The 50,283-nt window shown below is 66.8% G+C and carries 35 protein-coding genes and 1 tRNA gene (1 of these 36 only partly in view); 14 read left to right on the forward strand and 22 right to left on the reverse strand.

From position 1 onward, the window contains the following. Positions 1 to 539 carry the 5' end (the start) of a cytochrome-c peroxidase gene (locus ACODRV_RS03455; RefSeq protein ID WP_488907417.1) on the reverse strand. Its footprint begins 604 nt before the window's first position, so only the first 539 of its 1,143 coding nucleotides appear in the window; its start codon is at positions 537 to 539; the stop codon falls past the left edge of the window. After that, positions 536 to 3,067 (reverse strand): TonB-dependent receptor, encoded by a 2,532-nt coding sequence (locus ACODRV_RS03460; RefSeq protein ID WP_488907418.1) that lies wholly within the window; start codon positions 3,065 to 3,067, stop codon positions 536 to 538. The genes ACODRV_RS03455 and ACODRV_RS03460 overlap by 4 nt, the downstream gene beginning before the upstream one ends. Positions 3,068 to 3,520: 453 nt before the next feature. On the opposite strand from ACODRV_RS03460, the gene ACODRV_RS03465 reads away from it, so the two are divergent. Both ACODRV_RS03465 and ACODRV_RS03470 read left to right on the forward strand, forming a co-directional pair. Further along, positions 3,521 to 4,429 carry a hypothetical protein gene (locus ACODRV_RS03465; RefSeq protein ID WP_240811748.1) on the forward strand — a complete coding sequence of 303 codons (909 nt, stop codon included), beginning with the start codon at positions 3,521 to 3,523 and terminating at the stop codon, positions 4,427 to 4,429. 60 nt (positions 4,430 to 4,489) lie between these two features. Next, the gene (locus ACODRV_RS03470) at positions 4,490 to 5,584 is read left to right on the forward strand and encodes a glycosyltransferase family 4 protein (RefSeq protein WP_488907419.1); all 1,095 of its coding nucleotides are present in this window, start codon (positions 4,490 to 4,492) and stop codon (positions 5,582 to 5,584) included. A gap of 124 nt (positions 5,585 to 5,708) precedes the next feature. Here the strand turns inward: ACODRV_RS03470 and acs are convergent, their stop codons facing one another. Both acs and ACODRV_RS03480 read right to left on the reverse strand, forming a co-directional pair. Beyond that, a complete protein-coding gene (gene acs / locus ACODRV_RS03475; protein WP_488907420.1) occupies positions 5,709 to 7,691 on the reverse strand; it encodes an acetate--CoA ligase in 1,983 nt (660 codons plus the stop codon). Further along, entirely contained in the window at positions 7,681 to 9,054 is a 1,374-nt protein-coding gene (locus ACODRV_RS03480; RefSeq protein ID WP_488907421.1) for a DcaP family trimeric outer membrane transporter, read from the reverse strand. Before ACODRV_RS03480 ends, acs begins: the two co-directional genes overlap by 11 nt. Positions 9,055 to 9,222: 168 nt before the next feature. Here ACODRV_RS03480 and ACODRV_RS03485 point away from each other — a divergent pair, with 168 nt between their 5' ends. Then, positions 9,223 to 9,840 (forward strand): response regulator, encoded by a 618-nt coding sequence (locus tag ACODRV_RS03485; RefSeq protein ID WP_488907422.1) that lies wholly within the window; start codon positions 9,223 to 9,225, stop codon positions 9,838 to 9,840. 3 nt (positions 9,841 to 9,843) lie between these two features. Here ACODRV_RS03485 and ACODRV_RS03490 read toward each other — a convergent pair whose 3' ends face one another. From ACODRV_RS03490 to ACODRV_RS03530, 9 genes are all read right to left on the reverse strand, one after another. Next, positions 9,844 to 13,233, reverse strand: a complete 3,390-nt coding sequence (locus ACODRV_RS03490) for a PAS domain-containing hybrid sensor histidine kinase/response regulator (protein WP_488907423.1) — start codon at positions 13,231 to 13,233, stop codon at positions 9,844 to 9,846. A gap of 95 nt (positions 13,234 to 13,328) precedes the next feature. Further along, on the reverse strand, positions 13,329 to 15,002 hold the full coding sequence (locus ACODRV_RS03495) for an MFS transporter (protein WP_488907424.1): 1,674 nt from the start codon (positions 15,000 to 15,002) through the stop codon (positions 13,329 to 13,331). A gap of 307 nt (positions 15,003 to 15,309) precedes the next feature. After that, a tRNA-Ser gene (locus ACODRV_RS03500) sits at positions 15,310 to 15,399 on the reverse strand. An 87-nt stretch (positions 15,400 to 15,486) separates the two neighbouring features. Further along, positions 15,487 to 16,419 carry an NUDIX hydrolase gene (locus ACODRV_RS03505; RefSeq protein ID WP_488907425.1) on the reverse strand — a complete coding sequence of 311 codons (933 nt, stop codon included), beginning with the start codon at positions 16,417 to 16,419 and terminating at the stop codon, positions 15,487 to 15,489. A 2-nt stretch (positions 16,420 to 16,421) separates the two neighbouring features. Continuing rightward, complete coding sequence (locus tag ACODRV_RS03510) at positions 16,422 to 17,015, reverse strand: YfbR-like 5'-deoxynucleotidase (protein ID WP_488907450.1); 594 nt, start codon at positions 17,013 to 17,015, stop codon at positions 16,422 to 16,424. A 132-nt stretch (positions 17,016 to 17,147) separates the two neighbouring features. Further along, positions 17,148 to 17,987: a methyltransferase type 11 gene (locus ACODRV_RS03515; RefSeq protein WP_488907426.1), complete on the reverse strand. Its 840-nt coding sequence runs from the start codon at positions 17,985 to 17,987 to the stop codon at positions 17,148 to 17,150. A gap of 192 nt (positions 17,988 to 18,179) precedes the next feature. Next, a complete protein-coding gene (locus ACODRV_RS03520) occupies positions 18,180 to 19,040 on the reverse strand; it encodes an AAA family ATPase (RefSeq protein ID WP_141626226.1) in 861 nt (286 codons plus the stop codon). Between the two features lie 495 nt (positions 19,041 to 19,535). Then, positions 19,536 to 20,810: a lytic murein transglycosylase gene (locus ACODRV_RS03525; RefSeq protein WP_488907427.1), complete on the reverse strand. Its 1,275-nt coding sequence runs from the start codon at positions 20,808 to 20,810 to the stop codon at positions 19,536 to 19,538. Positions 20,811 to 21,281: 471 nt separating this feature from the next. Further along, the gene (locus ACODRV_RS03530; RefSeq protein WP_141626228.1) at positions 21,282 to 21,698 is read right to left on the reverse strand and encodes a hypothetical protein; all 417 of its coding nucleotides are present in this window, start codon (positions 21,696 to 21,698) and stop codon (positions 21,282 to 21,284) included. Positions 21,699 to 21,864: 166 nt separating this feature from the next. On the opposite strand from ACODRV_RS03530, the gene ykgO reads away from it, so the two are divergent. The 3 genes from ykgO (at position 21,865) to ACODRV_RS03545 (ending at position 22,908) form a co-directional block, all read left to right on the forward strand. Beyond that, positions 21,865 to 21,990 carry a type B 50S ribosomal protein L36 gene (gene ykgO / locus ACODRV_RS03535; RefSeq protein WP_045655953.1) on the forward strand — a complete coding sequence of 42 codons (126 nt, stop codon included), beginning with the start codon at positions 21,865 to 21,867 and terminating at the stop codon, positions 21,988 to 21,990. A gap of 210 nt (positions 21,991 to 22,200) precedes the next feature. Then, positions 22,201 to 22,476 carry a nucleoid-associated protein GapR gene (gene gapR, locus ACODRV_RS03540; RefSeq protein WP_141626229.1) on the forward strand — a complete coding sequence of 92 codons (276 nt, stop codon included), beginning with the start codon at positions 22,201 to 22,203 and terminating at the stop codon, positions 22,474 to 22,476. 123 nt (positions 22,477 to 22,599) lie between these two features. Further along, positions 22,600 to 22,908 (forward strand): hypothetical protein, encoded by a 309-nt coding sequence (locus ACODRV_RS03545; protein WP_488907428.1) that lies wholly within the window; start codon positions 22,600 to 22,602, stop codon positions 22,906 to 22,908. Between the two features lie 93 nt (positions 22,909 to 23,001). Here ACODRV_RS03545 and ACODRV_RS03550 read toward each other — a convergent pair whose 3' ends face one another. From ACODRV_RS03550 to ACODRV_RS03560, 3 genes are all read right to left on the reverse strand, one after another. Beyond that, a complete protein-coding gene (locus ACODRV_RS03550; RefSeq protein ID WP_488907429.1) occupies positions 23,002 to 25,743 on the reverse strand; it encodes a TonB-dependent receptor in 2,742 nt (913 codons plus the stop codon). 205 nt (positions 25,744 to 25,948) lie between these two features. After that, on the reverse strand, positions 25,949 to 27,427 hold the full coding sequence (locus tag ACODRV_RS03555) for a sigma-54-dependent transcriptional regulator (protein WP_488907430.1): 1,479 nt from the start codon (positions 27,425 to 27,427) through the stop codon (positions 25,949 to 25,951). 119 nt (positions 27,428 to 27,546) lie between these two features. Further along, on the reverse strand, positions 27,547 to 29,415 hold the full coding sequence (locus ACODRV_RS03560) for a DUF4153 domain-containing protein (protein ID WP_488907431.1): 1,869 nt from the start codon (positions 29,413 to 29,415) through the stop codon (positions 27,547 to 27,549). A gap of 398 nt (positions 29,416 to 29,813) precedes the next feature. Here ACODRV_RS03560 and rplJ point away from each other — a divergent pair, with 398 nt between their 5' ends. Both rplJ and rplL read left to right on the forward strand, forming a co-directional pair. Then, complete coding sequence (gene rplJ, locus ACODRV_RS03565; RefSeq protein WP_141626234.1) at positions 29,814 to 30,329, forward strand: 50S ribosomal protein L10; 516 nt, start codon at positions 29,814 to 29,816, stop codon at positions 30,327 to 30,329. A 66-nt stretch (positions 30,330 to 30,395) separates the two neighbouring features. Next, the gene (gene rplL / locus ACODRV_RS03570; RefSeq protein ID WP_141626235.1) at positions 30,396 to 30,779 is read left to right on the forward strand and encodes a 50S ribosomal protein L7/L12; all 384 of its coding nucleotides are present in this window, start codon (positions 30,396 to 30,398) and stop codon (positions 30,777 to 30,779) included. 135 nt (positions 30,780 to 30,914) lie between these two features. Here the strand turns inward: rplL and ACODRV_RS03575 are convergent, their stop codons facing one another. The 4 genes from ACODRV_RS03575 to ACODRV_RS03590 form a co-directional block, all read right to left on the reverse strand. Then, positions 30,915 to 32,876: a M61 family metallopeptidase gene (locus tag ACODRV_RS03575; RefSeq protein ID WP_488907432.1), complete on the reverse strand. Its 1,962-nt coding sequence runs from the start codon at positions 32,874 to 32,876 to the stop codon at positions 30,915 to 30,917. 17 nt (positions 32,877 to 32,893) lie between these two features. Next, positions 32,894 to 34,846: a M61 family metallopeptidase gene (locus ACODRV_RS03580; RefSeq protein ID WP_488907451.1), complete on the reverse strand. Its 1,953-nt coding sequence runs from the start codon at positions 34,844 to 34,846 to the stop codon at positions 32,894 to 32,896. A gap of 96 nt (positions 34,847 to 34,942) precedes the next feature. Continuing rightward, entirely contained in the window at positions 34,943 to 35,107 is a 165-nt protein-coding gene (locus ACODRV_RS03585; protein WP_488907433.1) for a hypothetical protein, read from the reverse strand. A gap of 98 nt (positions 35,108 to 35,205) precedes the next feature. Further along, positions 35,206 to 35,715: an FKBP-type peptidyl-prolyl cis-trans isomerase gene (locus ACODRV_RS03590; RefSeq protein ID WP_141626238.1), complete on the reverse strand. Its 510-nt coding sequence runs from the start codon at positions 35,713 to 35,715 to the stop codon at positions 35,206 to 35,208. A gap of 382 nt (positions 35,716 to 36,097) precedes the next feature. Here ACODRV_RS03590 and rpoB point away from each other — a divergent pair, with 382 nt between their 5' ends. Together rpoB and rpoC are read left to right on the forward strand one after the other, a co-directional pair. Next, positions 36,098 to 40,213 carry a DNA-directed RNA polymerase subunit beta gene (rpoB, locus tag ACODRV_RS03595; RefSeq protein WP_488907434.1) on the forward strand — a complete coding sequence of 1,372 codons (4,116 nt, stop codon included), beginning with the start codon at positions 36,098 to 36,100 and terminating at the stop codon, positions 40,211 to 40,213. 151 nt (positions 40,214 to 40,364) lie between these two features. Beyond that, on the forward strand, positions 40,365 to 44,561 hold the full coding sequence (rpoC, locus tag ACODRV_RS03600; RefSeq protein ID WP_141626240.1) for a DNA-directed RNA polymerase subunit beta': 4,197 nt from the start codon (positions 40,365 to 40,367) through the stop codon (positions 44,559 to 44,561). A gap of 204 nt (positions 44,562 to 44,765) precedes the next feature. Here rpoC and ACODRV_RS03605 read toward each other — a convergent pair whose 3' ends face one another. Continuing rightward, on the reverse strand, positions 44,766 to 45,590 hold the full coding sequence (locus ACODRV_RS03605) for a hypothetical protein (protein WP_488907435.1): 825 nt from the start codon (positions 45,588 to 45,590) through the stop codon (positions 44,766 to 44,768). Between the two features lie 64 nt (positions 45,591 to 45,654). After that, on the reverse strand, positions 45,655 to 46,248 hold the full coding sequence (locus ACODRV_RS03610; RefSeq protein WP_488907436.1) for a hypothetical protein: 594 nt from the start codon (positions 46,246 to 46,248) through the stop codon (positions 45,655 to 45,657). Between the two features lie 454 nt (positions 46,249 to 46,702). Here ACODRV_RS03610 and rpsL point away from each other — a divergent pair, with 454 nt between their 5' ends. From rpsL to ACODRV_RS03630, 4 genes are all read left to right on the forward strand, one after another. After that, complete coding sequence (gene rpsL / locus ACODRV_RS03615; RefSeq protein ID WP_056453566.1) at positions 46,703 to 47,074, forward strand: 30S ribosomal protein S12; 372 nt, start codon at positions 46,703 to 46,705, stop codon at positions 47,072 to 47,074. A gap of 84 nt (positions 47,075 to 47,158) precedes the next feature. Beyond that, complete coding sequence (gene rpsG / locus ACODRV_RS03620; RefSeq protein ID WP_141626243.1) at positions 47,159 to 47,632, forward strand: 30S ribosomal protein S7; 474 nt, start codon at positions 47,159 to 47,161, stop codon at positions 47,630 to 47,632. Between the two features lie 157 nt (positions 47,633 to 47,789). Further along, positions 47,790 to 49,871 carry an elongation factor G gene (fusA, locus tag ACODRV_RS03625; protein ID WP_488907437.1) on the forward strand — a complete coding sequence of 694 codons (2,082 nt, stop codon included), beginning with the start codon at positions 47,790 to 47,792 and terminating at the stop codon, positions 49,869 to 49,871. A 93-nt stretch (positions 49,872 to 49,964) separates the two neighbouring features. Beyond that, positions 49,965 to 50,283: GTP-binding protein (locus ACODRV_RS03630; protein ID WP_488907438.1), on the forward strand; the 319-nt coding region annotated here is incomplete at its 3' end.

Below are 50,283 nucleotides of genomic sequence, written 5' to 3' on the forward strand. Positions count from 1 at the left end.
GCCATCTCCAGCGGATCGACGATGGGGTGCAGGCTCTGGGCTTCGAGCGTGTCGGAGCGTCCGTCCCAGAACAGCACCGGCATGTGACCGGACGCCGCCACGGAGGGGGAGTTGCGGCGTCCGCGCCGGCGATCATGGCCAAAGGATGTGCGCAGGCCGTCGGCGAAACCGAGCTCGCGCGCATGGCAGGATGCGCAGGCGATCTGACCGGAGGCTGAAAGGCGGGGGTCATCAAACAGGCGTTGGCCCAGCGCGACCTTTTCCGGCGTCGTGGGATTGTCGGCGGGAGCGGGCGCCGGGGGCAGGGGACCGAGTTCCGTGAAAGCCGCGCCGTCCCTCAGGACAGGCGCCGGCCAGGTCTCTGGCGCGCCCGAATAGGCCGCGCGCAAGTCTTCCGCCGTCGGGTGTTCGGGCAGTACGACCCGTATCGGCGCCGCGCTTTCCTGAGCGCGCACGCCGTCGAACGCCCACGCCCCGGCGATCAGGCTGATCGCCAGGACGAGGGACGCCGGAACGGCGCTTCCAGGAATGGTCTTCAATAGCGGAATTTGACCGAAACCCATGCGTTGCGACCCAGCTGATAGGGCTGGCTGGTCGACTCGTAGTCCTGATTGAGGACTGTGTTGAAGACGTTGTTGACCCGGGCGTCCACGCTGACGGTGCCCCAGGACGTGCGGGCCACGTCGGCCTCCACGCTCAGATTCACATCGACCGAGTCGGAGAAGTCGACCTTGTCGTAGACGTCGTAGTTCGTGCCGCCGACGTTGATGTTTGCGCCGGTGTCGGCGACCACCTCGATGCCCTGACGGTATCGGGCGTTGACGTTGGTGCGGACGCGACCGTCGAACCAGCGCGCGCTCCAGTCGCCGTTGAGCATGAAGGGCGAGGCGTAGTCCTCGAGCTGGTTGTCCGACAGGGCCTGGATCAGGTCGACCACCTGGCCCTGGTAATAGACCATCACGCCCGACAGCTCGACCTCGTCCGACATGTCGAACAGGCTGAGGTTGGTGGCGTCGGTGTGCGAGAAATTGGTGCTGAAGGTCAGGGTGTGATCCGCGCCGATCGGGCGGGTGTATTCCAGTGACAGGCCCTTGTAGCTGCGCTCGCCGTCATTGGCGCCGTAGTAGACCGACCGCGTCGCCGTCGTGCCGGTTTCCCTGTCGTATATCTCGGTGAAGCGGACCGAACGCGAGATCTGGTCGCGGCCTTCGCGGATGACGCCCTTGACGCGGTACTGACCGCCGATCCAGCCCAGCGGCCCGGTCAGGGCCAGGGTGGCTTCGTCAGAGTAGGGCGTGTCCAGACCAAGGCCCGAGTAGCGGTTGCTGTCGGTGTGGTTGGTCAGCACCCAGTTGTCGCTCCAGCGACGCTCGGTCCCGACGATGGTCGGGGTGCGAGTGTAGGTGCGGGTCACCCCCGCGCCCTCGCGCAGGGCGTAACCGACGAAGCTGCGGTTATAGTAGCGGTTCAGGCCCGCCGTGACGTTGATTTCGGCCCACGACAGGTCACGCGACACCGACAGGCGCGGCGCGATGTTGTGGTTGTCCAGGAAGGTTTCGTGGTCGTAGCGCAGGCCGGCGCGGATATCGAAGCCGGCGACATCGAATTGATACTCCGCCCACAGGCCGTAGGAGTTGATCTCTGCGTCGGCGTCGAAGGCGCCGTAGCGCAGCTGGGTCGTCAGGGCATAGGCGCCGTTGCGGCAGGCCAGGCTCTCGCCGAGGGTGCAGACCGTGTTGACGTTGATGTTGGCGCTCAGGTGGGAAATCAGCTCCTGCGGTCGCTCGCGGTGGGCCTGAATGTGCGAAATCTCGAACCCGCCGGCGAGATTGCCGAAGCCCAGCGGCTGCTCCCACTCGCCCTTCAGCGTCGTGGCCTGCTGGTCCTGATAGAAGTCACCCGCGGCGCCAATGGTGCATGACGATCCGGTCGAACAGCCGGTCATGCCGGGCGCGGAGCTGGAGATGTTGAAGGTGCCCCAGGGGGCGTCGCGGTCGTTGTCGGTGTCAGCGTGGGTGAGGTCGAGGCTCCAGATCGCGTCGCCGCGCGTGCCGTCCAGACCGAGACGGGTCGTCAGGCCGCCGCCGTTCGAGATGATCTGGTTGTCGTAGGCGGTGTTGGTCTGGCGGGCCTCGCTCTCATAGGGGGCGTAGGTCACCTGACCCGTCAGCTGGATCGAGTCGGTGAGATTGTACTCGCCCTTGAGCAGATAGTTCTCGGCCTTGCTACGTTGGCCCCATTCCCCCCACGCGGTGTAGAGGGCGCCGGGGAAGTTGGTCACCGTGGCGTTGGTCTGGTTGTAGCCGGCCAGCAGTCGCAGGCGCTCATTGATCGGCAGATCGACGTTGAAGCCGAAGCGCTCCTTCTCGAACGTCGGTTCAGCCGGGCGGGCGCCCGAGCCGTAGCTGTCGCGGGCCAGATCGGACATCCGGTACTCGGCCATGCCGTCGCTGGTCATGCCGTAATAGGTCTGGAAGCCGAAGGTATGCGCGGGCGCGCGGGTGTTGATCTCGACGACGCCGCCCTGGAAGTCTCCGTAGCGGGCCGAGACGTTGGAGTCGCGAATCGTCAGGTCGCCGATCAGGCTGGTGTCCACCCAGTGCGTCTGGGCCGAGGCCGCGGCGACGCCGGTGCCGGTGAAGTCGCCCGGGAGCGCGTCATCGTCGTAGCCGTAGTTGTTCACCCCCACCCCATCGAGGATGAACAGGTTGTCGTTCACCGATCCGCCCGAGATGGACAGGGTCTCGGGGCGCAAATCCTGCAGCGACTCGCGGGTCGCATTGCCCGCCGAGTTGCTGAACTGCGCCGTCGGCAGGATGCGCAGGATGCTGTTCACATCGCCGGACCCGGGCGCACGGCTCTGGATCGCTTCGAAATTCAGGGTGGTGGAGCCGGACTCGCCGCCCGAGCCATAAACCGGCGCGGCCGGCGGCGTGGTCGTGGTGTCATCCACGACCACCGTCGGAACAGCCTGGGTCGACGGCGCCGCGGTCTGCGCCGCGGCGATGCCTGCGTGAGTGAAAAGGGCCGCCGCCGCTGCGGAGGAAAGGAGATGACGCGTGATCATGGATGCACCCCGAACTTTGAGGCCGCCGGGTTATCCGTGCTTATGTGAATTTGCAAATCATTATCACAAAATTGACCCGGAGCGGCGCGGGCCGTGGTCCGGTATCAATTCCGGCGTGTGAGGGGGGCTGTTTCCCGCGTTGACGGCCCGGGCGGTCGGGCAAACCGGTGAGAACCGAAGACCGCTGCGATGTGTCGGCTGTGGAACTGACGGCGGGAGCGCCGGTGCGGGGGGGGGGGCCTGCTCCGAACCGGTCCTTCGGTCAGGCCCTGCAGATTCTTTTGAGGCAAGCGGCGGGCGGCGGCGTCTTACCCGGTGAGACCTTACAGGCCCTCTGTGCGTTACCTCGCGCCCAGCCCCGGCTACTTCTGCCCGGGGGCGGTCCAAAGAGATGTTGATGTGATGAAGACCTCGACGCCCAAATCGGCCTATCTCCGATGGCTCTCCGGAGCAATGAGCCGTCCCGCCGGCGCAGCCCGGGTGCTGGATGCGCCCGATGACCTCGTTCTGGGCTACGCCACCGGCTACGACGCGGCGATGATCGCGCCCTTCGTGCGGTCGCTGCGGGCGGTTTTCGACGGCGCCGTCGCCCTGGTGGTGGATCGCCGCGCCGATGTTCTTGAACTGCTGGCCGAGCATGGCGTGGACGCGGTTCATCCCGAGGCTGTTGAGGGTTGGGAGCCGCATCCGGTGATGTCGCGCTTCGCCGCCTATGCGGCCCTGATCGAACGCTATCCGAACGCCGTCGATGTGCTGCTGACCGATGTGCGCGACGTGGTCTTCCAGTCCGAGCCGTTCGGGCCGCCGCCGCGTCGGCTGGAGGTCTTCGTCGAGAACGAAGGCGGCGTTCTGCGCGATCACGCCTTCAACATGAAGCATATGACGGCCCTGGTCGGCGAGGAGATGACCGCCACCCTGGCCGACAAGCCCTGCATCTGCGTCGGGACGGTGATGGGCCCGCGCGATGACGTGGCCCGCTTCTGTCGGATGATCCTGATGCTGGCCGCCATACCAAGGTCGCAGATCGGCGGGGCCTTCGGCGCCGATCAGGCGGCCTGCAATCTGGCTGTGCATATGGATCTGGTGCGAGCCGAGGTGAAGCCCAATTTCGGCCGGGTCGCCACCCTTGGAATGACGCCCGGCGCCGGATTGAGCGTCGTGGACGGCAAGGTGTTCAACCCCGATGGAAGCATCAGCCCCATCGTCCACCAGCATGACCGCCACCCCCATCTGGCCGGGCCCCTGCACGCGTTGTGGGGTGGGGACATGCGTTACTGCGAGCGCAATCAGCCGAAGACGGCCGCCGACCGCGGGCGGAAGTGGAGGCAGTCGCTGATGCGTCGCCTGCCGGAACTGCGTTGATCCCCTGGAACCGCCGCCGTCCGTCCGGCGTGACCTGTCCGCTAAAGAGGGCGGTCTGATATGCGTGTCGCCGTGGTCATGCCGCGCGGGAGCCTGATGGAGCGGGGGCGCGCCAACTCCATGGAGACTGTCGCCGCCGTCCTGAACGCCCGTAGCCGCTATGGCGCCGATGTTCGGATTATCTGCGATGCAGGTGCGGTCGATCCTGTCTTGCCGGATCTCATCACTGTTCCGGGCGGCCTGGGCAAGGCGGCGCGGACAAAGGCGGTCGCCGGCCTGCTGCGCGACCTCGCCCCCGATATCGTCGAGTACCATCAGCAACTGGGGCCCGCTGCGGAACTGGCGCGAGGGCTGCCGGGCCCCGTCCACGTTCTGTATCGCCACACCCGGATCAAACCGCCGGGTAATCTGTTCGAGCGTTTCCGCTATCGCCGTCGTCTTCGGGCGTTTGATCACCTGCTGTTCGTCAGTGACGCCGCTTGCGCCGAATTTCGGGCCGACTATCCGGGCTTCGGCGGTTCGCTTTCGGCGGTCTGCAACCCCATCGACATTGGTGTCTGGGGCGGGAGCGCCGAGCAGAAGGAGCCCCTTATCCTGTTCGTGGGTCGCGCCATGCCGGAGAAGGGAATGGACGCCTTTTGCACGGCGTTGGCGGCGGTGCTTGACCGTCATCGGGACTGGCGCGGCGCACTGATGCTGGGCGACTGGGAAAAGCACTCTGGCTGGGCGGCGCCGCATGTCGAGGCGCTGGCCCGCTTCGGCGACCGGGTCGAGGTGCATCGTTCCGCGCCTGTGGCGGACGTGGTGGCGATGACCCGCCGCGCCGCCATCGCCGTGACGCCTTCCCGGGTAGCAGAGGCGCTGGGCCTGACCGCGCTTGAGGCCCATGCGGCTGGAGCGGCCCTGGTGTCATCGGGCCGGGGGGGCTTGCGCGAAGCCAGCGGTCCGCACGCCCTCTATGTCGATCCGCCAGAAGCGCCGGGCCTGACCGAGGCGATCCTGAGGCTGGTCGAGGACCCCCATCTGCGCCGCGTCATGGCCCGTGCCGGACAGGTCCGGGTGATGGCCACCCACACGCCGGAGGCTCGGGTCGTGCAACTGGATGATCTTCGCCAAAAACTGGTCGATGCGCGGACGAGATCGCTGACCCGGTGACAGCCGGCGTCATGAGCCGGTTTGACCCGCTCCCGTCGCAGATCAACCGCCCGTGTCGGCTTTGACGCCGTCAATCGGGTGCAGGACAACTTCGCCCGGCGCTGACGCAGGCGCTGGGAGCGGTTTAAGCGGCCCCGGCCCTGTTCGTGACGAGGTCGTCGACGACGGAGGGGTCGGCGAGGGTTGAGGTGTCGCCCAGGGCGGTGATTTCGTTCTCGGCGATCTTGCGCAGGATGCGGCGCATGATCTTGCCGGATCGGGTCTTGGGCAGGCCGGGGGCCCACTGGATGACGTCGGGGGCGGCGATGGGGCCGATCTCGTGCCGGACCTGGGCGATCAGGGCGGCCTTCAGATCGTCGGTCGGCTCGACGCCCTTGTTCAGGGTGACGTAGGCGTAGATGCCCTGACCCTTGATGTCATGGGGGAAGCCGACGACGGCGGCCTCGGCCACGTCGTCGTGCAGGACCAGCGCGCTCTCGACCTCGGCGGTGCCCATCCGGTGGCCCGAGACGTTGATCACGTCATCGACCCGGCCGGTGATCCAGTAATAGCCATCCGCGTCGCGGCGGCAGCCGTCGCCGGTGAAATACTTGCCCGGATAGGTGCTGAAATAGGTGTCGAAGAAGCGCTGGTGGTCGCCATAAACCGTGCGCATCTGGCCCGGCCAGCTGTCGGTGATGACCAGATTGCCCTCGGCCGCCCCCTCCAGCACCCGCCCTTCGGCGTCCACCAGTTGCAGCTCGACGCCGGGCAGGGGTCTGGTCGCCGAGCCGGGCTTCAGGTCGGTCGCGCCGGGCAGGGGGGAGACCAGTATCCCCCCGGTCTCCGTCTGCCACCAGGTGTCCACGATCGGGCAGCGGCCCTCGCCGACCACCTCATGATACCAGCGCCAGGCCTCGGGATTGATCGGCTCGCCGACCGAGCCCAGCAGGCGCAGGGAGCTTCGGCTGGTCGCCTTCACCGGCCCGTCGCCCTCGCGCATCAGGGCCCTCAGCGCGGTGGGGGCGGTGTAGAAGATCTCCACCCGGTGCTTGTCCACCACCTGCCAGAAGCGGCTGTGGTCCGGATAGTGGGGCACGCCCTCGAACATCAGGGTCGTCGCGCCGTTGGCCAGCGGGCCATAGACGCAATAGCTGTGGCCGGTCACCCAGCCCACATCGGCGGTGCACCAGAAGACCTCGCCGGGGCGATAGTCGAACACCAGCTCGTGGGTCCATGACGCCCAGAACAGGTATCCGCCGGTGGTGTGCAGCACGCCCTTGGGCTTACCCGTAGAGCCCGAGGTGTAGAGGATGAACAGCGGATCCTCGGCGTTCATCGGCTCGCAGGGGCAGTCGGCGCTGACCGTCGCCTTCGCCTCATCATAGAGAATGTCGCGGCCCTCGAGGATCGGCACGTCGGCGCCGGTGTGCCGGATCACCAGCACCTTCTCGACCTTGGCCTCGGGCGCCACCTTCTCCAGCGCCGCATCGACATTGGCCTTCAGCGGGATGCGCTTGCCGCCGCGCACGCCCTCGTCGGTGGTGATGACGACCCTGGAGCCGCAGTCCTCAATCCGGCCCGCCAGACTGTCGGGCGAGAAACCGCCGAACACCACCGAATGCACCGCCCCGATGCGGGCGCAGGCCAGCATCGCAACAGCCGCGGCGGGGATCATCGGCAGATAAAGGGTCACCCGGTCGCCCTTCACCAAGCCCATGTCCTTCAGGACATTGGCCATGCGGCAGACCTCGGCGTGAAGCTCGCGATAGGTCAGTCGCCCGTCATCGGTCGGCTCATCGCCTTCCCAAATGATGGCGGTCTCGTCGCCGCGGTCGGCCAGATGCCGGTCCAGACAGTTCCAGGCGACGTTCAGCACCCCGTCGGCGAACCAGCGAATGCGGAAGTCCGCCTGGTCAAACGACACGTCCTTGATCTGCGTCGGCGCCCTCATCCAGTCCAACCGACGCGCCTGCTCCGCCCAGAACCCCTCCGGCGTCTCACGCGCCGAGACACGGGCGGTGGTGAGGGCGGCGCTGTTCATGTGGGCGCGCGCCGCCCAGGCCGGATCGACGGGGTAGGTTTCGGGATCACTCACGACGGACGCTTTCGGAAGACTAGAAGCCATATTTCGCAAACACCTGAAGACGGTTGAGTTCGCCCGAGGCGCCGGATTCCAGCTCACGCTCGCCGTACATCAGCTCGGCGCCGACATCGAAGGCGGGCAGGGGCGTCCAGATCAGGTTGGCGCGGATGCTCTGGGCGGACCGGTTGGCCAAGGCGCCGGTCAGCGAGGTGTCATTGTCCACGCTTTGGGCCGAATACGTCAGGTTCGACCGCCAGCGCGGCGACCAGACGTGACGATAGCTGGCGAAGCCCGCGACCACGCCGATGGGCTCCAGATCGCCTGAGGCGGTCAGCACCGCGTCATTGGAGAAGTTCAGGCCGATATAGCGCCCGATGCCCTCACCGCCGGACACCATGAGGCGCAGGTCGTCAGTCCCGCCGACCTTGATCCGGGCCGCTGCTGAAAGGCCCCAGCCGGTCGCGTCGGCATCGATCGCGCCGAGCCCGGTCGTTTCATATGTCAGCTGGCGGACGATACCCGCGACCGACGCCTCACCCCACGGGCGGGTCAGGGTGTAGCGGGCGGTGATGTCGGGCAGGCTGTTGTCATCGGCGACGATCCGCGCGCCGCCTCCGAACGGGGTCAGGGTCGTTTCGGGGTTTTCGATCGAGATCGAGAAGGGCCCCTTCGTGTACCGGACCTGAACCTGGCGGGCGAATACCGTGCCCTCGCTGGCCCCGATATAGTCGGCGGTGTCCGGCAGGACGCTGATATTCTGGAAGTTCGTCCATTCCTGACCGAACAGCCAGTTGTCGATGGTCACGAAGGCGCGGCGCAGGGCGAGGTTCGACGGGCTGGTCGTGCGCTGGTCGCCCGCTCCTGGCAGAACCTGGAAGTCCATCTCGATGCGGCTGCCGACCCGGTGGCCGCCGATCAGGCCCTCGGTCGTCAGCCAGAAGCGGGTCTGGCGCGCATTGAAGTCAGACGCGGGCCCTTCATCGAGACCGCCCACCGGGATCGAGCCGGGCAGGTAGAAGTCCCGCAAGGCGTCGCCGTTGGCGGGATCGCCGCCGCTGTAGTCGGACATGATATAGTCGGCCTTCACGAAGCCGCCGAAGCGGAGGGTGTTGTTGCCGATCCGGAAGCCGTCGGCAGGAGCCGCGGGCGCGGGCGCGGGCGCGGGCGGCGCGGCGGCGGCGCGTTGCTCGATCCGCTGGATGTCCTGCGCCACCGCCTGCTGCTGAACGGCCTGTTCCGCCCGGGAAGCCTGAACGGCTGTCTTCAGCTCATTAAGCTGGGCTTCCAGCTGGGCGATGCGGGCTTCGAGGCCGGCGACGTCCTGGCTCTGGGCCTGGGCGAGGCCCGGCGCGCAAAACAGGGCGAGAGCCGCGCAGCCGGCGAGCAGTGCGGGTTTCAATGTCATGGCGTCCTCCCGGGCTCATCTGCTGCGAGCCTCCTGAACGCCACCATCCGGCGGCCCCTTGTCGGGAACCATTAGCCATTGGTCTACTTTCGACCAAAGTCGAGGGGTGGCAGTGTAGCGCATGGACACGTGGCGTCAGACTGCGGCCGGGACCTGGGAGGATACGATTTGGACCGCATCGTAATCGCCGATGACCATCCTCTTTTCCGGGGCGCCCTGGGATCCGCGCTGGCGCGCGCGGCGCCCGATGCCGCGCTTCACGAGACGGCCAGTCTGGCCGGAGCGAGGGAGGCTCTGGGCGCAGGACCGGTCGACCTGTTGCTGCTGGATCTGAAGCTGTCCGACAGCGAAGGGTTCGCCGGGCTGGCGGAGCTCCGCAGAGACTTTCCCGCCGTGCCGGTGACGGTTGTTTCGGCCAGTGAGGATGGCGCGACCGTTCGCCGGGCCCTTGCGTTCGGGGCGGCCGGCTTCATTCCCAAATCCGCGACCCTGCCCGAGATGGTCGAGGCGTTGACAGCCATACTCGCCGGTGACGGCTGGTGTCCTCCGCTTGATGACGAGGATGAAGGCGAGCCGATGGAGGCGCGTATCGCCACCCTGACGCCGTCGCAGCTGAAGATCCTCATCGGCCTGCAACAGGGGCGGCTGAACAAGCAGATCGCCTTCGATCTCGGCGTGACCGAAGCGACCATCAAGGCGCACCTGACCAGCGTGTTCCGCAAGCTTGGCGTCCACAACCGGACCCAGGCGGTGATCGCGGCCCAGGCCCTTTCTCTGGACGTCTGAACGCTAGCGCCGACGGCTGGACAGGAAGGCTTTCAGGGCGGCGGGCTTGACCGGCTTCGATAGAAGGACGGCTCCGGCCGCCGTGACACGGGCTGAAAGGCCCTCCTCGGCGTCGGCGGTGATCAGGGCGATCTGTGCGAGACCGAGCTCGCGCAACGCCTGAATGACCGACAGGCCGTCGGGACCTTGTCCGAGATGCAGATCGATGAGAGCGGCGTCGAAATCAGACGTTCGGGCCACATCAAGCGCAGCCGCGGCGTCGGAGACCGCGACCGGCGTGGCCCCCCATCGTCCCAGCAGGGCGACCAGGCCCTCCAGAATGGCGGGTTCGTTATCGACACAGAGGACCTTCAGGCCCGCCAGCGGGGCAGCGGTCAGGGTCGGTGCGCGCGCTGTGTCGGGCCGGCTGATGATCGGCGCCGCCACCGGCGCCGAGACCGTGAAGGTCGATCCGCGCCCCACTTCCGACCGTAGCGTCAGCGGATGATCCAGCAGGCTGGCGACCCGGCGGACGATGGCGAGGCCGAGGCCGACCCCGGCTTCATCCCCGCCTCGTCCCGGCAGTCGTGTGAACTCGGCGAAGACGGCTTCCTGCTGATCGGGCGCAATGCCGCGTCCGGTATCATGAACCTCCAGCTTCAGGTGGCTCGCGCCAACCCGGCGCGCGCCGATCAGGACGCCGCCCTTATCGGTGTAGCGGATCGCATTGCCGACCAGGTTCTGTAGCAACGACCGCAGCAGGTCGCGGTCGGACGCCACCCACAATCGGGACGGAACGATCCGGAGCTTGAGCCCCTTGGCGGTGGCCAAAGGCGTGAACTCCCGTCTCAGGTCCGCGAACAGCGCTTCAATCGACAGGGCGCCGACCGCCGGGCGGACGCCGCCCGTTTCCAGCCGCGAGAGATTCAGCAGGGCTTTGAGCAGTCCATGCGCGCTCTCGATGGAGCGGTCGGCGTTCTCGGCGAGGTCGCGCGCTGCGCCGTCGCCGCCTTCGTCCTTCAGAGCCGCGATGAACAGCCGGGCGGCATGCAGGGGCTGAAGCAGGTCATGGCTCGCCGCCGCGAGGAACCGAGTTTTGGAGGCGACAGCGTCTTCCGCCGTTTGCCTCGCCTCATTCAGACGTTCGGTGCGGTCCGCGACCCGGGCCTCCAGCTGTTCGTTGGCTTCCTCCAGCGCCTGTGCCGCCCGGCGCAGTTCGGTGATGTCGGTGTAGGAGGTGACGTAGCCGCCGCCGGGCATGGCCGCGCCGGTTGACTTCAGGATCCGGCCGTTCGGCTGGACCCTTTCATGGTCATGAGGCGCGCGGCGGCGAAGGGCGTCCAGACGCCGTTCGATCCAGCTTTCCATATCCGCCACGCTGACCTCGCCGCGCTCGGCGTTCAGGCGATAGACGGCGGCGACCGGCTGCCCGACGTGAACAAAGCCCGATGGCAGATCGAACAGCTCGATATAGCGGGCGTTCCAAGCGATCAGGCGCAGGTCCTCATCTACCACGCTGACGCCCTGATCGATGTTGTCGAGGGTGGCTTGCAGGAGTTCGCGGTTGAACTGGACGGCCTGCGAGGCCTCGTCGAGCATCCGCACCACGTCTTCGGGCGCGCGGCCTCCTCCGGCGAGGGCCGCCGAGATGACCCGGCGGGCGGATGAGGCGCCGACCGCGCCGGCCAGCATCCGCTCGGCGGCGCGGGCGAGGCCGGCGTCGGCGGGATCGGCGTCCTTGAGAGACTGACCGGCCTCGCGGGCGAAGGCGGCGAACGATCGTTCGGCTCCGGCGTCGCCGACGAAGCGGGCGACGAGGGTTTTGAGATCGCCCACGGAGGCGCCCGACGGGACTGTGCTGCGCTCGTGCCAGTCTGGGCTGACCCGATCCACGAAGGCCCGGGCCTGAACCCGGTCGATCAGGCGGGGGCGGGCGGCCCGGGACACCAGAATGTAGCAGGCGAGGTTCGCCCCGAGGCTGAGGAAGACACCCAACGGCAAGGGATCGGCGAGCTGCAGCAGGTTCAGTTCCGCCGCGCCCAGCGCCGCCGCGATCTGGGGCATGGCCAGCAGGGCCAGCCAGATCGACGAGCCCACCGCTATCCCGGCGATGGCGCCTTTGGCGTGACCGCCTCGCCAGAGCACGGCCCCGAACAGGGCCGGGGCCAATTGTGCGAGGGCGGCGAAAGAGGTCAGGCCGATAGAGGCCAGGCCGCTGGATCGGTCGGTCGCCTGGAAATAGAGCCAGGCGAGGAACAGGATCACGCAGATAACGATGCGGCGAACCTGCAGGATGGCGCCGGCCATGTCCGAGGCGTCCTCGCGGGCGCGCCAGCGGTCGCGTGCCAGCAAGGGCAGGATCAGGCTGTTGGACGCCATGGCGGACAGGGCGACGCTCTCGACGATGACCATTGCGGTCGCCGCAGAGAAGCCTCCAACGAACACCACCGCCGTCAGGATCTGCGCGTCCTGCTGGAAGGGCAGGGCCAGCACGAACAGGTCCGGGTCGCCGATGTCGGCGAACAGGCCGCCGGCGGCGAGCAGGGGGACCACCGCGACCGAGGTGATGAGCAGATAGATCGGAAAGACCCACCGGGCACGCCGGATATGGCTGGCGTCCGCGGCCTCCACAAAGCCGACGTGGAACTGGCGCGGCAGGCAGAAGATGGCGAGGGTCGCCAGCAGGGTGATGGCGATGAAGCGGCTGTCGATCACCGGCGCGGAGGCCAGTTGGCCCATGGCGGAGAGCGCGGCCTTCGGCTCGGGCGAACCCAGGAGGAGCATGACGGCGAAGATCGCCACGGCGACGAGCGCGGCCAGTTTGACGATCGATTCCAGCGCGATGGCCTGGATCAGGCCGCGATTATGCTCTGTCAGGTCAGGACGTCTGGCCCCGAACAGGATGGTGAAGCCTGCCAGAACCACGGCGATCACGCTGACGGTCAGTTGTTCGGAGCCCGCCACGACTGTGCCCGCGGTGAGCAACTGCCAGGCCATCGAGAGCGATTTGAGCTGGAGCGCGATGTACGGCACGGACCCGACGATGGCGACGCAGGCGACCAGTGCGCCCAGGGTCTGGCTCTTGCCGTATCGGGAGGAGATGAAGTCGGCGATGGAGCCGATGTTCTCGCGCCGCGCGGCGGCGGTGATCCGCCTCCAGATGGGGAACAGGACGACGACCCCGACCATGGGGCCCAGATAGATCGGCAGATACTCCCAGCCGTTGCGTGCGGCGGTGCCGACCGCGCCGTAGTAGGTCCAGGACGTACAATAGATCGCCAGGCTGAGCGCATAGGCCCAAGGGCCGAACCGGCGTCCCGGAGTGGACGGACCACGCCGCTCGCTGCGCCAGGCGATGGCGAACAGCACCGCCATATAGGCCGCGACCAGCGTCAGGATGATGAGGGCGTACATCGCGGTTATCTAGACAGTCTCTCGGGGGCTCCGCCAAGAAAAAGGCGGGCCGATCCGCAGATCGACCCGCCCTTCGGCTCGGGGAGGAGCGTGGGTCAGGCGTTCAGGTCGACGTCCTTGCCTTCCTTGACCAGCAGGAAGCCCAGAACGACCGTCCCCAGTGCGACGATGATGGGATACCAGAGGCCGGAGTAGATGTTGCCCGTGGCCGCCACGATGGCGAAGGCCGTCGTGGGCAGGAAGCCGCCGAACCAGCCGTTGCCGATGTGATAAGGCAGTGACATCGAGGTGTAGCGGATGTTGGTCGGGAACATCTCAACCAGGGCGGCGGCGATCGGGCCGTAGACCATGGTCACGTAGAAGCCGAGGATGAACAGAATGGCCACGACCATCGGCTTGTTCACCAGGGCGCTGTCAGCCTTGGCGGGATAGCCTGCGGCGGTCAGGGCCTCGCCCAGGCCCTTGTCCCAGGCCTTCTTGGCGTCGGCGAACTCGGCGGCGGGCATTTGCTCGCCCCGGAAGCTCTGGATGACGGCCTGATCGCCGATACGAACCTCGGCCACCGTTCCGGCCGGAGCCTCGACATTGGTGTAGGTCACGCCGGCCTTGGCCAGATAGGACTTGGCCAGATCGCACGAGTGGTTGAACACCGTCTTGCCGACCGGATCGAACTGGACGTTACAGTCGGCCGGATCCGCATAAATGGTCACCGGCGCCTCGGCGGTCGCGGCGGCCAGACGGGGGTTGGCCGCCTCAGTCAGCGCGTTGAACAGCGGGAAATAGGTGATCGCAGCGATCAGGCAGCCCGCGAGGATGATCGGCTTGCGGCCCACCTTGTCCGACAGCCAGCCCCAGAAGATGAAGAAGGGCGAGGCGGCCAGCAGCGCGATGGTCAGCATGATGTAGACCAGGGTGGCGTCGACCTTCAGCACCCGCTCAAGGAAGAACAGGGCGTAGAACTGGCCCGTGTACCAGATCACGGCCTGACCGGCGGTGAGGCCCAGCAGGGCGATGAGCACCAGCTTCAGGTTCGGCCACTTGCCGAAGGAGTCCTTCAGCGGGGTCTTGGAGCCCTTGCCTTCAGCCTTCATGCGTTTGAACGACGGGCTCTCTGACAGCTTCAGGCGGATCCACAGGGACACGCCCAGCAACAGGATCGAGACCAGGAAGGGAATGCGCCAGCCCCAGGCGGTGAAGGCTTCCTCGCCCACGGCGAAGCGAACGCCGAGGATGACGACCAGGCTGAGCACCAGACCGGCCGTGGCCGTGATCTGGATGAAGGAGGTGTAGAAGCCGCGCTTGCCCTTGGGGGCGTGCTCGGCGACGTAGGTGGCCGCGCCGCCGTACTCGCCGCCCAGCGCGAGCCCCTGGATCAGGCGCATCAGCACCAGAACGATCGGAGCGGCGATGCCGATGGCGGCATAGGGGGGCAGCAGACCGACCACGAAGGTCGACAGTCCCATCAGCAGCATGGTGATCAGGAAGGTGTTCTTGCGACCCCAGAGATCGCCCAGACGTCCGAAGACAACCGCGCCGAACGGGCGGACGGCGAAGCCTGCCGCGAAAGCCATCAGGGCGAAGATGTAGCCGGTCGTCTCGTTCACGCCCGAGAAGAACTGGGCCGTGATGATCGCGGCCAGCGAGCCGTACAGGTAGAAATCGTACCACTCGATAACGGTGCCGACGGAGGAGGCCAGGATGACGAGCTTGTCGTTCTTGTCGACCTCGTGCTCCGTCTCCACCGGCGCGCCGATGGTGTTGTCAGTCATGCGTTTGCCTCCCAGCGGGGTCGTTATCGACCGTTGTGACGCCGTCAGACGACGCCCATTGCCGACAGGGTGACATCGGGGATCGCCCGGCGTGAGAGCGACTTTGGTCGAAGGGCGACAAGGTATCGCCACGCGCTTGGGGAAGACCCGCGCGGAGCGTGTCGTCGGGGCTTCGGCCCGCCATCTGCTTCAGCGACGCGTCGCCCTGACGGCGCGCTCCCGGGAAGCGCGCAGCGGAACGCGCGGAGCCGCCCCGACCCGCGGGACTTGTTGGGGGTTAGATGTTCGGTTTCAGGGACAGGGCCGGTGGCGGAGAGGGGGGGATTCGAACCCCCGGTACGCTTTCACGCACGCCGCATTTCGAGTGCGGTACATTCAACCACTCTGCCACCTCTCCGCGGGGCCGAACGTTCATTGGTCGAACGAGAGCGGCTTCTCTAATGGGGGAGGCCGTGCGCCGCAAGCGGGGATTTCAGGAAAATCGTCAGCGTAGGGCGGGAAGCGGCAGGCCGAGCGCCTCGCCGGTCGAAAGGTCGCCGGCGGAGACCCGGAAAAGCTCGGCCGGGCGGCCTCCGGTGGCGACGGACATCAGGCCCGTGGCCTCGACCAGGCCGGTGCGTTCGACGCCGCGACGGAAGTTCTGCTTGTGCACGGAGAGGCCCGCGACGGCCTCCGCGGCGGCCTGCAGGCCGGACAGGGTGAAGGTCTCCGGCATCAGGTCGAACAGGACCGGACGGTACTTCAGCTTGCTGCGCAGACGGCCCAGTCCGGTGGCGAGGATGCGTCGGTGGTCGGAGACCATGAGCTGGCCCGGTGCGCCGGCGGGCAGGGGCTTGTCCTGATCGCGAGCGGCCTCGGCGACCAGACCGGCCTCGTAGAGCAGCTCGTAGCGTTCAAGAACCTGACCCTCGTTCCAGCGCTGGCCGGGGGCGGCGGCGAACAGGGCATCGATCCGGCCCACCCGGCGCGGGTCATCGGCGGCCCAGTCGCGCAGGCCTTCGACAAGGCGGGACAGGCAGGCGGCGGCGCCGTCGCGGCGATCCTCCCAAGGGAAGATGTCGAGCACGGGCTTCCAGCGGGCGCCGGCGAGGGCGGGGTCGGCGGCGTCGGCGGTCAGGGCCAGATAGCCGACCGAGACCTCGCGATGATGCTCGGGCCCCTGCGTGGCGCGGGGGCTGGCCCGACCGAGGTCGCCGAAGGTGTAGAGCTGTTCGACGAAGCCGAGGCGGAAGCCGGTCTGGGCGGTCACGAAGTCGCGCAGGGCGATCTCGAAGGTCCGGTCGCGGGCCGGGTCGAAGGGGCCGAAGGGCAGGGCGGCGGCGCCGTCATCGCCGGTCGTGGTCAGGACGCAGGCCTTGCCGTCCCGAAGCGCGATGACCACGGCCGAAAGGCCGATGCGAACCCCCTGTTCGCCCATGGCTATTCGGTGTGCCAGGCGTCAGGGGCCGAGATAAGACCGACGGCCTCGGCCAGGACGCGGTAGCGCTCGAGATAGCGCTGCTGGGCGACCGGGGCGGGCAGGGGCTCGATGATCAGGTCATAGCCCGCCGGCGGGGCGCCGAAGATCTGCAGGCTCTCGGTCTTGTTGAAGCCGGCCAGCTGGGTGGCCTCGAAAAAGGCGCAGGCGCGGTCGGCCTTCTTGATCAGGGTCTTGATCGCGACCGGGTTCTTGGGTGGCAGGCCGAAGCGGACGTGGATGGCGCTCTCCAGCCGGGCCTCGAAGGCCTTGTAGTTGACGCCGAGCGCGGCCTTGAAGGGCGAGATCATGTCGCCGATCACATACTCCGAGGCGTCATGGAGCAGGGCGGCGAGGCGCCATTTGGGCTCCAGCCCCGGCTTGATGTAGGCGGCGATCTCCTCGACCACGCAGGAGTGCTGGGCGACGGAGAAGGCGTGCTCGCCGATCGTCTGGCCGTTCCAGCGGGCGACGCGGGCCAGGCCGTGGGCGATGTCCTCGATCTCGATGTCGAACGGCGACGGGTCGAGCAGGTCCAGTCGACGGCCGGACAGCATCCGCTGCCAGGCGCGGGGCGCTTTCGACGAGGAACGGGGTGCGGAAGCCAAGGCGTTATCCAGTTTCAATCGGCTGGATGTGGTGGAGCATCAGGCCGCTCTGATCAAGGGCGGCGGGGCGTCATCCCCGGCTTATTCGCCGACGTTCAGGGTCACGAGGTCCTTGGCATCCTCAAAGACGCGGCCGCCGTTGCGGTCGCGCGAGCGGACGGTGGCGACGACCAGAGGACCGCCGACGGGGCCCCGGGCTTCGTAGCCCACCCGGCGCCAGCCCTCGGCCGAGGCGCGGTTGTCGCTGAGCACCCAGCTGGCCCGGGTGGCGTCGCCGGACGCCACGGCGCGGACCTCGGCGGCGTTGTCGCGAGCGCGGACGCTGACGTTGTCGCCGTCCTCACCGCCCGAGCCCTCGATGTCGACGGTGTCGCCGTTGTCGCTGGCGTCGATGTGCAGGCCGCCGATGCGGACGCTGGCCTGATCGCCCCTGGTCTCGATCTGGACGCCCGGCAGGTTGACGCTGGCGTCCTCGCCCTCGGCGCGGATGTCCACGCCCGGCGCGCGGACCGTGGCCCGTTCGCCCGAGGCGTCGCGGCCGGCGTCGACCGTGGCGACGGCTTCGCCGGAGGCGCGGTTCAGGCCGGCGACCGCCAGCGGCAGGGAGGCGGACAGACGGTCCTCAAAGCCCTTGAGCACCTGCGGCGGGGTCTTGCCGTCCAGGGGGACGAGCTGGAGTGTCACCTCGGCGCCCTTGGGGCCGACATAGGTGCAGACCCGGCCCTCGTTCGTCGCCGAGCCCTTGCGGGTCAGCGAACCCAGGGTCTGCGGACATTGCAGGGCCTGGACGACATTCAGCACGCCCTTGGCGTCGTTGTCCTCGGTGCGGGTCGAGGTGATGTGCACGCCGCGTTCGTCGCAGGCCGCGGTGAGGGCGGCGACGGCGAAGACGGCGGGAATGATGACGGAACGCAGCGGCATGGTCCTGATCCTCAACTCACGGCCATCCTGCGCTCGGCAGGGGATGAATCCAGTGAAATCGCGGTAACCGGCGTGACCGAACCCGACCGGGCGTGTGGCGGCGTCATGAAGCGGAACTGTTTCGTCATCGATCCCCCCGGACCCTTGTCGACCAGACTGCACATGTTCGGCGGCGGCGTCACCCCGGAAGGGTCAGCTGCCCGGACGGCCGCCTTCGCGGCGGTTCAGGAAGGCGAGACGCTCGAACAGGTGCACGTCCTGCTCGTTCTTCAGCAGGGCGCCGTGGAGCGGCGGAATCAGCTTGTTGGGCGTCTTCTCGCGCAGGGTTTCGGCGTCGATGTCCTCGACCAGCAGCAGCTTGAGCCAGTCCAGAAGCTCCGAGGTCGAGGGCTTCTTCTTCAGGCCCGGCGTGTCGCGGATTTCGTAGAAGGTCTTGAGCGCCTCGGAGACGAGACGGCCCTTGATGCCGGGGAAGTGGACCTCGACGATGTCCTTCATCGTCTCGGCGTCCGGGAAGCGGATGTAGTGGAAGAAGCAGCGGCGCAGGAAGGCGTCGGGCAGCTCCTTCTCGTTGTTCGAGGTGATGACCACGACCGGGCGGATTTCGGCGCGGATCGTCTCGTCGATCTCCTGAACGTAGAACTCCATGCGGTCGAGTTCCTGCAGCAGGTCGTTGGGGAACTCGATGTCGGCCTTGTCGATCTCGTCGATCAGCAGGACGGGGCGGACGGGGGAGGTGAAGGCCTCCCACAGCTTGCCCTTCTTCAGATAGTTGCGGACGTCGTGGACCCGCTCGTCGCCCAGCTGGCTGTCGCGCAGGCGGCTGACGGCGTCGTATTCGTACAGGCCGTTGTGGGCCTTGGTGGTCGATTTGACGTGCCAAGTGATGAGCGGCGCGTTCAGGGCGCGGGCCATCTCGTAGGCCAGAACCGTCTTGCCGGTGCCGGGCTCACCCTTGATCAGCAGGGGACGCTCCAGCGCGACGGCGGCGTTGACCGCGATCTTGAGGTCGTCGGTGGCGATGTAGTTCGACGTGCCTTCAAAGCGGGACATGGCAGCTCCTGCGTAGTGTTTGAAAACGCCTAGCGAAGGCGGGAGCGGTTAACAACGATCATGTGGGGGAGGGAACACCGGAACCCTGTCCTCCCGAGGGATTCGGCGAAAAGTGCACTCAGAAAAAATGGAGTGCACATCGTGCACTTTTTCCCGTGAGGCGGGGGATGGGGTGCGGGGCTCAACGCCGGGGGAGGGCGTCGGGGCGCAAGGCCGGGATCGGGCGCGAGGCGCCGCGATGAGATTTCGTGTGTGGCGGAGTCAGCGTGCGCTCAACCCGGAAGGAGCATTGCGGACCGCGATGTCAAAGACCGGGGCGCAGTCTGACATGCCGATGCGTCAGATTTGGTCGTAGGGCTCTTGTCATCCCGGTCGAAGCGAAGCGGAGAGCCGGGACGGTGTGACAGTGTGGCCTGATCTCCCCTCCCCCTCGAGGGGAGGGCTTTGCAGAGAACAGATGCGCTCAAGCCCTCTCCCATCGGAAGAGGTCCAGGCCTACCCGCCCCGGCGGATCAGTTCGTCGGCCAGATCGGCGGTCAGGTAGCCGTCCGCGAGCCGTCCGTTGGCGATCTGCCAGCGGCGCAGGGCGGCGCGGGTGTTGGCGCCGATGACGCCGTCGACGCCCCGGGTGTCGTAGCCGAGGTTGGTAAGGGCCTGCTGCGCGCCGATGCGCTGTTCCCGCGACAGCGGGGCGTCGTTCGGCCAGGCCTTGCTGAGCGCGGGCTTGCCCTGGATGCCGTCGGCGGTCATGCCGATGGCGAGGGCGTAGCTGACCGAGTTGTTGTAGGCGCGGATCACATAGTGGTTCGGCAGGGCCAGGAAGGCCGGGCCGCGCGCGCCTTGCGGCAGCAGGATGGCGGCTTCCTCGGCCGCTTCGGCGGCGTTGGGCTGGCCGCCGCCCGGCAGGGTGACGCCCTTCGCGGCCCAGTAGCGCCAGTTGTGTTTCGGCCCCTCGGCCTCGGCGTAGTCGAAGCCGGCGGGCAGGGTGACTTCGTAACCCCAGGTCTGGCCGCGCTTCCAGCCGGCTTGTGCCAGCAGGTTGGCGGCGGAGGCGAGCGCGTCGGCGTCATCACCCCAGATATCGACGATGCCGTCGTTGTCCTGATCGACGCCCAGACGCAGATAGTTGTCCGGCATGAACTGGGTCTGGCCCATGGCGCCGGCCCAACTGCCCTTCAGACCCGCGCGGGCGCGACGGCCGTCGACCACGATGTCGAGCGCGTGCTTCAGCTGGCCCTCGGCCCAGTCGCGGCGGCGGCCGTCAAACGCCAAGGTCGCCAGCGAGCGGATGACGTCCTGATTGCCCTGCACCTGACCGAAGGAGGACTCCTGGGCCCAGATGCCGACGAGGATTTCCGAGGGGACCCCGTAACGCTGCACCACGTCCCACGGCACGCGGTCGATCCGCTGGCGCGCCTGGGCGATGCGGGTGGGGGTGACGGCGTTCTGGACATAGGCGCCGGCGGGGCGGCTGAACTCGGGCTGGTTGCGATCCAGCCGGATGACGGAGGCGTCCGGGGTCAGTCCGGCCAGTTCACGCTCGTACTGCGCACGGCGCACGCCGCCGTGACGGGCCAGGAAGCCCTGTTTCCAGCCCTCGAACCCGGCCTGATCCACGACAGGCGCGGCAGGCTGTTCCGGCGTCGGCGCGGGGGCGGGCGCGGGCTGTTCGGCGGGCGCGGGCGTCGGCGTGACCGGCGGCGCTTCGGGCAGCATGGGCGCGCAGGCGGCGACGGTTCCCAAAAGGAGGAGGCGGAGGCTGATACGCATGATCAAGAGTCTAGTGTCCCCACGAGCGACGCCCTCATAACAAGTGCGCGAGTCGCCGCTTTCGCCATAAAGCGCCCGGATGGAGAAAGCGTTGCCGTGTCCTTCCCCATTCAGCGTCATTAACCGTTTTTCTTTTTGGTATGGTGACCGTGGCGGGCTTAGGAAACGCTGTCCTCTGATACGGCCTGGTGGCGGAGGGGCTACGCGGCGGAGGTGCAACTCCGCAGACCCTCCGTTCAACTCGGAGGCCAGGCCTCCAGCGCAGAGCGATGGTCATTCTTTGGAAGGGCGCTATCGCTCGCCGCGCGGCGGCTCGCTGCTTGAGCGCGGATTGCGCATTTCAGTGTCAGTGCGTGGGGGCGAGATGTCCGGGCAACGACATCTTCGACGCCGGTGCAGCGGGGTCGGGAATGCAGACGTCGGCTCAGCTGAATTTTCGCTATCGTGCGTTTTCCGGTCGTCCCGTCTGTCTCAACGGGGCAGGCCGTCGAGTTTGGCGGCGCCGAAAGTCAAAAGGCCGCCGACGAGCAGGAGGACCACAGCGGCGGCCGAGGCCCAGATCGTGTCTGACCTTTCAGCCACCCACCGGAAGGCGAGTACGGTCAGGGCAAGGGTCAGGCCGCCGAAGTAGGCATACCGAATCCAGATCGAACGATAGAGACCGAACAGGCAGACGCCGACGATGAGCAGGCCGATCAGGATTGCGGGAAGGGGGTGCCAGTTCTGGCCGTCAATCAGGGCCGCCCCGGCCTTCCACGCCAACCAAAGGATGGGGGTGAAAGGGGCGACGAGAAACAGCATGGCGCCGAGAGCTTCGCTGTCGGCTTCCTGCTGGGTTTTCACGGTTCCGAGGTGGTTGCCGTTCTTGTCGTAGAGATTGTTGGCCATGGGGGTCCTTCCGGGACGGAGGAGATGACGCAATCGGCGTTCCGTCAATCGGGCGAGCCGTTGCGAGAAGTCCGGTTGACCTCTCCACGACTCCTCTCTATACGCACCGCTCCGCCGCAGGTCCGCCCGCGGCTTTTCTGTTTTGATTTGCCCAGGACGTACGACCATGAAGGTCCGTAGCTCGCTCAAGTCGCTGAAGACCCGCCACCGCGACTGCAAGGTCGTGCGCCGCAAGGGCAAGGTGTACGTGATCAACAAGACCGACCCGCGCTTCAAAGCGAAGCAAGGCTAAGAACGCTTTTTGCGCTAACGCAGGCGACGCGGTCGCCTGTAGTTCCAGTGCGAAGACCGGGTTATCGAAAGGGCTGCGGATTTCGTCCGCAGCCTTTTTCGCGTCCGACGTTGAGTCGCGCGCGGGGACGTGGTTAGCACCCGGATCAAGTGCGCTCCCCGCCGCCTTCGGGCGAGGCGAGGGCCGGTTCCCCTTCTACGGAGTTCTCCCATGGCCGATGACGCCACCTTCGACTCGTCGCCCGACGTCCTGACCGCCACCGCCCAGGGCCGCCTGCGCTCGATCATCGAGCGTCTGGAGCGTCTGGAAGAGGACAAGCAGGCCGTCATGACCGACATGAAGGAGGTCTTCGCCGAGGCCAAGGGCGAGGGTTATGACGTCAAGGTGCTGCGCAAGGTCATCCGCATCCGCAAGCAGGACAAGGCCAAGCGTCAGGAAGAGGAAGCGATCCTGGACCTGTATCTGTCGGCTCTCGGCGAGGTCTGACTTTTGAGGGATTAGGGGGCTAGGGATTAGGGATTAGGCGGATCGCGGGTCGCTTTGGCGTCAGCGGAACGCTCACCCTACTAATCCCTAGTCCCTAGCCCCCAATCCCTTCCGAGACCGGCGATGAAGCGGAAACCCCCGCCCAGCCCCTTTGAAGCCCAGCGCAAGGCCGCGCAGCGGGCGGCGCTGAACGCCCTGAAACGCGCCCGCCGCTCGGCAGAGCAGGCGGGCGTTTCGCTGTCTGAATGGGAGGGTGAGTTCCTGGACTCGGTCTCGGAGCGGGTGAAGACCCACGGCCGCGCCTTCGGCGACCCCGAACTGGGCGCGCCCGGTCAGGCCCTGTCAGCCATGCAGGGCCGCAAGTTGAAGGAGATCACCGCCAAGGCCAAGGGCGAGGAGCCGAAGCGGCGGTGGGGGAATAAGGGGGATTAGGGAGTAGGGATTAGGGATTAGCCAGATCAGTCCGGTACTGACGCCGGAGCGACCCGCAAGCCACCTAATCCCTAGTCCCCAATCCCTAATCCCTCAGAAGATGATCTTGCGCAGCGTCAGGCTGATCACCCGGCCTTGCGGGTCCAGGTAGTCCGACTGGTAGTTCAGCGGCAGGTCGCCGGTGGAGGTCGAGACCTCCGGGCGGCTGTCGAACAGGTTCTGGATGCCGAACTGGATGCGCGTACCCTTCAGGATCGGGTATTTGGCGACCCATTCGGTGCGCTGGTTCAGGTCCATGAACAGGTTCAGGTTCACCGTCGTCCGGTCGGCGAAGGTGATGTCCGGACCCGTGCCGCCGTTGACGGTGGTGCCCTCGCGCCAGGTGGCGAACATGAAGCCGCCGAAGCCGTTGCGGAAGACGCCCGACATCAGCTGGAACTCGTTACGCGGGCTGCCGCCGTTGGCCGAGGTCGCGCCGCCGTCCAGCATGTCGATGATCGGCAGGCCGTCAGCGATGGTGATCTCGTCCTGCAGACGCACGGTGTGGAACAGCGAGATGTTCCAGCGACCCTGACCGGGCTGCATGGCCGGACCGCGGCCACGACCGCCGCCGCCGCCCATGCGGACTTCCATGCGCGGACCGCCGCCGCCACCGCCGCCGCCGCCTTCAACGCGGAAGGTGCCGCCGCCGCCGGGCGGACGCGGGCCGCCGGGCATGCCGGGCAGGGGCGTCTGGCTGGCCGCCGCGTTCGGGGTGCCGAAGGCGCGCGAGTAGTTGACGCCGGTGCGGATGTCCTGACGCTCGTACTTGTCGAAATTCAGCGGGCGGGCATCGATGGACAGCAGGTTGCCGTCGCCGTCGCGGACGAAGCGGCCCGGCAGGGCGGCCTCGAGATCCGGGGTGATGGTCGGGAAGGCGGCCAGATAGTCGTCGGTGCGGCTGTAGGTCCAGGTGGACTGGATCGACAGGTCCTGACCGTTGATCGGACGCCAGGTGCCGCCCACGCGCCAGACGTGGCGGTTGTCGGACTCGAGGTTGGGGTTGCCGCCGGTGATCTGGGTGACCAGCACGGTCTGGCCGGTGGCGAAGTCGAACACCGGCACATTCAGGTTCGAGATGACCGGATCGTTCAGCTGGCTGATGCTGGGCGCGCCCTGTTCGTCGGCGTAGCTGACGAGGAAGGACAGGGGCTCGATCGGCGACCAGTTCATACCGATGTTGAAGCTGGACAGGCCGCCGAAGTCGGACAGGTCCTCGTAGCCGACGGTGGCGTTGACCGACAGGTCGCCCAGCATCGGCAGGGTTCCGGTGCGGCGGCTGGCGATCGGGAAGTTGAAGGTGCCCTGACCGTTGAAACGGTCGCGTGACTGCGAACGGTCGGTCGTGACGCCCAGACGGGTGCTGGTCGAATCCAGCGAGCGGGTGTCGGCGCCGAATTTGAAGGTCGAGGAGATGCTGCCGGCGGGCAGGTCATAGATGTCGCCGTTCAGCACGACTTCGGCGCTGAGCAGTTCCGAGACCGAGTTGGCGGTGTCGTTCGGCGTGCGGGTGAAGTCCGACGGGTTCAGCGCGGCGAACGGGTTGGCCGTGGGATCGTCGGCGTCCAGACGCGACTGGAACAGGGCCGAGGTATAGCCTCGGCCGGTGGTGGTGTCGGTCTCGGTGCGCTCGTAGCTGCCGGTGGCGGTCCAGCGCCAGTCGTCGCCGATGAAGCCGTCCGCCACGACGCCCAGCTTGCCGGCGAGGGAGTCGGTCTGACGGCGCAGGGAGGCGGCGTCGTCGATGTAGCGGTGCACCAGCACGTCGTCCGAGAAGGGCGAGAAGCTGTTGGTCTCCGGCAGGTTCAGGCTGACGCCTGGCAGGCCGTTGAAGCTGCGGCTGGAATTGTCGTCCAGGCTGCCGCTGATGGTCAGCTGGGTGGTGCTGTTCAGGTCGCGCTTGATGGTGCCGCGAACGGTGGAGCGCTCGCTTTCCGACAGCAGGGTGCGATAGGCGCCCAGGTCGTCGGTGCGGATGCCGTCGGCGGCAGCGGCGATGAAGTCGGCCAGGGTCGGGGTGGTGGTCCCGCCGGGAACGGGCGAGGTGGTGGACGTGCCCAGCGCCGGGTCGATCGGATCGCCGAACGGGCTGCTGGTGACGTTGCCGATCAGGTCATAGGGCGTCGAGCCCGGGTCGCGGACGATGTCGCGCTCGGATTCGAACAGCGGGGTCGAACGTTCGTACTCGGCGTCCATGGACCAGCGGTTCGAGCCGCTGATGCGCAGGACGTTGCCCTCGATCTCGGTGGTGGTGCGGCCGCCCTGGCTGGGCCCGCGGGCGGTCAGTTCGCCGGTGTACGAGTTGAAATTGGCCTTCAGGACGAAGTTCACGACGCGCTGCTCGGCGCGGTAGCCGAACTGCAGGGCGACCTGTTCGGGCAGGATTTCCGTGCGCTCAATGGCCTCGGTCGGGATGCCCTGGATTTCCTGGAAGCCCGAGATGCGGCGGCCGTTGACGAGGAAGACCGGCTGCAGGTCGGTGCGACCGCTGGAACTGCGGGTCAGCGGCTCCAGATAGGTCATCAGCTCAGCGATGTTCGACGCGCCGTAGGCCTGGATCTGGCTGGCGTCGAGGGTGACGTCGGCCGGGATGTCCGTATCAACGCTGCCGCGCGGACGGGAGCCGGACACCGACACCGTGCCGAGGTCGTAGGCGCTGTCGTCCGCATCGTCCGCGGTCGTGGTCGGGGTGGTCGCCGGAGCCGGTTGTTGCTGCGGGGGCGTCTGGGGCGGGGGCGGCGCGGTTTGAATCACGCCGGCCATCAGGCCGGACAACGCAGTGGTCACAAGCAGCATACGAAAAGCCTCGGGGGAGGTGATGAAGACAGAGCAGCAAACGTGCGACGCGCGTGTTTCCGTCGCATTTCAGCGATGAAACCAAAAGTTGCCGGTCGAGCCGCGTTCTCTGTCTTTTGCGGGCGTCGGGTGCGCAGGCCAATGAACTTTCGTTCAGACTTGGGACTTCCCGAAGGCGTTGCCGATATGCAGCACTGTCCGGCGGTCAGCCCGCGTCCTTCAGCGCCCCTTCCAGCCCCTGTTCACGCACCTTGCGGTAGAGGGTCGAGCGGCCGATGCCGAGGCGGCGGGCGATCTCTGACATATGGCCTGCATAGACCTCGATGGCGTGCTGGATCAGGTCCCGTTCGATCTCCTCCAGCGTCCGCAGGTGGCCCCGGTCATCGAGGATGCGGATCGGGGTGTCCGGCAGGGGCGGCAGGTCGATGTCGGAGAGATGGGATTGCGGGTTGTCCAGCAACCCCTCCGTCTCGTCGCTGTCGCGCCGATCCACCTCCCCCAAGGGGGAGGAAATGCCCGAGATGGCGGGGAAGTCGTGCGGCTGAAGGAAGGGGGCGTCGGCCAGGATGATGGCGCGATAGACCGCGTTCTCCAGCTGGCGGACATTGCCGGGCCAGTCAAAGGCGCTGAGCAGGGCGGCGGTGGCGGGAGAGACGCCCGCGACGCGCTTGCCTTCCTCGACATTGAAGCGGGCGATGAAGTGGTCGATCAGGGCCGGAATGTCCTCGCGACGCTCACGCAGGGCCGGGGCCTCGATGGGGAAGACGTTCAGGCGATAGAACAGGTCCTCGCGGAAACGACCGTCGCGCACCTGTTCGGCCAGATCGCGGTTGGTCGCCGAGACGATGCGGACATCGACCTTCACCGGGCGCTTGGAGCCGACCGGGTCGATCTCGCCCTCCTGAAGGGCGCGCAGCAACTTGACCTGCATGTCCAGCGGCAGTTCGCCGATCTCGTCCAGGAAAAGGGTGCCGCCCGACGCCTCGGCGAACTTGCCCAGATGCTTGTCGGTGGCGCCGGTGAAGCTGCCCTTCTCGTGGCCGAACAGGATCGACTCGACGAGGTTGGCGGGCAGGGCGCCGCAGTTCACGGCCACGAAGGGCTTGCCGCTGCGGTCGCTGGCGCCGTGCAGGGCGCGGGCGATGACTTCCTTGCCGACGCCGCTTTCGCCGGTGATCAGGACCGGAATGCCGGATCGGGCGGCGCGAGCCCCCAGCGACTTGACCATGCGCATCGGCGGGCTGTCGCCGACCAGATCATCGAAGGAGGTGCGGCCGCCGTGGTGCTTCTTCAGGCGGCCGACTTCTGCGGTCAACTGGGTCAGCTGCAGGGCGTTGCGGACACCGACCAGAAGGCGTTCGGCGGAAACGGGTTTGACGAAGAAGTCCTGCGCGCCGGCCTGCATGGCCTTCACGACGGCATCGACGCCGCCGTTGGCGGTCAGGACGATGACCGGGGTGGTCACGCCCGCGGTGCGGATTTCGGCCAGGGCCTCCATGCCGCTCATGCCCGGCATGACCATGTCCAGCAGAACGACGTCGGCCCCGCCGCCCCTGGTCAGGCGGTCGATGGCCTGACCGCCGCCCTCGGCATGGACGACCATATAACCCTCGCGCTCCAGCACGGCCTGAGCGAGGCGGCGCTGGGTCGGATCATCGTCCACGACAAGTACGGTCTTCGCCATGCGAACGGCCCCTGTTCCATCACGTCCCGGCCGGCTCTCAATGGTGGAGCTGGCTCATTCCGGGACGTTTTAGCCGCCACAAGGTGAAGATCAGGTGGTCGGGCAGGGTGAACGAGGTGTTAGGGCGCGGGCGTCGCGGTCACCGTAACCGGGGCAGGGGCCGTCGCGCCGGCGGGGGACGGCGTGCAGCGGATGTCCTGCTCCAGTTGGGGCGCCACGGCCGGGCCGTCGCCGAAAGAGAGCGCGGGCCAGCGGGGTTCGGCGATCCGCACGCCCCCCTGCTTCAGCCGCTCCCGTGCATCCTCGCGACGGCCTCCGACGCAACGCAGGTGCGGATAGGCGCCCTGACGGGTCCAGACGCCATCACTGTTCCGGGCCCACAGATCGACGGAGAACGATCTGGCGATGAGCACTTCCATGACGTTGTCACCGTTCAGGTCGATTGCGCGTGCGACGCAGATGCCCTGGCCCACGCAATCATACCGGTCGTCACCAGAACGGACCTCGGTGACGAAGTCCGCCGGCAGCGGCGACCCGACGACCTCAAACACCGGAATACGATCCGGTTCGCCTTCGTCCCGCAAGTCCCACCGGTTCTTGATGGCGATGACCTGTCTGGCGCGTTGGGCGATGTCGGGGGCGGCAGAGCGGGTCAGGCGTTCCAGCGCGGCCTCGCCGGCCTTGCCGCTTTCAAAGCGCAGGAAGCGGAAGTCGAACTGATCCGGCTTGACGGCGCCGCGCTCCAGCCGGGCGACCTGATCGGCGACGGACAGGCGGGCCGGGTCGGCGACGGGGCTGAACAGGGCGAGGATGACCGCGATGGCCAGAACGGCAGTCAGGACGTTGGTGCGCTCCAGCGGCTGCATCCAGTCGGCGCCCTTTCTCCAGAAGGGCCGGAGGGCGGCATAGCCGTAGCCTGCGGCATAGGCGGCGCCGATGATGGCGCAGGCGACGGCTATGATCCTGTCCGGCGTCAGGCCGTGCTGGCCGATGCGCAGGGCCAGACCCCAGAAGGCGAGAATGACGAGCGGCGTCAGCAGGACGGCGGCGACCCGCACGGCCCAGCGCAGGACCAGCGGCGGCAGGTTGTCTTCGCGTCCGTCCTGATAGGCGGTGTTGATGAGAATGATGAGGGCGGCGGCGGCCGAGAGCACGAGGGCGGTGGCGCTGCCGGTGTCCCAGAGGCGGTCCAGACCGGTGAAGGGCAGGGCGGCGAGGAAGCCGGCCGCCAGCACGGTCATGAGGAGCAGCAGCCACGACAGCAGCATCAGGGCGACGCTGCGCACGCCCCGGATCAGGCCGTCGCGCACATCGGTCAGATGGACGGCGACCGAGAACATCAGGGTGGTGACCGGGATGGAGAACCAAGGCTGGTCGATCAGGTCCTGCAGGAAGTCGAGCCCGATCACCTTGAACAGGGCCGAGCCGAGGAAAAGCAGGATCCAGAAAGCGCCGGTGAAGCCGACGGACAGGGCCAACTGAACTCCGGCTTTCCATGCCGTGTCGAAATAGGTGGGGAAGGCGGCGATCCATTTCCGCTCCAGATCCGCGGGCAGGATCAGATGATGGCCGATGAACAGGGCCGCCGCGGCGAACAGGGGCATGGGCCAGGGGAGGAAGGGCGGTCGGCTGCGCGGACCGTACTCGGTCATCGACTGCGCCGCGGCGCCGTGCCAGCCGAGCAGGGCGAGGAAGGCAGTCGCACCGATAATCCAGAGCAGCAGGGTACGGACACGCATCCGCCCGGCGCCGGCCAGCAGCAGGACAGGAACCATGACCAGGATCATCGCCAGCGGCCCGAACAGCTCCGGCACGGTGGCGGGCCAATCCAGCCGGGGGTCACCGTAGTCACTGATCCGGGCGGAGCGGTACAGCAGCCATAGCGCCAGCCCCTGCGCCAGGCCGACCGCCAGCCGGAAACCGGCCAGCGCGGGCGTGCCGCCGCGGCCCAGACTGTCGCGGCCGGTGGCTTCGATGGTTTCGGTCATGCGGATCCCCTGCCGTCAGGCCGACGACACTGCCCCGGTTCGCGAGGGCTGTCGTGAGGATTTCCTGTGCAGATGGCCTGCATGCGCGTGGGCGCTTGAGTTTGCGGCGATTGCGTGTATAGAGCGCGCCTTCTCCGTCGCAGCCTTCGGGACGCGGCGGTCCTGTCCGAGAACTTCGGGGCGTGGGGGCCACCCACCGCCGTAACTGTCAGAGAGCCCTCTGACGCCGTGGGGAGATGGGGATGCAGACGATCGCCGTCACCCGGAAACGGGGGCACGGGGTTTGAGCTTCCTTCGGACAATACGACCGGCCTGAACGTCTCGCAGCGATGCGCGGCGCTTTGGCCATACGTTTCCGGGAATAAGCCCGGGGACGAATACCAAGACTGGAGACCGCAATGGACCGCGCACAAAAAGCCGAGTCGATCGAATCGCTGAAAAGCGTTTTCGCCGACGCGGGCGCCGTGGTCGTGACCCACAACCTGGGTCTGACCGTTGCGGAAATGGAAGATCTGCGTGGCCGTCTTCGTAAAGAAGGCGCCGCGTTCAAGGTGGTCAAGAACCGCCTGGCGCTGAAGGCGCTCGAAGCCGCTGAAGGCAGCGATTACCACGGCCTGTTCAAGGGTCCGGTGGGCATCGCCTATGCCGACGACGCGGTGACGGCCGCCAAGGTCACCGCCGAATTCGCCAAGGGCAACGACAAGTTCGTCGTTCTGGGCGGCTTCATGGGTGACAAGGTTCTGGACGCGAAGGGCGTGGAGGTTCTCTCCAAACTGCCGTCGCTGGATCAGATCCGCGCGTCGTTCCTCGGCCTGCTCAACACGCCCGCGACCCGTATCGCCGGCATCACGCAAGCCCCGGCTGCCCAACTGGCCCGCGTTTTCAACGCCTACGCCACGAAGGACGCCGCGTAAGCGGAACCGCCTCTTTCATCTCTGCAAACTCTCTACTGAACCTCATCCTACCGAAGGAAATACCCCATGGCTGATCTCGCCAAAATCGTTGAAGACCTGTCGGCTCTGACCGTCCTGGAAGCCGCTGAACTGTCGAAGCTGCTGGAAGAAAAGTGGGGCGTGAGCGCCGCTGCTCCGGTCGCCGTCGCCGCTGTGGCCGCCGGTGGTGGTGAAGCCGCTCCGGCCGGCGAAGAGCAAACCGAGTTCACCGTTGTCCTGATCGACGGCGGCGACAAGAAGATCAACGTGATCAAGGAAGTCCGCGGCGTCCGTTCGGACCTGGGTCTGAAGGAAGCCAAGGACCTGGTCGAAGGCGCTCCGCAGAACGTCGTCGAGAACGTCTCGAAGCAGACCGCCGAAGAAATCAAGAAGAAGCTGGAAGAAGCCGGCGCCAAGATCCAGATCAAGTAATCTGGCTTACGGCGTGTCGCCCCTAGGGGCGGCGGCTTGAACAGTTGAGCGGGCCGGAGGGAAACCTCCGGCCCGTTTTCTTTTGGGCGAGGTGATGGTCGGCAGCTGGATCCGCTGACGAGACCGGTTCTGTCTTCAGCGGGTGCGCGGCCTGAAGATGTCGGCCAGACGGTCGCGCGTGCCCTCGATGCGGACCAGACGCGGGTAGCGCAGGCCGCCGTGATAGTCGAAGTCGACCGTGCGGAACTCGTCGCCGCGTTTCAGGACAAGCCGGATCGGGTCCGGGCTGGTCTTCGCGGCGGTGACCGCGGCGCGCAGGGCGTCGGCGGAACCGACCCGGTCGCCGACGGCCATCAGTTCCCAGCCCGCGCCGAGGCCCTGATCAAAGGCCAGCGAACCCCAGCGGACCCCGGTGATGCGCGTGCCCGACAGGCTGAAGCCCAGCGAGTACTGGAAGTCCCCGGCCCAGCCGCCCAGCATGCGCTTTTCGACGGGCGTCAGGCTGTCGACCCAGGTCAGGCGCCAGCCCGCGCGTTCGATGCCGTCCAGCGGCGCCTTGGCGTCCGGGCCGACCGCGTCCAGGCGGGTGCGCAGGAAGGTGGCCCAGTCGTGCGGGTGCACGGCGTTCAGGGCCGCGACCACGTCGTCGAAGGTGTAGGGGCGGGCCTCCCAGACACCGTCCTCGACGCCGAAGAAGGCCTTGGCGAAGTCATCCAGCGACTTGCGCTCGTTGGTCTCGGAGCGGATCAGGGTGTCGGCGTCCAGCCAGATCAGCAGGGCCTCGCGGTAGTAGTCGCCCGTGTCGCGCATCCACGACGACCAGGGATTGGTCGTGCGGTAGCCCAGCAGGTTGTGATTGGTGGTGTCCTGCAGCGCGCGCCACTGACGGCCCGGCTGCTGGTCATAGAAACCGGCGACCTCGGCGAGGTTGATGACGGCCTCCTCGACGGTGCCGAGACCCGAGCGCGGGGTCAGGACATCGCCCCAGTACTCGGTCTGGCCTTCATAGACCCACATCAGGGTGTTCTGGGTGGGGAGGTTCAGGTTGGCGACGTATTCGTCGGACGGACGCCGGAACTTGCCGTTCCAGCTGTGGACGTACTCGTGCGGCAGCAGGCCGCGCGCGCCGTAGGCCGGGTTGGGGCTGGAGAAGTAGTTGGGGGCCGCCGTGTTCTCGGACGAGCGATGGTGCTCCAGCCCGATGCCGCCGAGCTGGCTGGTCATGGCGAACAGGAACTCATAGCGGTCGTAGTGGCGGGCGCCGAACAGACGGTCGGCCTGATCGACCAGCGCCTCGTATTTCGCGATCCACTCGGGCGTGATGTTGATCGAGGCGGCGGTGTCGCCGACCAGATTCAGATGCACCGGCGAACGGCCGCCCGGGTCGATGTCCACGCGGCGATAGTAACGGCCCGCGAACATCGGGCTGTCGGCCAGATGCTCCAGATTGATCGGGGCGAAGGTGGCCACGTCGCCCTCGCGGCCCGTCGTGTCCAGAGCCACGCCGTAGCCCCAGCCCGAAGGCAGCACGACCGAAGGGGCGAAGGTGATGCGGCTGTGGTTGTAGCCCGCCGGATAGAGCAGGGCCTTCTCCCACTGCAGGTTCACGATGTCCTGCGTCATGACCACACGCCAGGTGGCGTTGTCCGGCTGGGTCAGCCACTCGAACGAGACCTCGATGGACGCCACGCCCGCCGGGATGTCGAGGTGGAAGGCGTGGGGATCGACGGTGTCACGCACCCACTCGATCCGCCGGCCGTTCCCGGTGACGGTCAGGCCCGAGATCAGCTGGATCGGGCCGGTGTCGGCGTGGTTGCCCGGAATGAATTTCGGATATTGCAGCACCAGATGACCCGCCGAGACCGGGATGGTCTGGTGGGTGCGGATGACCTTGTGGTCCAGGTCCGTCAGATCGACACGGATGCCGATGACGCCGGGATAGTCGCGATCCTGCGGCGCGGGGATCGGGGGCAGGGCGTGCGGCAGGCTGGTCGGCGCGGGCAGGGGCGCATGGGCCTGCGAGGCCGGAACGGTCTGGGCCACGGCGGGCAGGGCCACGGAGGCGAGCAGCAGGGCGAGGGCGGCGGGCTTGATCATGTCGGGCTTGCTCGAAATCAGCGGCGGCGCGGGCTGAGGATGTCGCCCAGCCGGTCAGGGGTTCCCTCGATCCGCTCGAGGTGCGGGTAGCGAAGGCCGTCGTGGTAGTCGAATTCGATGGTGCGGAAGCGATCGCCGCGCTTCAGCATCATCTGGATCGGCGTCGCATTGCCCTTGGAGGCGGTGATGGCCTCGGCGATGGCGGCGGCGTTGGCCGTGCGGCCGTTGACCGCGACGACTTCCCAGCCCGAGGTCAGGCCGGCCTGGAAGGCGGGCGAGCCCCAGCGGACGCCGGTGACGCGGTTCGAACTGTTTAGCGACAGGCCCAGCGAGTACTGGAAGTCCACCCGGCCCAGTTCCGTGTTCAGGGCGCGGGAATAGGCGTTGGGCGCCTCACGCCAGACAAGGCGGTAGCCGCCACGCTCGATCCCGGCCAGCGGCCCGTGGGCCTCGGGGCCGACAGCGTCCAGCCGCTCGCGCAGGAAGGCGCTCCAGTCGTTGCGCTCGACCCCGTTGAGGGTCGTGGTGACGTCGGTGAAAGTATAGGGCGCGGGATCCCAGTTGCCGTCCTGAACGCCGAAGAAGGCGCGGGCGAAGTCGTCCAGCGAGCGACGGCCGCCGGACTGCTCGCGGATCAGGGTGTCGGCGTCCAGCCAGATCATGGCGCCTTCACGATAGTAGTCCTCGCTACGCTGGCGGCTGGGCCAGGGCTGGGGACGTCGCTGGGCGATGATCGGATCGTTGGTGGTGTCCTGCATGGCCCGCCATTCGCGGCCCGGATTGCCGTCGGCGTAGGTGGCGGCGGTGTTGGCGAACACATCCAGCGCCTGCTGTTTGGTCATCAGGCCGGCGCGCGTGGTCAGGATCAGGCCCCAGTACTGGGTCTGGCCCTCATAGACCCAGAGCAGGGAGTTCTGCAGCGGCTCGTTCAGGGTCGGAGTCAACTGGTCCGCCGGACGGCGCCATTTGCCGTTCCAGCTGTGGGTGTACTCGTGACCCAGCAGGTCACGGTCCGCCAGGGTGCCGGTCGCATCGGTGAAATATTTGGTGTCGACGCTGTTCTCGGACGAGCGCTGGTGCTCCAGCCCGATGCCGCCCAGTCGGTCGGTGACCGCCAGCAGGAAGTCGTAGTGGTTGAAGTGGCGCGCGCCGAACAGGCGGTCGGCCTGACGGACCAGTTCGCGGTGCTGGGCGATGTGGGTGTCGGTGGCGGCCAGCTGTTCGGCGCTGTCGGCGACGACGTTCAGGCGCACCGGCGAGCGGCCGCCCGGATCAAGGTCGATCTGACGGTAGTGCAGGCCCGCGAACAGGGGGCTGTCGGCGAAATGCTCCAGAGTGATCGGGGCGAACACCGCCACGCCGTTCTGGAACGAGCGCGTGTCCAGAGCCGTGCCGTACTGCCAACCCGCGGGCAGGCGCAGGGTCGGCTCGAAGGTGATCCGGCGCGCGTAGTAGCCCGCCGGATAGAGCAGGGCCTTCTCCCACTGGATGTTCAGCATCTCGTCGGTGATGACGACGCGGCCCTGCGCGCCGTCGATGGGCGTCAGCCACTTGAAGGAAACCTCCACCGCCGGGACGCCCGCCGGAACATCAACCTGGAAGGCCGTGGTCTGGACCGTGTTGCGCACCCAGCGCAGGGGCTGGCCGTTGGCGGTGATCTGCAGGTCGGAGATGTCGTCTACCGGGCCGACCGGGCCATGGTTGCCCGGGATCCACTCGGGATACAGCAGGACCAGCGGACCCGGCGCCGCGACCGGGATGGTCTGTTTGATCGAGACGATGCGCCGGTCGATGTCGGTGGCGTCCACCTCGATGCCGATCACGCCGGGATAGGGGGCGTCGCGCGGCGTGGGTATCGGGGCCAGGGCGACCGGCAGGGCGGGCGTGCCGACCTGGGCCAGAGCGGGAGCGGACCCGAACAGCAGCGCCGCGGCGCAGGCGGAGACGAGCAGGCGGGCGGACGGACGCATCATGGGACTCGCAGGCAAGGCAAACCGGGGCGTGCAGATCACGCCGGGCCGGGGCGGCGGTCAACCCGGCGCGACTGATACAGTATTACAATCCTGTCATCTCGGGGTGGCGAGGGCGGCCAGAAGGGCGGCGTGGAAGACCTCCGGCGCCTGACCCTGCGGCGAATGGCCGAGATCAGGGAAGGCGATCAACCGGGCTTCCGGAATGGCGTCGACCGCGCGGCGGCCGAGCAGGTCGTAGCGGCCCGGTCGGGCCCGCACCTCCGGCGCGGCGCGGGGAGCAGGCCGGCGATGAGGAGGGGGCGGAGCGTGTACGGCCTCTCGGGGAGATCGGGCGATGAACGCCCGGCCGCTCGAGCTCAGGACGCCGGTTTTACTTCGAGCAGTTCGACGGTGAACAACAGGGTCGAGTTCGGAGGCAATTCGCCGCCGCCGACCCAGCGCTCGCCGTAGCCGATGGAGGCGGGAATGACGAACTCGAACTTTTCGCCCTCGCGCATCAAGGCCACGCCCTCGGTCCAGCCCTTGATGACCCGGTTCAGGGGGAACTCGGCGGGTTCGTTGCGGTCATAGCTGCTGTCGAACTGGCGACCGTCAATGAAGGTCCCGCGATAGTGGACCCTGACCGTGTCGGTCGAGGTCGGCTGACGGCCGTTCGGTTTCGCGCGGCCGATGCGGCGGTATTGGAGGCCGCTTTCGGTGGTCGTCCAGCCGCGACGGGCGCCGTTCCACGCCAGATAGGCGGCGTTGCCCTGGGTCCAGCCCTCGAGAGTGCCCGTGCCGACCGCGACAGGCGCGGGCGTCGGCGGCGTCGAGGCGCAGGCGGCGAGGGTCAGGGCGGCGGCGGAGGCGATCAGGAAGCGCTTCATGACGGTGACGCTAGCCGGAGTTGGCGGGGACGGGAAGAGACCCCATATCTGCCCGTGACGACGAGCGATGCGGGAAGAGCAAGCCGAATTCCGGCTCTGCCCCAAGATTTTCCACAGCGACCTTTATTTCGCCGTCAAAGCGAGTATATCAGCCCGTTCCGCTAACTCCGTAATGAGTCCGCGCGAAAGCGCCGAGGCCCGGTTTGTCGCCCTCCGACCGGTGCGAAGGCGCGCTCCTCCCCAAGGGAGCCGTACAATTCAGGTGTCCTGGGACCGCAAGGCCCGAGGGTGGACGCCGAAACCGATCGTCACGGATCGCCAGCCGGCGGCCCGTGGCTGCTGCATTTGAAACGAGCTGCCCGGCTCGTATTGGGAAGACAGAATGGCCAAGTCCAAAGCGGAACTCACCGTCTCCGGTCAGTTCCTCACCGCCACCTCGTTCACCGGCAAGAAGCGCATCCGTCACTCGTTCGGTCGCATCCCGGAAGCGGTGCAGATGCCGAACCTGATCGAGGTTCAGCGCGCGTCCTACGAACAGTTCCTTCAGCGCGAGAGCCGTCCGGGCCTGCGCACCGATGAGGGGATCGAGGCGGTCTTCAAGTCGGTCTTCCCGATCAAGGACTTCAACGAACGCGCCATCCTTGAATACGTCTCGTATGAATTCGAAGACCCGAAGTACGACGTCGAGGAGTGCATCCAGCGCGACATGACCTACGCCGCGCCGCTGAAGGTGAAGCTGCGCCTGATCGTGTTCGAGATGGACGAAGAGACCGGCGCGCGCTCGGTCAAGGACATCAAGGAGCAGGACGTCTATATGGGCGATATCCCGCTCATGACGGACAAGGGCACCTTCATCGTCAACGGGACCGAGCGGGTGATCGTGTCCCAGATGCACCGTTCGCCGGGCGTCTTCTTCGACCACGACAAGGGCAAGACGCACAGCTCGGGCAAGCTGCTGTTCGCCGCTCGCGTGATCCCGTACCGCGGGTCGTGGCTCGACTTCGAGTTCGACGCCAAGGACATCGTCTACGTCCGCATCGACCGTCGCCGCAAACTGCCGGCCACCACCTTCCTGATGGCTCTGGGCATGGACGGCGAGGAAATCCTCAAGACGTTCTACGAGACCGTGCCTTACGAGAAGCGCGGCGAGGGATGGGTCACGCCTTACAAGGCCGAGCGCTGGCGCGGTGTGAAGCCGGAGTTCGATCTGGTCGACGCCGACACCGGTGAAGTGATCGCCGCCGCCGGGACGAAGATCAGCGCCCGTCAGGCCAAGAAGCTGGGTGACACCACCAAGTCGCTGTCCCTGGCCGCCGACGCCCTGGTGACCCGTTATCTGGCCGCCGACGCCGTCAACTACGAGACCGGTGAAATCTACGCCGAGGCCGGCGACGAGCTGGACCAGGCCACGATCGAGCTGCTGGAGTCGCACGGCTTCACCACCATCGACGTGCTGGACATCGACCACGTCACCGTCGGCGCCTACATGCGCAACACCCTGCGCATCGACAAGAGCACCGGCCGCGAGGACGCCCTGTTCGACGTCTACCGCGTGATGCGTCCGGGCGAGCCGCCGACCCCGGAAGCCGCCGAAGCCATGTTCCAGTCGCTGTTCTTCGACAGCGAGCGCTACGATCTGTCGGCCGTGGGCCGGGTCAAGATGAACATGCGTCTGGAAACCCCCGAGGTTTCGGACGAAATCCGCGTCCTGCAAAAGGACGACGTCCTGAAGGTGCTGCAGATCCTCGTCGGCCTGAAGGACGGCCGTGGCGAGATCGACGACATCGACAACCTGGGCAACCGTCGCGTTCGCTCGGTCGGCGAACTGCTGGAAAACCAGTACCGCATTGGCCTGCTGCGCATGGAGCGCGCGATCAAGGAGCGCATGAGCTCGGTCGATATCGACACGGTCATGCCGCACGACCTGATCAACGCCAAGCCGGCCGCGGCCGCCGTGCGTGAGTTCTTCGGCAGCTCGCAGCTGTCGCAGTTCATGGACCAGACGAACCCGCTGTCGGAAATCACCCACAAGCGCCGCCTGTCGGCCCTTGGACCGGGCGGTCTGACCCGCGAGCGCGCCGGCTTCGAAGTCCGCGACGTGCACCCGACCCACTACGGCCGCATCTGCCCGATCGAAACGCCGGAAGGCCCGAACATCGGTCTGATCAACTCGCTGGCCACCCACGCCCGCGTGAACAAGTACGGCTTCATCGAGAGCCCGTACCGTCGCGTGAAGGACGGCCAGGCCCAGTCCGAGGTCGTCTACATCTCGGCCATGGAAGAGTCGAAGTACACGATCGCCCAGGCCAACATCGAACTGAAGGACGGCCAGATCGTCGACGATCTGGTCCCCGGCCGGATCAACGGTGAATCCCAGCTGCTGACCAAGGAAACGGTCGACATGATGGACGTGTCGCCGAAGCAGGTCGTTTCGGTCGCCGCCGCCCTGATTCCGTTCCTGGAAAACGACGACGCCAACCGCGCACTGATGGGCGCGAACATGCAACGTCAGGCCGTGCCGCTGGTGCAGTCGGACGCGCCGCTGGTCGGCACCGGCATGGAAGCCGTCGTGGCCGTGGACTCCGGCGCCGTCGTGGTCGCCCGTCGTGAAGGCGTCGTCGAGCAGATCGACGGCACCCGTATCGTCGTGCGCGCCACCGGTGAGCTGGAGCCGGGCCGCTCGGGCGTCGATATCTACCGCCTGTCGAAGTTCCAGCGTTCGAACCAGTCGACCTGCATCAACCAGCGCCCGATCGTGCGCGTGGGTGACGCGGTGAAGGCCGGCGACGTGATCGCCGACGGCCCGTCGACGGACCTGGGCGAACTGGCTCTGGGCCGCAACGCCCTCGTCGCCTTCATGCCCTGGAACGGCTACAACTTCGAAGACTCGATCCTGATCTCGGAGCGCATCGTGCGCGACGACATCTTCACGTCGATCCACATCGACGAGTTCGAGGTCATGGCCCGCGACACCAAGCTGGGTCCGGAAGAAATCACCCGCGACATCCCGAACGTCGGCGAGGAAGCCCTGCGCAACCTCGACGAGGCCGGCATCGTGGCCATCGGCGCCGAGGTCCAGCCCGGCGACATCCTGGTCGGCAAGGTGACGCCGAAGGGCGAAAGCCCGATGACCCCGGAAGAGAAGCTGCTGCGCGCCATCTTCGGCGAGAAGGCTTCGGACGTCCGCGACACCTCGCTGCGTCTGCCGCCCGGCGTCGCCGGCACCATCGTGGACGTGCGCGTCTTCAACCGTCACGGCGTCGACAAGGACGAGCGCGCCATGGCGATCGAACGCGCCGAGATCGAGCGTCTCGGCAAGGACCGCGACGACGAGCTGAAGATCCTCGAGCGCAACGTCTACGGCCGCCTGCAGCCCCTGCTGCTGGGCAAGACCGCCGTCTCGGGTCCGAAGGGCCTGGGCCGCGGCGAGGTCACCCTCGAGAAGCTGGGTGAACTGTCCAAGGGTCTGTGGTGGCAGATCGCCCTCGACGACGAGAAGGCGATGGGCGAGCTGGAGGCCATGAAGAAGCAGTTCGAGGACGCCCGGAAGGCCCTCGACCGGCGCTTCGAGGACAAGGTCGAGAAGCTGCAACGTGGCGACGAACTGCCCCCGGGCGTGATGAAGATGGTCAAGGTCTTCGTCGCCGTGAAGCGCAAGCTTCAGCCGGGCGACAAGATGGCCGGCCGTCACGGCAACAAGGGCGTCATCTCCAAGATCCTGCCGATCGAGGACATGCCGCACCTGGAAGACGGTACGTCGGTCGACGTCGTTCTGAACCCGCTGGGCGTGCCGTCGCGCATGAACATCGGCCAGATCTTCGAAACCCATCTGGGTTGGGCCGCCGCCGGTCTCGGCAAGCAGATCCAGGGCCTTCTGGAAGCCTGGCAACAGGGCGGCCAGAAGCAGGCGCTGATCGACCATCTGTCGGATGTCTACGGCAAGGACACCCCGCTGCCGCAGGACGAGGAAGAGCTGGTCGAGCTGGCCCGCAACCTGTCGAAGGGCGTTCCGTTCGCGACCCCGGTCTTCGACGGCGCGCACATCTCGGACATCGAGGACCTGCTGGAGAAGGCCGGTCTGGATCGTTCGGGCCAGTCGATCCTGTTCGACGGTCAGACCGGTGAGCAGTTCAAGCGTCCGGTCACGGTCGGCTACATCTACATGCTGAAGCTGCACCACCTGGTCGACGACAAGATCCACGCCCGCTCCATCGGGCCGTACTCGCTCGTCACCCAGCAACCGCTGGGCGGCAAGGCGCAGTTCGGCGGCCAACGCTTCGGTGAAATGGAAGTGTGGGCGCTGGAAGCCTACGGCGCGGCCTACACCCTGCAGGAAATGCTGACGGTGAAGTCCGACGACGTGGCCGGCCGGACCAAGGTCTACGAGGCGATCGTCCGCGGCGACGACAGCTTCGAGGCGGGCATCCCCGAGTCGTTCAACGTGCTCGTGAAGGAAATGCGCTCGCTGGGCCTGAACGTGGAGCTGGAGAACAGCTGAGGCGAGTGAGCGAGTAGTGAAAAGTGAGCGAAGGGGTGAGCGCAGTCTCAACCGCCATCGCTTACTTCTTGCTCACTCTTCACCTTCCGCCAGCCAAGTCTCTGCTCTTCAAGATTTATCGCGGCCCACTCGCCGCAGAAGGAACTGACAGATGAACCAGGAAGTCCTGAACATCTTCAACCCGGTCCCGGTCACCCCGACCTTCGACCAGATCCGGATCGCACTGGCCTCGCCGGAGAAGATCCGCTCGTGGTCGTTCGGCGAGATCAAGAAGCCGGAAACCATCAACTACCGCACGTTCAAGCCCGAGCGTGACGGCCTGTTCTGCGCCCGTATCTTTGGCCCGACCAAGGACTACGAATGCCTGTGCGGCAAGTACAAGCGCATGAAGTACAAGGGCATCATCTGCGAGAAGTGCGGCGTCGAAGTCACCCTGGCCCGCGTTCGTCGCGAGCGCATGGGCCACATCGAGCTGGCCTCGCCGGTCGCCCACATCTGGTTCCTGAAGTCGCTGCCGTCGCGCATCTCGCTGATGCTCGATATGGCGCTGAAGGACGTCGAGCGCGTCCTGTATTTCGAGAACTACATCGTCACCGAGCCGGGCCTGACCCCGCTGAAGCAGAACCAGCTGCTGACGGAAGACGAGTTCTACCGTTACCAGGACGAGTTCGGCGATGACGGCTTCACCGCCGAGATCGGCGCCGAGGCCGTTCGCAATCTGCTGATGGGCATCGACCTGAACGCCGAGGCTGAAAAGCACCGCGGCGAGCTGGCCGACAACCCGTCGGAAATGAAGGCGAAGAAGGCCTCCAAGCGTCTGAAGCTGATCGAGGCCTTCCTCGAAAGCGGCAACAAGCCCGAGTGGATGATCCTGAACGTCGTTCCGGTCATCCCGCCGGAACTGCGTCCGCTGGTGCCGCTGGACGGCGGCCGCTTCGCGACCTCGGACCTGAACGACCTGTATCGCCGGGTCATCAACCGGAACAACCGCCTGAAGCGCCTGATCGAGCTGCGCGCGCCGGACATCATCATCCGCAACGAAAAGCGGATGCTGCAGGAATCGGTCGACGCCCTGTTCGACAACGGCCGTCGCGGTCGCGTCATCACCGGCGCCAACAAGCGTCCGCTGAAGTCGCTCGCTGACATGCTGAAGGGCAAGCAGGGTCGCTTCCGTCAGAACCTGCTCGGCAAGCGCGTCGACTACTCGGGTCGTTCGGTCATCACCGTGGGTCCGGAACTGAAGCTGCACGAGTGCGGCCTGCCGAAAAAGATGGCGCTGGAGCTGTTCAAGCCGTTCATCTACGCGCGTCTGGACGCCAAGGGCCTGTCGGGCACCGTCAAGCAGTCCAAGCGCATGGTGGAGCGCGAGCAGCCGCAGGTGTGGGATATCCTCGATGAGGTCATCCGCGAACACCCGGTCCTGCTGAACCGCGCCCCGACCCTGCACCGTCTGGGCATCCAGGCGTTCGAGCCGAAGCTGATCGAGGGCAAGGCCATCCGCCTGCACCCGCTGGTCTGTACCGCGTTCAACGCCGACTTCGACGGCGACCAGATGGCCGTGCACGTCCCGCTGAGCCTCGAGGCTCAGCTGGAAGCGCGCGTCCTGATGATGTCGACGAACAACATCCTGTCGCCCGCCAACGGCAAGCCGATCATCGTGCCGTCGCAGGACATCGTCCTGGGTCTGTACTACCTGTCGCTGGTCAAGGACGGCGAAACCGGCGAAGGCAAGCTGTTCGCCAACATGGGTGAAATTGACGCCGCGCTCGACGCCAAGGCCGTGACCCTTCACACGAAGATCAAGGCCCGCTGGACCGAGATGAACGCCGCCGGCGAAGTGGTGACCAAGGTCATCGACACGACGCCGGGCCGCATGAAGCTGGGCGCGCTGCTGCCGCACAACCCGAACATCGGCTACCGCCTGCTCGAGAAGAACCTGACCAAGAAGGAGATCGGTAATCTGATCGATCAGGTCTATCGTCACTGCGGTCAGAAGGCGACGGTCATCTTCGCCGACCAGATGATGCAACTGGGCTTCCGTGAAGCCGCCAAGGCCGGCATCTCGTTCGGCAAGGACGACATCGTCATTCCGGAAGCCAAGGCCGGTCTGGTCGCGGAAACCCGCACCCAGGTGGAAGAGTACGAGCAGCAATACGCTGACGGCCTCATCACCAAGGGCGAGAAGTACAACAAGGTCGTCGACGCCTGGGCCAAGGTCACGGACAAGATCGCTGACGCGATGATGGGCGAGATCGCGCAGCCGCGCGTTCTGGCTCCCGGCCAGAAGCCGGACATCAACTCGGTGTTCATGATGGCCAACTCGGGCGCCCGTGGTTCGCAGGCGCAGATGAAGCAGCTGGGCGGCATGCGGGGCCTGATGGCCAAGCCGTCGGGCGAGATCATCGAGACCCCGATTATCTCGAATTTCAAGGAAGGCCTGACCGTGCTGGAGTACTTCAACTCCACCCACGGCGCCCGTAAGGGTCTGGCCGACACCGCGCTGAAGACCGCCAACTCGGGCTACCTGACCCGTCGTCTGGTGGACGTGGCGCAGGACTCGATCGTCACCGAGGACGATTGCGGCTCGACGCGGGGCATCACCCTGCGCGCCGTGGTCGAAGGCGGCGACGTGCTGGTTTCGCTGGGCCAACGTGTTCTGGGTCGCTACGCGGCCGAGGACATCAAGGAGCCGGGCGGCGACACCGTCCTGTTCCCGGCGGACACCTATCTCCAGGAAGAGGAGATCGAGGTCATCGACAAGGCCGGCGTCCAGTCGATCAAGGTCCGTTCGGCCCTGACCTGTGAAGCCGAAGCCGGTATCTGCGCCTACTGCTACGGGCGTGACCTGGCGCGCGGCACCAACGTCAACATCGGTGAAGCCGTGGGCGTCATCGCCGCCCAGTCGATCGGTGAGCCGGGCACCCAGCTGACCATGCGGACCTTCCACATCGGCGGCACCGCGCAGGTGGCGGAAACCTCGTTCTACGAGGCGACCAACGCCGGTGTGGCCAAGATCAACGGCCCGACCGTCAAGGCGGCGCACGGCGATCTGGTGGCCATGAGCCGCAACGTCACCGTCGTCGTCACCGTGGACGGCAAGGACCGCGAGACCCACAAGGTCCCCTACGGCGCCCGCATCCGCGTCAAGGAAGGCGGCGACATCGCCAAGGGGCAGCGTCTGGCGGAGTGGGACCCCTACACCACCCCGATCCTGACGGAAGTCGCCGGTACGGTGCGCTTCGAGGACCTGGTCGAAGGCCTGTCGGTCAAGGAAGAAACCGACGAAGCGACGGGTATCGCCCAACGCGTCGTCAGTGACTGGCGCGCGTCGCCCCGCGGTTCGGACCTGCGTCCGGCCATGGGCGTGACCAACGGCGACGCCTACGCCAAGCTGGCTTCGGGCTCCGACGCCCGTTACCTGCTGCCCGTGGGCGCGGTTCTGTCCGTGAACAACGGCGATGAGGTCAAGCCGGGCGAGATCATCGCCCGCGTTCCGACCGAAGGCGCCAAGACCCGCGACATCACCGGCGGTCTGCCGCGCGTCGCCGAACTGTTCGAAGCCCGTCGTCCGAAGGACTGCGCCGTCATCGCCGAAATGGATGGCCGCGTTGAGTTCGGTCGCGACTACAAGAACAAGCGCCGCATCAAGATCACCCCGGAGCCGGATGCCGACGGCAACCAGGGCGAAGCGGTCGAATTCCTGATCCCGAAGGGCAAGCATATCTCCGTCCACGACGGCGATCTGATCCAGAAGGGCGACTACATCATCGACGGCAACCCGGATCCGCACGATCTGCTGCGCATCCAGGGCGTCGAAGCGCTGGCCGAATACCTCGTGAACGAAGTGCAGGAAGTCTATCGCCTGCAAGGCGTGCCGATTAACGACAAGCACATCGAGGTCATCGTCCGTCAGATGCTGCAGAAGGTCGAGGTCCTGGATTCGGGTGAAACCACCCTGATCCGCGGCGACACCGTCGAAGTGGCTGAAGCCGTGCTGGAAAACGCCAAGGTCGAGAAGCGCGGCGGTCGTCTGGCCACCACGCAGCCGGTCCTGCTGGGCATCACCAAGGCGTCGCTGCAGACCCGCAGCTTCATCTCGGCGGCGTCGTTCCAGGAGACCACCCGCGTCCTCACCGACGCCTCGGTCAACGGCAAGCGCGACACGCTGGAAGGCCTGAAGGAAAACGTCATCGTCGGCCGTCTGATCCCGGCCGGTACGGGCGCCTACCTGCGCAGCCTGCAGAAGATCGCCAACGAGCGTGACGCCGAGCTGACGCAAGCCCGCGAAGACGCGGTCGAGCCGCTGCCGGCCGATCTGGCCTTGGAGCTGGAGAAGTCGGAAGGCTGATCCGGGTCACAGACCTGAACTGAAAGAGGGGCGGCGTCGAAAGGCGTCGCCCTTTCTTTTTGTCCGGAGGGGCGAAGCGCGCCGGAAAGCGCCCATCCGGAGTTGGTGGCGGCTCGCTGATCGGGCGCCAAATTCGACCTGAGATTTGGACGACGGATTTCGGGAGAATTCGACGACGGAAAAGTGCGACGGCGAGGACGCCGGCTACTCCCGGTCGAAGCCGCCGCCCGGCGTCATCGGCTGGCCGGAGTCGCGCGGGCCGTCGCGACGCGTGCGGATATTGCGCGTTGAATCCGGCTGGAGCGACTGATCCAGATGGGCGCCCGCGACGCCGATGCCGAAGTTCGAACCCGGCCCGTCCTGGACGCCGGTGACGCCGGTTCCGCCCGCAAGGGGGCGACGACGCGCCTCATACTGGGCCAGGGCGGCGGCGCCTTCGCGGGCGAAGCGGGCGTCGCGTTCCGGATCGCCGGAGCCGCTGATGGGCGCCGCGGCGGCGGCGCGTTCGCCGAAGCGATCCTCGCAGATGCGGCGTTCCTCCGGGCTCAGCATCTGCGGGCTGGCGCAGCCGGGACCGCGCGTGCGCAGGCCGCGACCGACCCGGTCGCCCATCGTTTCGGGACGGACCTGCCACGGGTCCGCACTGGCGGGCGGAGCCGGCGCGCCGGGCGCGGCGGCCCGGGGCGAAGGCGGGGAGGGCGTTTCGTCCTCGTCATCGCGGGGACGGGGCTGGGGCAGCCGAAGGCCGAAGAAGGAGGGGCGCGAGTCCGCCGTTGTCGGCGCGGTCTCGGCGGGCGCCTGAACGGGCTGGGGACGGGGACGGGGCCTTTCATCCTCCAGCAGGGGACGGGGCTCGATATCCAGTAAGATCGTTTGGGGTTCGGCGGGAAGATTGGGCGTCTCCACCGTCAGGACCCGCAAGCCGAGCCCGCCGAGGATGAGGATGTGGGCGGAGACGGAAAGGCCGATCAGCGCGGGCTTGCGCCAGCGCTTGCCGATCCGGGGCCATACCAACGCGCGCCCGTTCATCCGTCCTCCCTGTCCGGCAAGCAGGTGACCCGGCCAGCGTGGCCGTAATGGGGCCGGATCGGGGTCATCGCTCGGTGAACAACGACCGCAGGCCCGGATAGGCCCCTTCGCCCCGGGTGTAGTCGCGCCACGCCTCGTTGGCCTGCCGCTGGCGTTCGAACCCATCCTCCCGCGACTGTTCGGCGCGACTCCGCCGGGGCGTCCCCGCGTCCGCATAGGCTTCCGGCTCCCGGTCCCGGTCCGGCGTGGGGCCGACCAGACAGAGGCGGGCGCCGATACGATCACCGGGCGGCGCGGGGCAGGGGAGCCCCGCCGGGGCCGGTCGTCGCCCGCGCCACGGGTCGTCCATCGCCTGCCCCTGCGCGGGGTTCTGCTCGGCTGGAGGGGGCGCGAGCGGCTCGACGGAACCGGAGGGCGGCCGTGCGCCGGTCGTGGCCGGTGCGCGTGGGCGCGGCGCGGACGGCGGGGCGGTGGAGTGATCAGGAGCGGGACGGGCGGCGGGGAGGGGGCTTCGTCTGGTGGCGGTCCGTCGTGACAGGGTCTCCGTCAGATCAAGCGGTATGAGGTAGACGGGCTCACGGATGGGCGCGGTCGGCGTCGGCGGCGTCGACAGGGCGATCGGCAGCAACACAATGACATGCAACGTCAGGGCGGCCACGACCACAAGGCCGCGCTGTCTCGCTGTACTGAGTATTCCCCGTTTCAACCGAACCCCCGCCACCGTCCTCAACCCACGGTGATGGGCGGGTGCGAGCGTGGCGGTATTGGGGCCTGATCGGGGCCGTTCGCCGACCTTCGATCCCTGATGGGCCCGGGCGGACGAGCGGCGCAGGCTATCGGCGCCAAACCCTTGACCTGACGGCCCCGCGCGCGTAGAAGCCGCCCACTTTCGAGAAGGATGTCTTCGGACGTCCGGCGAGATCGAGACAATCTAGCGAACGGGCTGTCGCCCGCCGGAACGTCCAAAGCGCGCGTTCCGGCTTTTGCGTTTGTCGCGGTCAAGGCTCGGAACCTCACCCGAGGGCGGCTCCCGTCGTCCGAAAAGAAGGCTCACCGGGGCGCTCCGGCCGAAAGGCACACGCTCCCATCGACTAGAAGAGAACGAGTACTCGATGCCGACTATCAACCAGCTGATCCGCAAGCCGCGCGCCCCCAAGCCGGTCCGTAACAAGGTCCCGGCCCTGAAGGGTTGCCCGCAACGCCGCGGCGTCTGCACCCGCGTTTACACAACGACCCCGAAGAAGCCGAACTCGGCTCTGCGTAAGGTCGCCAAGGTCCGTCTGACCACCGGCATCGAAGCCGTGTGCTACATCCCGGGCGAAGGCCACAACCTGCAGGAGCACTCCGTCGTGCTGATCCGCGGCGGCCGCGTGAAGGACCTTCCGGGCGTTCGCTATCACATCCTGCGCGGCGTGCTCGATACGCAAGGCGTCAAGGACCGCAAGCAGCGCCGTTCGCACTACGGCGCCAAGCGTCCGAAGTAAGCGTTCGCCGCTTCATTCCATTCGCCGATCCGCGCCCCGGGGGTTCGGATCGGCCGTACGATACGTCTTTAGAAGGCCAAGCCCATGTCCCGTCGCCACCGCGCCCAGAAGCGTGAAGTCCTGCCGGATCCCAAGTTCAAGGATCTGACCGTCACCAAGTTCATGAACTACGTCATGTACGAAGGTAAGAAGGCCGTCGCCGAGAACATCGTGTACGGCGCGTTCGACATCCTGGCCGAGAAGAAGAAGGACCAGGAACCCGTCGCGACCTTCCACACCGCGCTGGAAAACGTCGCTCCGGCGGTCGAAGTCCGTTCGCGTCGCGTCGGCGGCGCCACCTATCAGGTGCCGGTCGAAGTTCGTCCGGACCGCCGCAAGGCCCTGGCCATCCGTTGGCTGGTGAACGCCGCCCGCAACCGCGGCGAAAACACCATGACCGAAAAGCTGGCCGCCGAGCTGCTGGACGCTTCGAACAACCGCGGCACCGCCGTGAAGAAGCGCGAAGACACCCACAAGATGGCCGAAGCCAACCGCGCTTTCAGCCACTACCGCTGGTAAGCTTGCGGGAAGCCGCCGGTCTTTCGAAAGGATCGGCGGGTTCCTATTTACGTGACTATCCGGCGCGGGCGGTTTGAGCTAAATCGCCCGCGCTCGCTTATCCGAACATTCCCGAGGCGCCGGTCCGGCGCCGCTTCTGACCGCAAGGCACGCTCTCATGCCCCGCACGCATAAAATCGAAGACTACCGCAACTTCGGCATCATGGCGCACATCGACGCCGGCAAGACGACGACGACCGAGCGGATCCTGTATTACACCGGCAAGAGCCACAAGATCGGTGAAGTCCACGACGGCGCCGCCACCATGGACTGGATGGACCAGGAACAGGAACGCGGCATCACCATCACGTCGGCCGCGACGACCGCGTTCTGGAACGACAAGCGCCTGAACATCATCGACACCCCCGGCCACGTGGACTTCACCATCGAAGTCGAACGCTCGCTGCGCGTCCTCGACGGCGCCGTGACCGTGCTGGACGGCAACGCCGGCGTTGAGCCGCAGACCGAAACCGTCTGGCGCCAGGCCGACAAGTACCGCGTGCCGCGCATCGTCTTCGTCAACAAGATGGACAAGATCGGCGCCGACTTCGACAAGTCGGTTGAGTCGATCCGCGACCGTCTGGGCGCCAAGGCTGTGCCGATCCAATTCCCGATCGGCGCCGAGAGCGAGCTGAAGGGTCTGGTCGACCTGGTCCGCATGAAGGCGGTTGTCTGGGACAACGACGGCCTGGGCGCGTCGTATCGCGATGAAGAGATCCCGGCTGATCTGGTCGACAAGGCCAACGAAGCCCGCCAGTACCTGATCGACAACGCCGTCGAACTCGACGACGAGGCGATGGAAGCTTACCTCGAAGGCAACGAGCCGGACGAAGCGACCATCAAGAAGTGCATCCGCAAGGCCGTGCTGACCGGCGCCTTCTACCCGATCCTGTGCGGCTCGGCGTTCAAGAACAAGGGCGTGCAGCCGCTGCTGGACGCCGTCGTCGACTACCTGCCGTCGCCGGTGGACATCCCGCCGACCCCGGGCATCGACTACAAGACCGAAGAGCCGATCACCCGCAAGGCGTCGGACGAAGAGCCCCTGTCGGTTCTGGCCTTCAAGATCATGGACGACCCCTTCGTCGGCTCGATCACCTTCTGCCGCATCTACTCGGGCAAGATGGAAACGGGCATGGGCCTGCTGAACTCGTCGCGCGACAAGAAGGAGCGCGTCGGCCGCATGCTGCTGATGCACTCGAACAACCGCGAGGACATCAAGGAAGCCTACGCCGGCGACATCGTCGCCCTGGCCGGCCTGAAGGAAACCCGCACGGGCGACACCCTGTGCGACCCGATCAAGAACCCGGTCATCCTGGAGCGCATGGAGTTCCCGGCGCCGGTTATCGAGATCGCAGTCGAGCCCAAGTCGAAGGCTGACCAGGAGAAGCTGGGCGTCGCCCTGGCCAAGCTGGCCTCGGAAGACCCGTCCTTCACCGTCTCGACCGACCACGAGTCGGGCCAGACGATCCTGAAGGGCATGGGCGAGCTGCACCTGGACATCAAGATCGACATCCTGAAGCGCACCTACAAGGTCGAAGCCAACATCGGCGCGCCGCAGGTGGCCTACCGTGAATCGATCAGCCGCAAGGCCGAGATCGACTACACCCACAAGAAGCAGACCGGTGGTACGGGTCAGTTCGCCCGCGTCATGATCACCTTCGAACCGGGCGAGCCGGGTTCGGGCTTCGTGTTCGAGTCGGCCATCGTCGGCGGCGCCGTGCCGAAGGAATACATCCCCGGCGTCGAGAAGGGCCTGGAATCGGCCAAGGATAACGGCCTGCTCGCCGGCTTCCCGCTGATCGACTTCAAGGCGACCCTGACGGACGGCAAGTTCCACGACGTCGACTCCAGCGTGCTGGCGTTCGAAATCGCGGCCCGCGCCGCCTTCAAGGAACTGCGCGAGAAGGGCGGACCCAAGCTGCTCGAGCCGATCATGGCCGTCGAGGTCGTGACCCCGGAAGAGTATCTGGGCTCGGTCATCGGCGACCTGAACGGCCGTCGCGGCATGATCCAGGGTCAGGACATGCGCGGTAACGCGACTGTCGTGAACGCCTTCGTGCCGCTGGCCAACATGTTCGGCTATGTGAACACCCTGCGCGGCATGTCGCAGGGCCGCGCGGCCTTCACCATGCAGTACGATCACTACGAAGCGGTGCCGCAACACGTCGCCGACGAAGTGATCAAGAAGTACAGCGCCTAAGCACCAACCAATCCCGGCAGGCCTTCGGGCCTGCCGGACCCCTGAAAACCCCAAGGACTGAAGCCCCCTTTTTCAGGGGACGGAGAGAAGAGAATGGCCAAGGAAAAGTTCGAACGCACGAAGCCGCACTGCAACATCGGCACGATCGGTCACGTTGACCACGGCAAGACGACGCTGACGGCGGCGATCACGATGACGCTGGCGAAGGCCGGCGGCGCCAAGGCGATGAACTACGCCGACATCGACGCCGCGCCGGAAGAAAAGGCCCGCGGCATCACGATCAACACGGCGCACGTCGAGTACGAGACGGCCAACCGTCACTACGCGCACGTCGACTGCCCGGGTCACGCCGACTATGTGAAGAACATGATCACCGGCGCCGCCCAGATGGACGGCGCGATCCTGGTGGTTT

The organism is Brevundimonas sp. FG8, from assembly GCF_057808845.1.

What these genes read in the sequence shown, in the direction of transcription:
- ACODRV_RS03530 (WP_141626228.1), bottom strand. Translation starts at nt 21,698, where the DNA reads ATGGCCAACAATCTCTACGACAAGAACGGCAACCACCTCGGAACCGTG.
- ykgO (WP_045655953.1), top strand. Translation starts at nt 21,865, where the DNA reads ATGAAGGTCCGTAGCTCGCTCAAGTCGCTGAAGACCCGCCACCGCGAC.
- ACODRV_RS03550 (WP_488907429.1), bottom strand. Translation starts at nt 25,743, where the DNA reads ATGCTGCTTGTGACCACTGCGTTGTCCGGCCTGATGGCCGGCGTGATT.
- ACODRV_RS03590 (WP_141626238.1), bottom strand. Translation starts at nt 35,715, where the DNA reads ATGAAGCGCTTCCTGATCGCCTCCGCCGCCGCCCTGACCCTCGCCGCC.
- ACODRV_RS03515 (WP_488907426.1), bottom strand. Translation starts at nt 17,987, where the DNA reads ATGCCGCTGCGTTCCGTCATCATTCCCGCCGTCTTCGCCGTCGCCGCC.
- rplL (WP_141626235.1), top strand. Translation starts at nt 30,396, where the DNA reads ATGGCTGATCTCGCCAAAATCGTTGAAGACCTGTCGGCTCTGACCGTC.
- gapR (WP_141626229.1), top strand. Translation starts at nt 22,201, where the DNA reads ATGGCCGATGACGCCACCTTCGACTCGTCGCCCGACGTCCTGACCGCC.
- ACODRV_RS03460 (WP_488907418.1), bottom strand. Translation starts at nt 3,067, where the DNA reads ATGATCACGCGTCATCTCCTTTCCTCCGCAGCGGCGGCGGCCCTTTTC.
- rplJ (WP_141626234.1), top strand. Translation starts at nt 29,814, where the DNA reads ATGGACCGCGCACAAAAAGCCGAGTCGATCGAATCGCTGAAAAGCGTT.
- ACODRV_RS03555 (WP_488907430.1), bottom strand. Translation starts at nt 27,427, where the DNA reads ATGGCGAAGACCGTACTTGTCGTGGACGATGATCCGACCCAGCGCCGC.
- ACODRV_RS03580 (WP_488907451.1), bottom strand. Translation starts at nt 34,846, where the DNA reads ATGCGTCCGTCCGCCCGCCTGCTCGTCTCCGCCTGCGCCGCGGCGCTG.
- ACODRV_RS03605 (WP_488907435.1), bottom strand. Translation starts at nt 45,590, where the DNA reads ATGAACGGGCGCGCGTTGGTATGGCCCCGGATCGGCAAGCGCTGGCGC.
- rpsL (WP_056453566.1), top strand. Translation starts at nt 46,703, where the DNA reads ATGCCGACTATCAACCAGCTGATCCGCAAGCCGCGCGCCCCCAAGCCG.
- rpoB (WP_488907434.1), top strand. Translation starts at nt 36,098, where the DNA reads ATGGCCAAGTCCAAAGCGGAACTCACCGTCTCCGGTCAGTTCCTCACC.
- ACODRV_RS03560 (WP_488907431.1), bottom strand. Translation starts at nt 29,415, where the DNA reads ATGACCGAAACCATCGAAGCCACCGGCCGCGACAGTCTGGGCCGCGGC.
- ACODRV_RS03520 (WP_141626226.1), bottom strand. Translation starts at nt 19,040, where the DNA reads ATGTCCCGCTTTGAAGGCACGTCGAACTACATCGCCACCGACGACCTC.
- ACODRV_RS03575 (WP_488907432.1), bottom strand. Translation starts at nt 32,876, where the DNA reads ATGATCAAGCCCGCCGCCCTCGCCCTGCTGCTCGCCTCCGTGGCCCTG.
- ACODRV_RS03495 (WP_488907424.1), bottom strand. Translation starts at nt 15,002, where the DNA reads ATGACTGACAACACCATCGGCGCGCCGGTGGAGACGGAGCACGAGGTC.
- acs (WP_488907420.1), bottom strand. Translation starts at nt 7,691, where the DNA reads ATGGCTTCTAGTCTTCCGAAAGCGTCCGTCGTGAGTGATCCCGAAACC.
- ACODRV_RS03510 (WP_488907450.1), bottom strand. Translation starts at nt 17,015, where the DNA reads ATGCTGTCCGGCCGTCGACTGGACCTGCTCGACCCGTCGCCGTTCGAC.
- ACODRV_RS03545 (WP_488907428.1), top strand. Translation starts at nt 22,600, where the DNA reads ATGAAGCGGAAACCCCCGCCCAGCCCCTTTGAAGCCCAGCGCAAGGCC.
- fusA (WP_488907437.1), top strand. Translation starts at nt 47,790, where the DNA reads ATGCCCCGCACGCATAAAATCGAAGACTACCGCAACTTCGGCATCATG.
- ACODRV_RS03490 (WP_488907423.1), bottom strand. Translation starts at nt 13,233, where the DNA reads ATGTACGCCCTCATCATCCTGACGCTGGTCGCGGCCTATATGGCGGTG.
- ACODRV_RS03525 (WP_488907427.1), bottom strand. Translation starts at nt 20,810, where the DNA reads ATGCGTATCAGCCTCCGCCTCCTCCTTTTGGGAACCGTCGCCGCCTGC.
- rpoC (WP_141626240.1), top strand. Translation starts at nt 40,365, where the DNA reads ATGAACCAGGAAGTCCTGAACATCTTCAACCCGGTCCCGGTCACCCCG.
- ACODRV_RS03505 (WP_488907425.1), bottom strand. Translation starts at nt 16,419, where the DNA reads ATGGGCGAACAGGGGGTTCGCATCGGCCTTTCGGCCGTGGTCATCGCG.
- ACODRV_RS03470 (WP_488907419.1), top strand. Translation starts at nt 4,490, where the DNA reads ATGCGTGTCGCCGTGGTCATGCCGCGCGGGAGCCTGATGGAGCGGGGG.
- ACODRV_RS03465 (WP_240811748.1), top strand. Translation starts at nt 3,521, where the DNA reads ATGAGCCGTCCCGCCGGCGCAGCCCGGGTGCTGGATGCGCCCGATGAC.
- rpsG (WP_141626243.1), top strand. Translation starts at nt 47,159, where the DNA reads ATGTCCCGTCGCCACCGCGCCCAGAAGCGTGAAGTCCTGCCGGATCCC.
- ACODRV_RS03480 (WP_488907421.1), bottom strand. Translation starts at nt 9,054, where the DNA reads ATGACATTGAAACCCGCACTGCTCGCCGGCTGCGCGGCTCTCGCCCTG.